This window comes from Olivibacter domesticus (assembly GCF_900109575.1).
In the GTDB taxonomy this organism is placed as follows: domain Bacteria; phylum Bacteroidota; class Bacteroidia; order Sphingobacteriales; family Sphingobacteriaceae; genus Olivibacter; species Olivibacter domesticus.
This window is the reverse complement of record NZ_FOAF01000004.1, coordinates 346,028-403,698: the sequence shown is the minus strand read 5'-3', so window position 1 is coordinate 403,698 and position 57,671 is coordinate 346,028. Positions and strand designations below refer to the sequence as shown.

The 57,671-nt window shown below is 39.5% G+C and carries 39 protein-coding genes (2 of these 39 running past the window's edge); 16 read left to right on the top strand and 23 right to left on the bottom strand.

What is annotated here, in order from left to right:
* The 3 genes in view from rfbB to BMY50_RS17925 are tightly spaced (at most 45 nt apart) and all read right to left on the bottom strand, a layout consistent with a single transcriptional unit that may run on beyond the window.
* Window positions 1–752 carry the 5' portion of a dTDP-glucose 4,6-dehydratase gene (gene rfbB / locus BMY50_RS17935; RefSeq protein ID WP_093327035.1) on the bottom strand. The gene continues 298 nt to the left of window position 1, outside the view, so the window shows 752 of its 1,050 coding nt (coding positions 1–752); the start codon lies at window positions 750–752; its stop codon lies off the left edge, out of view.
* Between the two features lie 45 nt (window positions 753–797).
* Window positions 798–1,829, bottom strand: a complete 1,032-nt coding sequence (gene galE, locus BMY50_RS17930; protein ID WP_093327032.1) for a UDP-glucose 4-epimerase GalE — start codon at window positions 1,827–1,829, stop codon at window positions 798–800.
* A 9-nt stretch (window positions 1,830–1,838) separates the two neighbouring features.
* Window positions 1,839–2,822, bottom strand: coding sequence for a UDP-glucuronic acid decarboxylase family protein (locus BMY50_RS17925; RefSeq protein WP_093327029.1), 984 nt, complete (start codon window positions 2,820–2,822; stop codon window positions 1,839–1,841).
* Between the two features lie 127 nt (window positions 2,823–2,949).
* Between BMY50_RS17925 and BMY50_RS17920 the strand changes: the two genes are divergently transcribed.
* Window positions 2,950–4,191 carry a 3-deoxy-D-manno-octulosonic acid transferase gene (locus tag BMY50_RS17920; protein ID WP_093327026.1) on the top strand — a complete coding sequence of 414 codons (1,242 nt, stop codon included), beginning with the start codon at window positions 2,950–2,952 and terminating at the stop codon, window positions 4,189–4,191.
* Between the two features lie 77 nt (window positions 4,192–4,268).
* On the opposite strand, the gene BMY50_RS17915 is transcribed toward BMY50_RS17920, so the two are convergent.
* Genes BMY50_RS17915 through BMY50_RS17905 form a run of 3 tightly spaced genes read right to left on the bottom strand, consistent with a single transcriptional unit; the run spans window position 4,269 to window position 6,884 of the window.
* Window positions 4,269–5,090 carry an SDR family oxidoreductase gene (locus BMY50_RS17915; protein WP_093327023.1) on the bottom strand — a complete coding sequence of 274 codons (822 nt, stop codon included), beginning with the start codon at window positions 5,088–5,090 and terminating at the stop codon, window positions 4,269–4,271.
* A 13-nt stretch (window positions 5,091–5,103) separates the two neighbouring features.
* Window positions 5,104–6,237, bottom strand: a complete 1,134-nt coding sequence (gene hemW, locus BMY50_RS17910) for a radical SAM family heme chaperone HemW (RefSeq protein WP_093327021.1) — start codon at window positions 6,235–6,237, stop codon at window positions 5,104–5,106.
* Window positions 6,238–6,287: 50 nt separating this feature from the next.
* Window positions 6,288–6,884, bottom strand: a complete 597-nt coding sequence (locus BMY50_RS17905) for an SAM-dependent methyltransferase (protein ID WP_093327019.1) — start codon at window positions 6,882–6,884, stop codon at window positions 6,288–6,290.
* Between the two features lie 399 nt (window positions 6,885–7,283).
* On the opposite strand from BMY50_RS17905, the gene pyrH reads away from it, so the two are divergent.
* Window positions 7,284–7,991, top strand: coding sequence for a UMP kinase (pyrH, locus tag BMY50_RS17900; RefSeq protein ID WP_093327016.1), 708 nt, complete (start codon window positions 7,284–7,286; stop codon window positions 7,989–7,991).
* An 80-nt stretch (window positions 7,992–8,071) separates the two neighbouring features.
* On the opposite strand, the gene argH is transcribed toward pyrH, so the two are convergent.
* The 15 genes from argH to BMY50_RS17825 all read right to left on the bottom strand — a co-directional run bounded on the left by argH (window position 8,072) and on the right by BMY50_RS17825 (window position 25,168).
* Window positions 8,072–9,403 (bottom strand): argininosuccinate lyase, encoded by a 1,332-nt coding sequence (argH, locus tag BMY50_RS17895; protein WP_093327011.1) that lies wholly within the window; start codon window positions 9,401–9,403, stop codon window positions 8,072–8,074.
* Window positions 9,404–9,500: 97 nt separating this feature from the next.
* On the bottom strand, window positions 9,501–10,562 hold the full coding sequence (locus tag BMY50_RS17890; protein ID WP_093327008.1) for a M20 family metallo-hydrolase: 1,062 nt from the start codon (window positions 10,560–10,562) through the stop codon (window positions 9,501–9,503).
* A 1-nt stretch (window position 10,563) separates the two neighbouring features.
* Complete coding sequence (gene proC / locus BMY50_RS17885) at window positions 10,564–11,367, bottom strand: pyrroline-5-carboxylate reductase (RefSeq protein ID WP_093327006.1); 804 nt, start codon at window positions 11,365–11,367, stop codon at window positions 10,564–10,566.
* A 28-nt stretch (window positions 11,368–11,395) separates the two neighbouring features.
* Entirely contained in the window at window positions 11,396–12,175 is a 780-nt protein-coding gene (gene argB, locus BMY50_RS17880) for an acetylglutamate kinase (RefSeq protein WP_093327003.1), read from the bottom strand.
* A 67-nt stretch (window positions 12,176–12,242) separates the two neighbouring features.
* Window positions 12,243–13,244: a Rossmann-fold NAD(P)-binding domain-containing protein gene (locus tag BMY50_RS17875; protein ID WP_093327001.1), complete on the bottom strand. Its 1,002-nt coding sequence runs from the start codon at window positions 13,242–13,244 to the stop codon at window positions 12,243–12,245.
* Window positions 13,245–13,255: 11 nt separating this feature from the next.
* Window positions 13,256–13,705: a GNAT family N-acetyltransferase gene (locus tag BMY50_RS17870; protein WP_093326998.1), complete on the bottom strand. Its 450-nt coding sequence runs from the start codon at window positions 13,703–13,705 to the stop codon at window positions 13,256–13,258.
* A 27-nt stretch (window positions 13,706–13,732) separates the two neighbouring features.
* Window positions 13,733–14,869: an aspartate aminotransferase family protein gene (locus tag BMY50_RS17865; RefSeq protein ID WP_093326996.1), complete on the bottom strand. Its 1,137-nt coding sequence runs from the start codon at window positions 14,867–14,869 to the stop codon at window positions 13,733–13,735.
* 40 nt (window positions 14,870–14,909) lie between these two features.
* A complete protein-coding gene (argC, locus tag BMY50_RS17860) occupies window positions 14,910–15,881 on the bottom strand; it encodes an N-acetyl-gamma-glutamyl-phosphate reductase (protein ID WP_093326994.1) in 972 nt (323 codons plus the stop codon).
* A gap of 79 nt (window positions 15,882–15,960) precedes the next feature.
* Window positions 15,961–17,148, bottom strand: coding sequence for an argininosuccinate synthase (gene argG, locus BMY50_RS17855; RefSeq protein WP_093326991.1), 1,188 nt, complete (start codon window positions 17,146–17,148; stop codon window positions 15,961–15,963).
* A 52-nt stretch (window positions 17,149–17,200) separates the two neighbouring features.
* Window positions 17,201–17,896 (bottom strand): N-acetyltransferase, encoded by a 696-nt coding sequence (locus BMY50_RS17850; RefSeq protein WP_093326987.1) that lies wholly within the window; start codon window positions 17,894–17,896, stop codon window positions 17,201–17,203.
* 606 nt (window positions 17,897–18,502) lie between these two features.
* Window positions 18,503–20,200 (bottom strand): sodium:solute symporter family transporter, encoded by a 1,698-nt coding sequence (locus tag BMY50_RS17845; protein WP_093326985.1) that lies wholly within the window; start codon window positions 20,198–20,200, stop codon window positions 18,503–18,505.
* A gap of 63 nt (window positions 20,201–20,263) precedes the next feature.
* Entirely contained in the window at window positions 20,264–21,763 is a 1,500-nt protein-coding gene (gene araA / locus BMY50_RS17840; protein ID WP_093326982.1) for an L-arabinose isomerase, read from the bottom strand.
* A gap of 127 nt (window positions 21,764–21,890) precedes the next feature.
* Complete coding sequence (locus BMY50_RS17835) at window positions 21,891–22,592, bottom strand: L-ribulose-5-phosphate 4-epimerase (protein WP_093326980.1); 702 nt, start codon at window positions 22,590–22,592, stop codon at window positions 21,891–21,893.
* Between the two features lie 25 nt (window positions 22,593–22,617).
* Complete coding sequence (locus BMY50_RS17830; RefSeq protein ID WP_093326978.1) at window positions 22,618–24,315, bottom strand: ribulokinase; 1,698 nt, start codon at window positions 24,313–24,315, stop codon at window positions 22,618–22,620.
* A gap of 160 nt (window positions 24,316–24,475) precedes the next feature.
* Window positions 24,476–25,168 (bottom strand): NUDIX hydrolase, encoded by a 693-nt coding sequence (locus tag BMY50_RS17825; RefSeq protein WP_093326977.1) that lies wholly within the window; start codon window positions 25,166–25,168, stop codon window positions 24,476–24,478.
* A gap of 320 nt (window positions 25,169–25,488) precedes the next feature.
* Here BMY50_RS17825 and BMY50_RS17820 point away from each other — a divergent pair, with 320 nt between their 5' ends.
* The 11 genes from BMY50_RS17820 to BMY50_RS17770 all read left to right on the top strand — a co-directional run bounded on the left by BMY50_RS17820 (window position 25,489) and on the right by BMY50_RS17770 (window position 46,772).
* Window positions 25,489–28,557, top strand: a complete 3,069-nt coding sequence (locus tag BMY50_RS17820) for a SusC/RagA family TonB-linked outer membrane protein (protein WP_093326975.1) — start codon at window positions 25,489–25,491, stop codon at window positions 28,555–28,557.
* A 19-nt stretch (window positions 28,558–28,576) separates the two neighbouring features.
* Window positions 28,577–30,136, top strand: a complete 1,560-nt coding sequence (locus BMY50_RS17815; RefSeq protein ID WP_093326972.1) for a RagB/SusD family nutrient uptake outer membrane protein — start codon at window positions 28,577–28,579, stop codon at window positions 30,134–30,136.
* Between the two features lie 117 nt (window positions 30,137–30,253).
* The gene (locus tag BMY50_RS17810) at window positions 30,254–31,798 is read left to right on the top strand and encodes an alpha-N-arabinofuranosidase (protein WP_093326970.1); all 1,545 of its coding nucleotides are present in this window, start codon (window positions 30,254–30,256) and stop codon (window positions 31,796–31,798) included.
* A gap of 22 nt (window positions 31,799–31,820) precedes the next feature.
* Window positions 31,821–33,791, top strand: a complete 1,971-nt coding sequence (locus BMY50_RS17805; protein ID WP_093326968.1) for an alpha-L-arabinofuranosidase C-terminal domain-containing protein — start codon at window positions 31,821–31,823, stop codon at window positions 33,789–33,791.
* 3 nt (window positions 33,792–33,794) lie between these two features.
* Window positions 33,795–34,817 (top strand): family 43 glycosylhydrolase, encoded by a 1,023-nt coding sequence (locus tag BMY50_RS17800; protein WP_093326966.1) that lies wholly within the window; start codon window positions 33,795–33,797, stop codon window positions 34,815–34,817.
* Window positions 34,818–34,835: 18 nt separating this feature from the next.
* Window positions 34,836–35,987 (top strand): aldose epimerase family protein, encoded by a 1,152-nt coding sequence (locus BMY50_RS17795; RefSeq protein ID WP_093326964.1) that lies wholly within the window; start codon window positions 34,836–34,838, stop codon window positions 35,985–35,987.
* Window positions 35,988–36,217: 230 nt separating this feature from the next.
* Entirely contained in the window at window positions 36,218–38,161 is a 1,944-nt protein-coding gene (locus BMY50_RS17790; RefSeq protein ID WP_093326962.1) for a glycoside hydrolase family 97 protein, read from the top strand.
* Between the two features lie 249 nt (window positions 38,162–38,410).
* The gene (locus BMY50_RS17785) at window positions 38,411–40,195 is read left to right on the top strand and encodes a DUF885 family protein (RefSeq protein ID WP_093326960.1); all 1,785 of its coding nucleotides are present in this window, start codon (window positions 38,411–38,413) and stop codon (window positions 40,193–40,195) included.
* A complete protein-coding gene (locus tag BMY50_RS17780; RefSeq protein WP_093326958.1) occupies window positions 40,182–41,651 on the top strand; it encodes an APC family permease in 1,470 nt (489 codons plus the stop codon). Before BMY50_RS17785 ends, BMY50_RS17780 begins: the two co-directional genes overlap by 14 nt.
* Window positions 41,648–43,897 carry a S9 family peptidase gene (locus BMY50_RS17775; RefSeq protein ID WP_093326956.1) on the top strand — a complete coding sequence of 750 codons (2,250 nt, stop codon included), beginning with the start codon at window positions 41,648–41,650 and terminating at the stop codon, window positions 43,895–43,897. Before BMY50_RS17780 ends, BMY50_RS17775 begins: the two co-directional genes overlap by 4 nt.
* 124 nt (window positions 43,898–44,021) lie before the next feature.
* Window positions 44,022–46,772, top strand: coding sequence for a DUF5695 domain-containing protein (locus BMY50_RS17770; protein ID WP_202907877.1), 2,751 nt, complete (start codon window positions 44,022–44,024; stop codon window positions 46,770–46,772).
* Between the two features lie 399 nt (window positions 46,773–47,171).
* On the opposite strand, the gene BMY50_RS17765 is transcribed toward BMY50_RS17770, so the two are convergent.
* Complete coding sequence (locus BMY50_RS17765; RefSeq protein WP_093326953.1) at window positions 47,172–49,589, bottom strand: glycoside hydrolase family 127 protein; 2,418 nt, start codon at window positions 49,587–49,589, stop codon at window positions 47,172–47,174.
* Between the two features lie 333 nt (window positions 49,590–49,922).
* On the opposite strand from BMY50_RS17765, the gene BMY50_RS17760 reads away from it, so the two are divergent.
* The 3 genes from BMY50_RS17760 (at window position 49,923) to BMY50_RS17750 (ending at window position 56,216) form a co-directional block, all read left to right on the top strand.
* Entirely contained in the window at window positions 49,923–53,126 is a 3,204-nt protein-coding gene (locus BMY50_RS17760; RefSeq protein ID WP_093326951.1) for a SusC/RagA family TonB-linked outer membrane protein, read from the top strand.
* 37 nt (window positions 53,127–53,163) lie between these two features.
* Window positions 53,164–54,606, top strand: a complete 1,443-nt coding sequence (locus BMY50_RS17755; protein WP_162276622.1) for a RagB/SusD family nutrient uptake outer membrane protein — start codon at window positions 53,164–53,166, stop codon at window positions 54,604–54,606.
* A gap of 122 nt (window positions 54,607–54,728) precedes the next feature.
* Window positions 54,729–56,216: a peptide MFS transporter gene (locus tag BMY50_RS17750; RefSeq protein WP_093326947.1), complete on the top strand. Its 1,488-nt coding sequence runs from the start codon at window positions 54,729–54,731 to the stop codon at window positions 56,214–56,216.
* Window positions 56,217–56,228: 12 nt separating this feature from the next.
* Here BMY50_RS17750 and BMY50_RS17745 read toward each other — a convergent pair whose 3' ends face one another.
* On the bottom strand, window positions 56,229–57,671 hold the 3' portion of the coding sequence (locus BMY50_RS17745) for a TonB-dependent receptor (protein ID WP_093326945.1). It continues 981 nt past the right edge of the window; the window shows 1,443 of its 2,424 coding nt (coding positions 982–2,424); its start codon lies off the right edge, out of view; it ends in the stop codon at window positions 56,229–56,231.

Here is a 57,671-nt window from a genome sequence, read left to right as displayed (position 1 = left end):
TTATGACCTCCTATATTGTAGGTGTCTCCCGCTTCCGCCTGGTGAAAAATTACATCTATTGCCCGTGCGTGATCTTCCACCCAGAGCCAGTCGCGAATATTTTCTCCTTTACCATACACGGGCACAGGTTTGTTATTTTTAATATTGTGAATAGCAAGGGGGATTAACTTTTCCGGAAAGTGGTGTGAGCCATAATTGTTAGAGCAATTAGATATAACGGTATTTAACCCATAAGTATCCTGATAAGCGCGTACGAAGTGATCAGAGCTCGCTTTGGACGCAGAATAAGGTGAATGCGGATCATATTTAGTTTCTTCCGTGAACATACCCGTGTCTCCTAAGGCACCATACACTTCATCGGTGCTAACATGATAGAAGCGTTTACCTGTATAGTCATTTTTCCAGTATTCGCGTGCTGCATTCAGAAGATTTACCGTTCCTACAACGTTGGTTAATACAAAATCAATTGGATTGCTAATAGAACGATCTACGTGCGATTCAGCAGCTAAATGTATTACCGCGTCAGGTTTCTCCTGCGCAAAAAGATTATCAATAAAAGGGGCATCCGTAATATCTCCTTTAACGAAACGATAGTTTTCTGCTTTTTCAATATCCTTTAAATTGGCTAAATTTCCGGCGTAGGTTAATTTATCCAAATTAATGATCTGGTAGTTTGGATAGGTGTTTACAAAGCGACGAACAACGTGAGATCCTATAAAACCGGCTCCTCCTGTAATGATTATCTTCATTATAATTAAATTTTAATTTTTGAAACTTGGCTGCGAAAGCTATCACATTTAACCAAATGGTGTATTTTCTTTTAAATATAATTCCCAAACCCAAGCTGAACGCATCATTTCGTTGATGTCAAGTGCAGCTTTCCAACCCAATATGTTAGTGGATTTGGAAACATCGCCCCAAACCTTTTCTATATCACCAGCTCTCCGGGGACCAATTTGATAGTTAAGTTTAACACCGGTGGAGGCTTCAAAAGCATTTATTATTTCGAGTACTGAAAGCCCTTTTCCCGTACCAATATTAAAAACTTCATAGTTGTTTTCAGATTTATTTTCTTCCATGCGTTTGATAGCAGCAACATGAGCCTTCGCTAAATCCACTACATGAATATAGTCCCTAATTGCAGATCCGTCGGGCGTGTCATAGTCATTACCGAATACCGTTATCTTTTCGCGTTTTCCAATAGCCGTTTGTGTAATGAAAGGGACTAAGTTTTGTGGGACACCCAAAGGAAGTTCGCCAATCAATGCACTTTCATGGGCTCCAACGGGATTAAAATAACGTAAGGCAATGATGTGATAGTTTTGGAAAGCTTTTGCGGTATCGGCTAGGATTTCTTCGGCAACTTGTTTGGTATTGCCGTAGGGAGACTCGGCCTTTTGTACCGGTGCACTTTCAGTTACTGGTAGCTGCTCTGGTTGGCCATATACTGTACAGCTAGAAGAAAAAACAAAATTTATTTCTTTACCCTTATAAGCATTTAACAAGTTGATTAATGAAAAAAAGTTGTTTCGATAATATTTTAGTGGTTCATCAACAGACTCGCCAACGGCTTTACTAGCAGCGAAGTGTATCACCCCGGTTATATCCGTATTATTGTTAACAAAGTCAGTAACTTGTTTCTCATTGCAAAGGTCAAACTCATGAAATAGCGGGGCAATACCTGTGATGGCTTCAATCTGTTTTAAAACGCCTTTATTGGAGTTCGATAAATCATCGATAATGATAGGTGTATAGCCAGCATTTTGAAGTTCAACCACCGTGTGCGAACCAATGTAGCCGGTACCTCCGGTAACTAATATTTTGCTCATAAAAACTATTTAATGCTTGTTATAATACGTAAAATCCTTATGTTTTATTTCCTGTTCTGGTAATGATTTGAAGTATTCGTAAGTTATTTTTAATCCTTCCGCTCTGTTTACCTTTGGGCTCCATCCTAGTATCTCTTTGGCCTTGGTAATATCTGGTTGCCGTTGTTTAGGATCATCTGCAGGTAAATCTTTGTAAATTAACTTTTGTTTAGTTCCTGTCAATTTGATGATCTCTTCCCCAAACTGTTTGATCGTGATTTCATCGGGGTTGCCTATATTCATAGGCTGTGTGTAATTACTCATGAGTAAACGATAGATCCCTTCTATCTCGTCATCAACATAGCAAAATGATCGCGTTTGAGATCCGTCGCCGAAGACTGTCAAGTCTTCTCCTCTCAATGCTTGTCCAATAAAGGCGGGTAATACCCTGCCGTCATTGAGTCGCATACGTGGGCCATAAGTATTAAATATTCTAACAATGCGGGTATCTAGGCCATGAAAAGTATGATATGCCATTGTAATAGCCTCTTGAAAGCGTTTAGCTTCATCGTATACTCCCCGTGGTCCAACAGGATTCACATTTCCCCAATATCCTTCTGACTGAGGGCTAACTGCCGGATCTCCGTATACTTCTGAAGTAGAGGCTACTAATATACGTGATTTCTTTGCTCGTGCTAGGCCTAGCAGATTGTGAGTGCCTAATGATCCGACCTTCAGTGTCTGAATAGGTATTCGTAAGTAATCTATAGGGCTGGCAGGTGAAGCAAAATGAAGTATATAATCTAACTTGCCAGGAACATGTACAAATTTAGAAACATCATGATTGTAAAATTCAAAATTTTCAAGTTGAAATAAATGTTCGATATTTCGTAGATCTCCAGTAATTAGATTATCCATTCCTATTACGTGAAAATCCTCTTTAATGAACCTATCACAAAGGTGGGAGCCTAAAAAGCCTGCGGCGCCCGTAATAAGTATTCGTTCTCTCGGCATAATGTTAACGCAAATTGTTATGAATATTCTTTGGCGAAGATAAACAAATTGAATATAATTGCCGTTTCTTAAGGTAAACAATTACCGTACGGAAACAATAATATATTGTACTAAATTCCTGTCTTTTATGTGGATTCTTTATAACATCGGTATTTATTTGGGGCAAGCTCTTGTGTTTATGATGGCGCCCTTTAACCAGAGAGTTCAAAAATGGAGAGATGGACGTAAGGGTTTATTCCAGTTAATTGAGAGCAAAATTGATAGGTCAAAGTCGCACGTATGGTTTCATTTCGCTTCGTTGGGAGAGTTCGAACAGGGACGTACTGTTTTGGAGGCTTATCGGGAATATTTTCCTGAAAAGACTATTGTAGTTACCTTTTTTTCTCCGTCTGGCTATGATGTAAGGGCTAATTATGCAAAGGCCGACCATGTTTTTTACCTTCCTGCGGATACACCAGGAAATGCTAAGAAATTTATTGATTTGATAAAGCCTGAAGAGGTCTTTTTCGTCAAATATGAATTTTGGCACAATTACTTAAAACTACTGCATCAGCGAAACATACCTCTTTATTTAGTTTCGGCCATATTTAGAAAAAGTCAACCTTTTTTTAAATGGTATGGAGGCTTTTTTAGATCTACCCTTTATTATGTAAAGCATTTCTTTGTGCAAAATCAGGAGAGCGTAATATTATTACAGGAGATCGGTATTGATGCCGTTACACTCACGGGAGATACTCGGTTTGATAGGGTAGCCAATCTTTCATTAAAAAAAAGAAATATTGATATCATATCAACGTTTGTAGCCAGTAATAAAGTTTTAGTAGCAGGAAGCACCTGGCTACCCGATGAGGAACTACTAATGGCATGGAGGCAAGTATATCCGGAATGGAAGTTGATTATTGCGCCACATATAATTGATGCACTACATTTAAAAGAAGTTGATAGCCGTTTTAAGGATAGTGTTCGCTTTTCAGTACTCAATGCTGGTGCAGATATTGTGCATGGTAAAGAGCCATATGTGCTGATCATCGATAATATCGGAATGTTATCTTACCTATACGGATATGCTGATATGGCTTATATCGGTGGGGGCTTCGGTGTTGGTATTCATAATATTTTGGAAGCAGCAACTTATGGCGTACCGGTGGTGTTTGGTCCTGAGTACCATAAATTTCAAGAGGCAAAAGATTTAATTGGTGCAAAAGCTGCTTTTAGCGTACACAACTTACAAGAATTTGTGGATGTTTTTGAAAGATTTCAAGACGAGCACACAAGGCAAATCGCTGGCGAGAGAGCTTTTGGATATGTTCAACAACAGGCGGGAGCAACACAGAAAATTATGGATTACATAGCTAGGTTTAAGTCATAGCGTACGCAGACAAAACTTAAACCTAGAATTTAAGTTTGCAACTAACAAATTCTTGTGTAATAAGCAGCCGAGACCCCTTAAATAACCTTCGCCTCACGCATTTTTTTTCTAAATAACTTTCCTGGGAGGTATTTGCTTGCCCAGATAACTTTAATTTCACTACCTGCTATAAATATTTCCTCTTTTCGTTTATGGAGATAGGGAGCAAGTTTGCTTACAAATTTGTCGGCAGACATGGCGTCATTGTGAATGTTATCTTTCTTTTGGTACAATTCGCCATTCCCTTTCAATGCTTTTTCTCCCAACGAGGTGCTAACAAAGCCGGGGCAGACCATGCTTATGTCAATATTGTCATCATAAATTTCCGATCTCAACGACTCAAAATAACCATGTAGAGCATGTTTGGAGGCCGCATATGACGATCTAAAACGCGTTCCTATTTTTCCCATTAGACTGCTTATAACCACAAGATGCCCACTTCCCTGTTTTATCATTGTTGGAAGGACAGCCTGTGTGAGTGCTACAGGCCCCCAATAATTGATATTCATGATTTTTTGGGCCACTGTAATGTCTGTGTCTAGTGCGAGCGCCCTTTGAGTAACGCCTGCCGAATGTATTAAAATGTCTATTCTTCCAAAGATACGCAATGCTTCCTGCGCATGCTGATTAAGATCCGCTATATTTTCAAGATTTAGTGGGAGTACGTGCGTATTCATCGGGTTTCCTTTACATGTTGATTTAACACTATAGAGCTTGTCTCTTGAACGGGCTGAAAGAATAAGCTTTGCCCCCGAAGCACTATAATGTCTAGCAAGGGCTTCTCCAATGCCGGAAGAGGCACCGATAATCCAGATCACTTGGCTAGCAGAGGCTATGTTTTTGTTTTTTTTATTCCTCATTTCTACGGGTTGGTTATTCTTCGTCAAAAAATAAATCAGCAGCGATCTGATCTGCAACTAACTTACCATTGAATGTTAAAGTGATTGTGCCATTGTTTAAAATCGCCTGATTAGCGTCTTCAAAGCTAGCTATTTTTTTAACGATTTTCCTTTTATAGTCATCACCATACTGACGTTCGACTAGGCTGAGGTCCATACCCCACATAGTACGTAAAGAAGTCATGATATATTCATTTATTTTGTCATATAGCGTTAGGTTTTCAATTTCTGCAGGAATTATTTGCTTTAATAGGCTTGAAATATATTGCGCATTGTTGTTGATATTCCATTGTCTTTGCTTACCGTTAAAAGAATGAGCCGAAGGGCCAATGCCCAGATACGGCCTTGACTTCCAATAGTTCGTATTGTGAACGGCATATGATTGAGGTCGCGCGTAATTGGATATCTCATAATGCTCAAAGCCTGCATTAGTTAAAATATCACTTAATATATAGAATTGATTCGCGCTTTGTTCTTCGTTCATAGCTTTTTGCTTACCGCTTTTAATGAAATGAGCTAACGCTGTTTTAGCTTCTACCGTCATGCTGTAGGCAGAAATATGAGGAATGTTATAAGCTAAGAGCTTATCAATATTGGCCTTCCACTTGACATCGGTTAGTAGTGGGAATCCGTAAATAAGGTCGGCTGTTATGTTTTCGAAACCAGCGTCTTGTACCCTTTTTATACTACTGTCTGCTTCTGAAGCACTATGGGCGCGGTTCATCCACACTAAATCTTCTTCATAGAAAGATTGAACTCCTATACTAAATCGGTTAATGGGTGTTTCTCGTAATTCTTTAACCTTCTTTATATGAAGGTCGTCAGGGTTCGCTTCCAAGGTGATTTCTGCGTTATCCTTAATAGTGTGGCGCTTGGCTATTTCGTCAATTAAAGCGTTGATATCATCTGTTTCAAGCAAGGAGGGGGTGCCACCACCAAAATATAGCGTCTCGATCTCCTCATTTTCTAAGTAGTTTGCTTGAAGGTTAATTTCCTGTAACATCGCTTGCAGCATTTCATCTTTATGCTTGAAAGAAGTACTAAAATGAAAATCGCAGTAGTGACAAGCCTGCTTACAAAAAGGAATATGAAAATAAACACCCGCCATTCGGCAAAGTTAGTGTTATTCGGATAAATAAATAATTTCTCGGCTATTGTCTAATTAACTGTGCCTTTTTCCGGTATTGTCCAAAAGTAAAGGGTCGACCCACCGACAGTTATCTGCTTTTCTGGTTTCCAATCGCCCATGTCAAATTCGTTTGAAACAACTCTGGTACCAGGTTTTAATTTTTCTAAAAGTAGGGGGCGAAGTTTTAAATTAACATAAGGTAAAAGGTAAAGCGTTACAACAGAAGCCTTACTAAAGTCCACTTCAAATAAATCTTGCTCAATAAAGGTGACGTGATCCGTTACTCCCTCCTTAATCGCATTTTCGTTAGCCTCTTTTATGCGTAAGGGATCAATATCAACACCTACCCCCTTGGCACCATATTCTTTTGCTGCCATGATAACAATTCTACCATCACCACATCCCAAGTCATAAATCAAATCATCCTTATTAACATTTGCTATTTTAAGCATAGCCTCTACAACTTCGGGTTTAGTTGATACATAAGGAACATCTAAATGTTCTTCTGTTTCTTGTGCTACAGAAGTAGAAGACCAAGTAATAAAAAGAAGAAAGCATAGGAAGAATAAAATTTTATTGGCATTTATGCTTTCTTTTAAAGCGGCATTCAAACGGTTAAAAGCCATAGTTATGTGTTAAGGTTTTTTAAAATCTACTGATTTATTGCTCGTATGTACAACAATCATACCCTTTTTTAAGTATTTGATAGTAGAAATACATAAATGTTCAAAAATTGTTCAACAGATTGTTTGCTAAACGCTTGTGGAAACTTGCTTAAACAGATAACTGGTTTGTTGTGATTTTTTTAATATCTTTGGCGGGTTGATTTGTCTATCATTAGATCAGCGGCCCATTAATAATATCATTTAACTCCCAGAATTAAAAAAAATGGAACCCGTAAAAAACGGAACTCATCAAAAGCAAGAACATAGAGCCAAATTCCATTATTTCCTTATAAAACAAACCGAGTGTAAGAACATTATAAATATCAATTCACATTTACACTCATTAATAATTATATTCTGATGAAATACAAACGTATCCTACTAAAACTTAGCGGAGAAGCCTTGATGGGCAGCAAACAATACGGAATAGATATAGACCGTGTAGCCCAATATGCAAAAGAAATCAAAACAGTATACGATGAAGGGGTTGAGATTGCAATTGTGATAGGAGGAGGTAATATTTATAGAGGTTTAAGCGCTGAAAAGGCAGGTATGGATCGTGTGCAAGCCGATTACATGGGTATGTTAGCAACAGTTATTAATAGCATGGCCCTGCAAGATGCGTTGGAGAAATCTGGTATGAAAACTCGTTTGTTAACGGCGATCAAAATGGAGCAGATTTGCGAACCTTTTATCCGCCGCAGGGCTGTAAGACACTTGGAAAAGGGAAGAATTGTGATTTTTGGTGCTGGAACAGGAAATCCATATTTTACTACAGATACCGCTGCTTCTCTAAGAGCAATAGAGATTAATGCGGATGTGGTTTTAAAAGGAACGCGCGTGGATGGTATCTATACAGCCGATCCTGAAAAAGATCCAAATGCTACTAAATTTGATCAGATTACGTTCCAAGATGTGTATAATCAGGGATTAAATGTAATGGATATGACTGCTTTTACCTTATGCCAGGAAAATAAGTTACCGATCATCGTGTTCGATATGAACAAGAGCGGCAACCTTACTCGTTTAGCAAAAGGGGAAGTAATCGGTACTTTGGTTAAAGATTAATTATTCGTGTTAAAAATAATAAGATAATAATAAAGGTAGAAGGGAAACTAAATAATAACCTTTCTACCTTTCTCATCTCATTATCGTAAAAGATCCTTTAGTGCCTTGTCTACTTTGCTGAAACCAAATTCGGCAATAACCTTTTCAAAAAGATTTTTTATTTCGTTATTCTGTAGGTTGCCTATACTCCCTTCGTGGGTGTGTTTTACCTCCTTTATCGGCCGAAATGAGCCATTTTCTATGGATAGGCCAATATTCTTATAAGCCTCTCTGAAAGGTACTCCTTTAAGCACTTCATTATTCACCACCTCAACACTAAATAAATAATTATATTTGGGATCATCTAAAATAGTTGAATTGATCCGGATATTACTCAGCATCAAAACTGTCATTTGAAGGCATTCGTTGAGCGACCGAAAAGCGGGGAATAAATTTTCCTTTAATAATTGCAGATCTCTATGATACCCCATAGGTAAATTCGTTGTCATCAAGGCTATCTCATTTGGCAGCGCCTGGATTTTATTACAACGTGAACGTATAAGCTCGAAAACATCGGGATTTTTTTTGTGAGGCATAATACTCGACCCTGTTGTGAGCTCATCTGGGAAGCTTATAAACCCAAAATTTTGACTCATGTAAAGGCAAGCGTCCATAGCCATTTTGGCCAATGTTGCGGCTATAGTACTCATACCTTGTGCCAGTATACGCTCTGTCTTTCCTCTACCCATTTGGGCATAAACCACATTGTAATTGAGTGTTTCAAAACCCAATAATTCAGTAGTTAGCGTACGGTTTAATGGAAAAGAAGAACCATAACCAGCGGCAGATCCAAGTGGGTTTTTATTACAAACTTTCCATGCTGCAAGCATTAATTCCAGATCGTCCACTAAGCTCTCGGCATATGCGCCAAACCATAATCCAAAAGAGGAAGGCATGGCAATTTGTAGATGTGTATAACCAGGCATTAATACATCCTTATGGGTATTACTTAGTTGAATCAATAATTTAAACAGTTCCTGTGTGCCTTCGACGATTTTTTTTATTTCACTTCTGAAATAGAGTTTTAGATCAACCAACACCTGGTCATTTCTGGACCTTCCACTGTGTATTTTCTTTCCAGCTTCGCCTATTCGTTGTGTAAGCAAAAGTTCAATTTGAGAGTGAATGTCTTCTACATGTTCATCAATCTTAAAATCGTCAGCTTGGATCTCTTTATATAATTGTTTTAGCTCTTTCTGGATCAAGCTCAGTTCTTTCTTAGTAAGCAAACCAATGCTCTCGAGCATTTGTGTATGTGCCAAAGACCCCAATACATCAAATGAAGCCAGGTGGAGATCCATCTCTTGATCATTACCTACTGTAAATTTTTCGACCGACTGCTCAACTGCCGTTTCTTTTTGCCAAAGTTTCATTCGTATCTATACTATTTTGAAGCTCATAATACCCTAAATTAATTATTTAAATACTAAGGATATAATGATTATTTTGCAATATTTAAATTTTTATGTTTTAAAAGATAACACGATGAAGCATTTCTTTGTATAAAGAAATACTCTCTTCAATTTCGCTAATGTAAATAAATTCATTTGCACTATGTGATCTGGCCGAATCTCCAGGACCTATTTTTAATGAAGGAATATTGAGTAAGGCTTGGTCGCTCATAGTTGGAGAGCCAAATGTTTTTCTGCCCAATGAAATCCCTGCTTTCACAAATGGATGATCAGGAGATATGGAAGATGGATTGAGCCTTGTAGAACGAGGTTTAGCATCTGATAAGATATTTTGTCGGATAATTGCCAATACTTCCTCGTTACGATAAGCGTCTGTTGTTCTTACATCAACCACAAAATCACAAGTTGCGGGTACTACATTATGTTGGGACCCGGCATTAATGATGGTAACATTCATTTTTATAGGTCCGAATAAAGCTGATTCTTTTGGAAATTGATATGATTTAAACCACTCGATATCTTTTAACGCTTTATATATAGCATTTTCGCCCTCTTCTCTAGCGGCATGTCCCGATTGTCCATGAGCAGTACAATCTAACACCATGAGGCCCCGTTCGGCTATCGCCAGTTGCATTTGAGTTGGTTCTCCAACAATGGCAAAATCTAAAGGGCCAAGGTCAGGCAGTATCAATTCAATACCATTTTTGCCGGAAATTTCCTCTTCGGCAGTTGCCGCTAAACACAGGTTGTATTGAAGCCCTTCTTGGTCGTAAAAATAAAGAAAAGCAGCTATGAGAGAGACTAGCGGCCCGCCAGCGTCGTTGCTTCCAAGTCCATATAGTTTCCCCTCTATCACTTCGGCTAGGAAAGGATCTCGTGTATAACCTGTGTTTGGTTTTACGGTATCATGGTGCGAATTAAGCAGGATAGTAGGTTTTGAGGTGTCGTAGTGTTTATTATATGCCCATACATTGTTTTGTTTTCGATGAGAAGGTACTCCTCTATCTGAAAAAAACCGTTGTATGGTATCAGCTGTTTGGTTTTCTTCCTTACTGAATGACGATATACCTATTAAACTTTTTAATAAAACGATACTATCCTCGATTAATTGATCATCCATTTTAATTCTTGTATAATCCGCCTGCTCTTTCGGCAGAAAGTTTGATTCCTTTGATAAAGGCGGAGCTAAATCCATTATGCTCCATCTCATTTAAACCTGCAATAGTGCAACCTTTTGGAGAGGTTACTTTGTCTATTTCGCTTTCAGGATGACTTTGCATTTGTAATAATAAATCTGCAGCTCCTTTAGCGGTTTGAATAGCCATCTTTAACGCATCGTGTGCATGGAAGCCTATCTCAACGCCCCCCTGTGAAGCGGCTCTGATACTTCGTAAAAAGAAAGCGATGCCGCAGGCGCATAAAGCGGTGGCAGAAGTCATTAAATCTTCATTGATGGTAACAACCGCTCCAACAGTTTCGAATAAGCGCGTAACCTCCGCCATATGCTCATCTGTTGCTTTATCAGATGCGATACAGGTCATTGATTGGCCTATGGCAATAGCTGTGTTAGGCATGGCTCGGATAACTGCTGTTTCTTCGCCCAGTTTACTGCGAATATCCTGACAGCTTACACCGGATATGACAGAAACGATTAATTGATTAGTTGGCTTAACAGTAGTTGATATTTGATCTAAAACATGATTAAGTTGCTGAGGAAGCACAGCAAGTACCACGATCTCAGCGCTCGCTACTGCCTGTGCATTATCATCGGAAAGGTTAAATCCAAGAGCTGCTTCGGCCGTCATATTTTTGATGTTCCTTCGTGTTAAAACAATATCTGACGCTTGGCAATAGTTTTTAGCGAGTAATCCCTTTGCTAAAGATAAACCAATATTTCCGCTTCCTATGATGGTGATTTTAGACATGATATAGTATAGTAATTGGTTGAATATTTTATTCGTTAATAATAGTGCCTGCTTGTTGGTCTGTCAAGTCGCTTGCATGTTTAATAATTACCTTTTTAACACCAAGCGATAACGCTTCAAAAGCATTGTCGAGCTTTGGAATCATGCCGTCGGCAATGATCCCTTGTTCCTTAAGCGATTGATAGTTGGAGGCATTTATATGTTTTATTACAGACTCATCGTCATCAATATCTTTTAATACACCTTTTTTCTCGAAGCAATAAATAAGTGAAATATCGTAGTAAGGAGCTAGTCCGACCGCTAATGCAGAAGCGATGGTATCCGCATTGGTATTCAAAAGTTGTCCGTCACCGTTATGGGTAATTGCCGAAAAAACGGGGCATAAATCAATATTTAATAAACTTTGAATTCTTTTTCCATTTATAGACTTGGCGGTCATATCTCCAGCAAAACCATAATCAATGTCTTTTACAGACCTTTTCGTAGTTTGGATTGTATTGCCATCCGCACCGCTTAAACCAATGGCATCACATTTATTCGCTTGTAAAAGTGCCACAATTGTTTTATTTGCCAGGCCCGCATAAACCATAGTCACTATCTTAAGGGTTTCTAAATCAGTTATCCGCCGACCGTGAATCATTTTGGCTTCAATGCCTAAATCATTGGCTAATTTGCTGGCAATCTTCCCACCCCCATGCACTAGAATCTTCTTTCCTTCTAGATTTGAAAAATTCCTAACAAAATTCCCTAGCGCTGCTTCGTTCTCTACAATATTGCCGCCGATTTTTATAATATTCAGTTTATCCATTCTTGTTAGTTGGTGTCAAAACGTAAAATTTAAAAAAACTTGGCTATTTCTTTTTAGATATAAATTATTAAACTAGTTGATCAAGCATTCGTTTCAAAACTGCTTGTGCAGCCCATACACGGTTTCCTGCTTCTTTTATTACTAAAGAAGCAGGGCTATCTAGTAATTCGGAAGCTAATTCTAAATCTCTTCTTACTGGTAAACAATGCATAACTCGGGCTTGATTAGTAACTTTAAATTTTTCAACAGTAGGCATCCATTCCCTTCCTGTTACTAAGATTTTACCATACTCATGGTAGCTCGACCAATTTTTTACATATACAAAATCAGCATTTTTTAATGCTTCTTCTTGATTGGTGGTAATTGTAGCGCCTTTTGTAAAGGATTCATCAAGCTCGTAGCCTTCGGGATGTGTAATGGTAAAGCTTAGTAGGTCTTCCTCTTGTGCTTTACACATCCATTCGGCAAATGAATTTGGAACAGCTTGAGGGAGTGCCTTTACGTGTGGAGCCCACGTTAATACAACTTTTGGCTTATGGGCAACGGTAGTAAAAGTGCCGTTTGCCTCTTTGGACGTGACGGGCGTATGTTCAATAATCGTAATTAAATCTGTTAAACTCTGAAGGGGATGACGTGTAGCGCTCTCCAAGCTTATTACTGGCTTATTGCAGAATTTTATGAATTTATTAAATAAATCTTCACTATAATCTTCTTTGCGATCTTTTAAGCCTGGAAAAGAACGTAAACCCAAAATATCACAATACTCACCCATAACGGCTGCTGCCTCCCTAATATGTTCAACAGTTGTTCCATCCATCACCACGCCATCGCGTGTTTCTAATGCCCAACCGTCTTTATCCATATTCATAACCATCACATCCATACCGAGATTCATAGCCGCTTTTTGAGTGCTTAATCTGGTGCGTAAACTCGGGTTTAAGAATACCAAGCCAAGCATTTTGTTCTGACCTAAACTTTTAAAAGCGTAAGGGTTGGCCTTTAGGGCTAAAGCTTCCTTTACAATCTCCTGTAGATTATCTATATTTTGTACTGAAAAAAATGTATTCATCTAATTAATTACTATTGGTTATCACTTGCTGTATTGTAAGGATTTACTCGGACTTTCTCCATCCATTTTTCGGGTTGCAGAATCGATTCCCAGCCGTATTTCTTATATAAACCATGTGCGTCAGCCGTTAATAATATCCATCTTCTTAATCCTTGAAGCGGTGGATGTGCTGTTATTTCTTTAATAAGCCATTTGGAAATCCCCTTTCCTCTGAAGTCAGAAAGAACAAACACATCGCCCAAATAAGCGATTGTACTATAATCTGTTATTATTCGAGCGTATGCTATTTGTTTTTCCTGATGAAAAACACCAAAGTTTAAGGAATTGTTAATCGATCTTTCAACAATCGCCAATGGAATATTTTTTGCCCAATAACTTTCTGTTGATAAATATTGATGAATCATGGCAATATCCATAAGGCTCTTGTCTGTTGATATTATAAAATCACCTTCAATACTCATGATCTTCTTTTCTTATACCTTAACGGTTTACAATCGATTTAATCTCTCTTTTAATGCTTCAAGAAACCTATCTGCTTCCTTCTCTCTAACGTTTAAAGCTGGAAGTAAACGAATAACATTTGGTTTTGCCTCCCCTGTAAAAATATGATTTTTAAACAACAGATCCTTTTTTACTTGGTTCAGTTCTTCCGGGAGATCGATTCCAATCATTAACCCTTTACCTCTGACTTCATTAACTTTGTCGAAACCTTTAAGCTCTTGAAGAAGATAAGCGCCAACTCGTGCAGCGTTCTGCATTAATTGTTCTTTTTCCATGGTTTCGAGCACAGCTAAAGCTGCGACACATGCTAGATGATTGCCTCCAAAAGTGGTGCCTAGCTCTCCAAACCAAGGTTTTATCTTGGGGGAAATAGCTATCGCTCCAATTGGAAAACCATTGCCCATCCCTTTAGCCATACTATAAATATCAGCCTCAATAGCGGCGTGATCATGTGAATAAAACTCACCTGAACGACCATAGCCACATTGAACTGAATCTGCAATGAAAATGGCATTATATTGGCTCGTAAGCGTGCGTATTTTTTGTAAAAAACTATTGCTGGCGACACGAATACCGCCTACACCCTGAATGCCTTCAATGATAACTGACGAAATCTCTTCACCATATTGGCTAAAGGCCTTTTCCAAAGCTTCTTCATCATTGAAAGGAAGGAAAATGATATTGTCTGTTTCATTAACTGGTGCAACTATTTTTGGATTGTCTGTTGCAGAAACTGCGAGCGATGTACGCCCATGAAAAGATCCACTAAAAGCAAGAACTTTTTTGCGGCCATTATAAAATGAAGCTAATTTTAGCGCATTCTCATTTGCTTCCGCTCCTGAATTACATAAGAAAAGTTGGTAGTCTTTTTTGCCTGAAACTTTTCCTAACAATTCTGCCAATTGTTTCTGCAGCGGTATTTCTATAGAATTCGAATAAAAACCAAGTTTATGTAACTGATCGGTTATACGTTGTATGTAATGAGGATGACTATGTCCAATAGATATAACAGCGTGCCCACCGTATAAATCCAAATATTCTATTCCGTTGACATCGTAAACATAAGATCCATCTCCTTTTACAATTTCAATGGGGTTTATTGGGTATACATCGAATAATTTCATTCTTAAATTCTTATTAATAATATAGAAAGATTAACAGCTTCTAAAATCCTCCTGCCTTCAGTCTCAATCCAGTGGTTTCGGCTAAGTCGAATAGGAGATTCATATTCTGTACTGCCTGTCCGCTTGCACCTTTTAATAAGTTGTCTATAATCGAAATGATCAAAAGTTGTTTGCCATGTTTCTCTACATGAATTAAAGCTTTGTTTGTATTCACCACTTGCTTTAAATCTATATTAGTAGGACTGACATGTGTAAACGGGTGCTCAGCGTAGAATTCCTCATACAAACGAAGAGCCGCTTCGGCGCTAAGGTCAGAGGCTGTATAGATACTTGCCAAAATTCCTCTTGTAAAATTTCCGCGTTGAGGAATGAAGTTAATGGTATGATTAAAATTTGGTTGTAATTTTAATAGACTCTCGCCAATTTCATTTAAGTGTTGGTGTTCAAAGGCTTTATAGACTGAAAGATTGTTGTTTCTCCAACTGAAATGTGAAGTTGTTGACAAACTTTGGCCTGCTCCCGTAGAACCGGTGGTAGCATTAATATGAATATCCTGGCTAAGGAGCCCTTTAGCGGCCAAGGGAAGTAATCCTAACTGTATGGCCGTAGCAAAACACCCTGGGTTAGCAATGTGTTTTGCAGATACAATATCATTCCTTTGCAATTCAGGCAAGCCATAGGTGAAGTTTTCAGCATGTTGTTTCAACCTAAAATCCTGACTTAGATCAATGATCTTTATATGAGGTTCGATGTTGTTGTTATCTAAAAATTTTTTAGCGGCACCATGGCCAACACACAAGAACAAAACATCTATTTCCTGTGAAAGCTCATCTGTAAACTGAAGTTCTGTTTCTCCAAATAAATCAGTATGAACCGTGTAAACAGGATTTCCTGCATTACTGTTGCTGTTTACGAAAATAATTTCGGCCTGTGGATGATTAATGAGTATTCTTATTAATTCACCTCCTGTATATCCCGCTCCACCAACTATTCCTACTTTAATTTTAGTCATTTTTTTATGAGTTACCAGTTACCAGTTGTCAGTTGCGAGAAAGCCAAGGAGGCAACTCGTAACGCAACGCATAACTACACTATTTCTGATTGACTTTGTGCCAAATCATTACCTGGTTTCCAAAAATTTTGGAGAATCCTTTCACATCTTCGCCTGTCCATGTATTATTCATCTCTCCATAGCTGCCAAATTTGCTAGACATTAAATCATGTGTAGATTCAATACCTATCACATTAAAGCGGTAGGGATTTAACTCAATGAATACTTTTCCACTAACGGTTTCTTGTGAGCTCAGTAAAAAGGCTTCTATATCTCTCATGATAGGATCATGGAATTGGCCTTCGTGCATCCAATTACCATAGAAGGAAGATAATTGATCCTTCCAGCTTAATTGCCATTTTGTAAGCACATGTTTTTCTAGTGTATGATGTGCCTTAATTAAAATGACGGGAGCCGCTGCTTCAAACCCTACTCGCCCTTTGATTCCTATAATAGTATCGCCAATATGTATGTCGCGTCCTATGCCGTAGGGTTGAGCAATAGCTTGAAGTTGTTGAATGACTTTCACCGGGCCGATACGCTCACCATTTAGTGCAACTGGCTCTCCATTTTCAAATTCTATGGTAATTCTTTTACTTTCGGTTGATGTGGCAGGCGTTGGCCAAGCTTCCTCTGGCAATGTTTCGTGTGAGGTTAATGTTTCTTTACCGCCAACAGAAGTACCCCATATGCCCTTATTGATAGAGTATTTAGCTTTTTCAGCATTATAAGTAACCCCATGATTGTGAAGATAATCAATCTCCGATTGGCGGCTTAATTTCAAATCACGAATAGGCGTGATAATCTCAACATCAGGAATTAGAATATTGAAAATCATATCAAACCGAACTTGGTCATTACCTGCTCCAGTACTTCCGTGCGCCACATACTGAGCACCTATTTTTTTTGCATAAGTGGCAATTGCTGTTGCTTGGCAAACACGCTCTGCACTAACTGAAAGGGGATAAGTGGCATTTTTAAGTACGTTGCCAAAAATTAAATACTTAATACTATCATTATAGTAATTTTGGGTTTCGTCAACAGCAGCGTGTGAAACTACTCCAAGTTCATAAGCGCGTGACTCAATCTGTTTTAGCTCTTCTTCCGAAAAACCGCCTGTATTTACGACGACAGAATGAACTTCCAATCCCATATCTTGCGCAAGGTAAATTGCGCAAAAAGAGGTGTCTAAACCTCCACTAAATGCTAATACTACTTTTTTATTCATTTTTTTAGAATTATAACTCCAAACAAATAGGAAGTTATCAATACGTGATTATTTAATCAAATGCTAGTAATAAGGAAGCAATTATTTTGCTTCTTCTTCTTAAGCTAAGTTCAATGCGTTTTAACAATGATTGTTTCTTTTGCATCTGTTTTAGACGCTCTTTTGCCTTAGCTTTTTGCTCAATCTTTTGCCTGAGCTCTTTCTCTTTTTCCACCGGGTCCCAAAGCATTGCCGTACACATACAGTTTTTGCGATCCTTATCGGTGAGAATATCGTAATTTACACAACTTTGACAACCTTTCCAAAATTCCTCATCTTGTGTTAACTCAGAATAAGGTACCGGCTCATAACCCAAATCTGAATTGATTTTCATTACAGCAAAGCCAGTCGTTAACCCGAAAATTTTGGATTTTGGGTACTTTTCTCTGGACAAGTCGAAAATCCGCTTTTTGATAGCTTTTGCAAGGCCCTCTTTTCTAAATATAGGATTTACTATTAAACCGGAGTTGGCCACATAATCTCCATGACTCCATGTCTCTATATAGCAAAAGCCTGCCCACGTTCCATCTTTATGGAGTGCAATAACGGCTTTCCCTTCTAACATCTTATTGGCAATGTATTCAGGCTTTCTACGTGCAATACCTGTGCCGCGAGCTTTAGCAGATTCCGCCATTTCGTTACATATCTGCTCCGCATATCCAATATGCGATTGATTTGCAGGAATAACAACAAAATTTGAAGTGTTCATGGAATGAAAATGACCCAAGAGAACAAAACAATAAAACACATTTTGCTCTACCGTTTGATTTTGATTATTTTTTTGTTAATTACTTTGTGATAGATATAGTAACCGGACTCGTTACCATATTGTTTGTAGAGTGGGTATGCCCTCGAAATCAAGCCCGGGGCATAATGGGTCGTCGGACTCTTAAAACCAGTTTGTTACTGGTAGCCTTATCGCAGATCATAACCATCACATTGCCTGAATAGATATGTTTGGTGTTTTTCTTACAAAGGCCAGATATGTTCATCTTTTAGTTAATCCTTCAGTTTAAAATAATGACTGCAAATGTATGAAATAATATTTGGTATATGCAATATTTATTGTTTAAAATTACTAATATTACACTAATTCGAGTAAAAGTATTGAAAATATTTAAATATGTAGCCGTTCTATCGCCTTGAAATCTTTAGGCGGTCTTGCTTTATGGGTAAAGGAGAGGGAGAATATTCATTTGTTCGATGTGATGCATATCCAGCATAATGGTATTATTAGAAAGGATTGGTCGAAAGACGGGGTAAAGAAATAAGCTTGGATAAGATATGATTTTAAGCATATCCTATCCAAACTGTATTACCAAAAACGTACATAAAGGGCGCTAACCAATAAAATAGTAAGAACAATCATGACAAGAACAGAAGGCTCTACTCTGAACATTTTGGTGTCTAAAGTGAAGGATTTCGGATTAATTTTAGGACCTGAAAGGCTCATTAATACCATCACAATTACTGTAAATAAAAAGGATAAACCCATGCAGATTTGGAAAGGTATTTCGTAGCCCCCCCTTCCATTAGGATAAGCTGTATAAAGGAATGTATCATTACCGAACCAGGTTGGAGCATAATTGTTGAACACAACGGATAATACAAAACCCATTATAAGTCCCACAATGGCCGCGCTACCTGTGGTTCGCTTCCAGAACATACCCAACAAGAACATAGCAAGTACTCCCGGACTGATAAACCCGGTATATTTTTGAATGAAGGTGAACCCCCCCTCACCGCCAATGCCCAACATGTCATCCCAAGTGAAAAGTATAGATGCCAGTATGGCTACTATTACTGTAATTTTACCCACATTAACCAAATTCTTCTCCGAAGCGTCTTTTCTCATATACTTCTTGTAAATATCCATGGTAAAAATGGTGGCGATACTATTTGCTTTACCTGCCAGTGATGCAACTATTGCTGCGGTTAATGCAGCAAGGGATAAGCCTTTCATACCGTCAGGAAGAAAACCTAATATCGCTGAGTAGGCATTGTCAGGATTAAAATTGCCTCCCGGTGCCATTTCCTCTTGAAGGGCACCATTTTTATATAAGACATAAGCGGCAATACCAGGTAGCATTACAATAACAGGCATGAATAATTTTAAAAGCCCGGCGAATAGAATTCCTGTTCTAGCCGTTTTTAAGTCGGCACCAAGCGCTCTTTGGGTAATGTATTGATTACAACCCCAATAATTAAGGTTAACAATCCAAATCCCAGCCAAATACATTCCCAATCCTGGTAGCATCAAATATTTATTTATTTCTTCCTGTGAAGAACTTGCCGTCGGTTTTTCTATAATCATTTTGAAATGTTCGGGAGAATCTTCCATAAGACGAGAAAAGCCCGCCAAGGCATCTTTCCCAAGCCCGAAGTGTTCACTTACTAAGGTTAAAGCAACATAAGTAGTGGCTACCCCCCCAATGATAAGCACTAATACTTGAATAACATCCGTGAAACCAATCACTCTCATCCCGCCTAAGGTAATTACGATTGCAAAAATAGAGAGGGCTACAACGATTAAGTGGAAACTACCTCCTCCTGCCAAGTTATTGATCGCAAGAGCACCCAGAAATAAAATTGATGTGAGATTGACAAATATATAAAGGAACAGCCAAAATACAGCCATAATAAGGCTCGTGGTCTCATTATAACGGTTATTCAAAAATTGAGGCATAGTAAAAATCTTGTTTTTCAGATAAACAGGAATAAACCATACCGCAACAATAATGAGGGCCAATGCTGCAATCCATTCATATGCAGCAACGGCTACACCGACGGTAAAACCATTACCACTCATGCCAATAAATTGTTCAGCTGAAATGTTTGAGGCAATTAAGGAGGCTCCAATAGCCCACCAGGTTAATGAACCCTCTGCCAGGAAGTAATCTTTACTACTTGCCGCATCATTACTTTTTTTTCTATAAATCCAGTAGCCATAGCCTGCTACTACAATAAAATAGATGAGGAAGATGATGTAATCAATCTGTGCAAATTTTTCCATTTTGGATATCTAAGGTTAATTTTGGTTAGCAAAAGAGCGTGATTACCACGCTCTTTTTTATTTTTATTTATGGGTTTGATAATACACTTCACTCCATTTTAGCTCATTCTCGAATTGATCTAGTCGCGTACGTTCATCTATTTTTATAAATTCAACTCCAGCTATTCGTGCGAAATCCTCTAAGTATTCAACCGTCAAGTTTTGACTGTATACGGTGTGGTGCGCTCCTCCGGCATAGATCCAAGCAGTACAAGCTGTTTTCATATCTGGAAGCGGTTTCCAAAGTACACGCGCTACAGGAAGCTTTGGCAGTTGTTGTGTAGCTTCAAGCCCTTCTACCGTGTTCACGATAAGTCTAAAACGGTCACCCATATCTACCAGCGAAGCATTTAGGGCAGGCCCCCCTGAAGCATTAAATACTAAACGTGCTGGGTCGGCTTTACCACCGATTCCTAATGGATGAACTTCAAGCCGTGGTTTTTCTTTGGCTAGAGATGCGTCTACTTCGAGCATATGTGATCCTAGTACCATTGAGTTTTCCGGATGAAAATGATATGTATAATCTTCCATGAAAGCATTAGCACCCTCCATGCCTGAAGCCATTACTTTACAGGCGCGAACTAATGCCGGTGTTTTCCAGTCGCCTTCCCCTGCAAAACCATATCCTTGCTCCATCAGTCGTTGGGCCGCAATTCCCGGCAACTGCACCAAACCATGTAAATCTTCAAATGAATCTGTGAAACCCTTATAACCACCATCTTCTAAAAACTTCTTTAGGCCAAGTTCAATTTTAGCGGCGTCTAATACATGCTGGTGTAAGGGCTGTCCTGCTTTTACATTATCGGCTAGCGTGTAGCTCGCTTCGTATTCCTTTACTAGCGAACTAATTTGGTCGTCAGTAACCTGATTGATAATAGCAACAAGATCTCCAATTGCGTAGGTATTTACTGAAAAGCCGAATTTCATTTCTGCTTCTACTTTATCTCCGTCTGTTACCGCTACATTCCGCATGTTATCCCCAAAACGCACGAATTTAGCTCCTTGCCAATCGTTCCATGCGGCCGCAGCTCTTGCCCATACATTGATTTTAGCGATCACATCTTCATCTTGCCAGAAACCGGTTACCACTTTACGGTTAATGCGCATGCGTGAAACGATGAAACCAAACTCGCGGTCGCCATGGGCACTTTGATTGAGATTCATGAAATCCATGTCAATACTATCCCAAGGAATATCACGATTGTATTGAGTATGCAAGTGAAGCAGTGGTTTTTTTAGAATATTTAATCCCCTTATCCACATTTTCGCAGGAGAAAATGTATGCATCCAAGTAATAATACCGATACAATTAGAAGCCGTATTAGCGGCTAATATTGTACTAAAAATTTCTTCTGAATTCTTAACAATTGGCTTATGGATTACCTGAACAGGCACTTTTTGATGGTCATTAAAGTATTTTGAAATTTCCTGGGCATGTTCTGCTGCCTGGGCCAACGTTTCAGGTCCATATAAGTCTTGGCTTCCTGTAATGAACCAGACTTCAAAAGTTTTTAAATTTAACATATGCTATATTCGTTGTTTGTTTATATCAAGTATCAAGATATTTTTAGAAGCTATTAGACTTAAAACTAAGGCTTGATACCTATGCCTCCTATTGTTTGATAGCCTTTGCTTTCCGCTTTAAGCTTCCCTAGCTCTGCCCATAGTACGAATCAGGACCATGCTTGCGTTCAAAATGTTTTTTGATGAGTGAATCTTTTAAACGAGGAGCATCTGGGCTAATCTGCTCGGTTAACAGTGCCATTTTAGCAACTGTTTCTAGCACTGCACTGTTATATACCGCTTTCGCTCCTGTCTTTCCCCAAGTAAATGGTGCGTGATTGCCGACTAAGATCATTTCGATTTCCTCATAATTAAGTCCTTTTTCCTGAAAATGATTTAATATCTGAAAACCGGTTTCATACTCATAATTTCCCTGTATCATATGGTCGTCCATTGGCGGCGCACATGGGATGTCTGTTGTAAGGTGGTCGGCATGGGTCGTCCCATAAATAGGAATTGCTCGTTGACTTTGTGCCCAAGCTGTACCATAAGTAGAATGGGTGTGTACAATGCCGCCAATTTTATCCCAATGTTTATATAAAACTGCATGCGTTTTTGTGTCAGAAGAGGGACGTAAATCGCCTTCTACGGTGTTACCGTCAAAATCAACAATGACCATGTTCTGCGGACTTAGATTTTCATAGGGAACCCCACTTGGTTTTATAGCGAAGACACCTTTAGAACGATCTGCAACACTTACATTACCAAAGGTGAATAACACTAATCCAAGTTTTGGTAGTTGCATGTTGTTTTCGTAGGCTTCCTCACGGATATCTTGATAATTATTCATAATGCTATAATTGAATGTCCTATATTTAGATAGAGGCAGATAAAATATCGATGTCTTGACTTATTTTTCTTTCTATAAACGCACCTGCTTCCGAATATTTTTGATAGCGTTTTTGATAGATACTTGCTTTCTCAGAATTAGGAAAATATTCCGTATCAAAGCCTTGACCCATTGCTTCCATCGCTTCCTCCACATGCGGATAAACACCCGCCACGGTTGCTGCAAACATAGCAGCACCAATAGCGCAAGTCTGTTCGGAACGATGTATCTTGATAGGCATGTTCATCACATCGGCCATCATCTGCATAATAAAGGGAGCTTTCTTAGCAACTCCACCCATTCCTATCAAACCTTTTACGGTGACACCTTGTTCGTTAAACCGATCCACAATTTTTTTGGCACCAAAACATGTAGCCTCTACTAAAGCTCTGAAAAGTTTAGGCGCATCGGTTCCTAGATTTAAATCAAAAAATGCACCCTTTAATGCTTGGTTAGCATCTGGGGTTCTCCTTCCATTTAACCAGTCGAGCGCAAATTCTAGCTCTTCTGTAAGTTCTATCTCATCAGCCAATTTACTAAGCTCAGGTATTATATTCTCCTCAATACGATGAAGGAGCTCCTCCGATATTAAATTATTTGCGTCAGCAGAAGCGTGAAAATGTTTTAATGGCCATAAAAGCAAGTTTTTAAACCAAGCGTATGCATCTCCAAAGGCAGATTGTCCGGCTTCCATACCTATCATACCTGGAATGATCGAACCATCAACTTGTCCGCAAATGCCTTGCACCAATACTCCTTCAACTTCATTTTTAGGGGCAACCAGCATATCGCAGGTCGATGTTCCCATCACTTTGCTTAAATAATAAGGCTCAATCTGTCCGCCAACAGCTCCCATATGTGCATCGAAAGCTCCAATACCTACAGCTACTTCTGTTGAAAGTCCTAGACGTGTTGCCCAGTCAGCAGACAAATGACCTGCCCGCTGATCAGCGGTGAAGGTTTCATTAGCAATATTTAGTACAAAACCGTCCAATAGCGGGTCTAGTGAGGCGAAGAAATCATTTGGCGGATAGCCGTCAAATTCTTTAGCCCACAAAGATTTATGACCTGCGGAACAAACGCCTCTTTTTATGGCATCTGCATCACTACCTCCGGTTAATAAGAAAGGAATCCAATCACAATGCTCTACCCATGTATAAATAGAAGACCTGACTGCCTCGTCTGCTCGTAGGATATGTAATAATTTCGACCAATACCATTCAGAAGAATAGATACCACCTACGTACTGCAAGTAGTTGATATCAAATTTTTTTGCATGTATGTTAATTTCTTCTGCTTCTTTTACGGCAGTATGATCTTTCCATAGAACAAACATGGCATTCGGATTGCTTTCGAACTCCGGAAGCAACGCTAAAGGAGTTCCACTTTTATCTACCGCAATGGGTGTCGAACCGGTAGTATCAATCGAAATAGCTTTTATATTAGAAGCGATATCAGGTCCGGCTTTAGAAAGACAGGATTTGATCGTTTCTTCAAGTCCCTCTACATAATCGAGTGGGTGTTGCCTAAACTGGTTTTTAACTGAATTACAAAACAGGCCCTTTTTCCATCTTCGATAATGATGAACGGCTGAAGCTACTTGCTCACCATTGTGGGCGTCAACCAATACAGATCTTACTGAGTCCGTACCGTAATCCACACCTATAACATATGCGTTATCCATATCAATAACTAAAATTTTTTATGTTTTCGAGAATCGCAGCGCTGTGCGTTTTTTTACTAATTGGTCAGTCTGTCAATCTCTTTGTATTATTCGTGTCAAAATAACATTTATTTTTTTAGATAAAAAAATATTATCGAAAAAAAATATTATCGAAAAAAAATTACGGATTCGGAATAAAGTTTAAAAAAGAACTAATCTTATCCTTATAGATTTCCTTGTTTAATTTGTAATAGAAGGCTCCTTTTTTGGAATTTTCTTTATCCTTGTCTTTTTGGCGCATTAGTAATCCCGTTGAAAGCAATTTTCTGCTAAAGTTTCTTTTATCGAGTACAATATCATAAACACCTTCATAAAGAGTAAGTATCTGTGGAATAGTGAATTTTTCAGGAAGCAACTCAAAGAGGATAGGGTGCAAGGCTGCCTTATAGCGCAATTTCTTCTTGGCATGATCTACCATACTATTGTGATCGAAAATAAGTTTCGGAATTTCTTTTAAAGGCACCCATTCTGCCCTGTATTCTTTACTTAGCTGGTCTTTGTACTTATGGATATCAATAAGCGCATAATAGGCTATACTGACAGTTCTTTCTAATGGATCGCGTTTCGGTTCGCCAAAAACCTCCATTTGTTCCATGTACACATTTTCGAGCCCCGTTAGCTGTTTCAATACTCTTGCTGCAGAATTTTCTGGTTTTTCGCTTGGTTCAACAAACCCGCCCATTAAGCTCCATTTATTTTTTTCGGGTTCAAAGCCGCGTTGAATAATTAGTAACTTCAAGCTATCTCCGTCAAAGCCGAAGATAATACAGTCTACGGCAACTAATATGCGTGTTTGTTTTGAGTATTTAGTCATAATTTATAGGTAATTAAAAGGGATACGATATTATTCATTAACACAATAATTCTCAACAATTAAAAAAGAAAAAATGATGATTTGCATCAATCAAAGTGGTAAATATAGGTATTTTATCTATTGATTATCAAATCTAGCTATCCGTTTATGTTACAAGCCTCTCTTTCTGTTTAAACGATTAAGTTTAATAAAAAGTGTTTTTATGACACTTTTTATTAAATGTTCTGTTGACATTTAATAAAAAGCTTTTATATTAGCCGAGCCAATTAAGGGGTTTACCCGATAAAAATAACCGTTAAAAAAACCAATAAGTAACCAAAATGCAACACATTAAACTGAAAATCATTTGGAAGAAAGCATTCGTAATTTATGCTGTGCTTTTTTTCTGCTATTCAATTGGCTTTAGCCAAGGAAGCGTGCAAATTTCCGGTAAAGTTACCGACAAAAATGGGCAGCCATTACCGGGTATCAGTGTGGTTTTACTTGGAACACGAGTAGGAACCAACACGAATGAGGAAGGGCAATATCAAGTTTCAATTCCCAATTGGAACGGTACTTTGTCTTTTACGAATGTGGGATATGTGAAAAAGGAAATTAAAATTACCCAAGGAAAAAACACCTATGACATCGTTTTAGAAGAAGACTTATTGGGTCTAGATGAAGTAGTTGTTGTTGGCTATGGAACGCAGCGGAAGTCGGACATCACGGGGTCTGTTGCGATCGTAGATGTAGCCGAATCTAAAAAGTACTTAACCAATGACATCTCTCAACTTCTTCAAGGTAGAAGCCCTGGCATAACCGTGAACAGTGATGGGCAGCCAGGAGCTGCACCTAGTGTTAAGATTAGGGGAGTTAGTACATTTGGTAACGCCCAGCCACTATATGTGGTGGATGGGGTACCGGTAGGAACTTCTATTCGTGATTTCAGTCCAAACGATATTGAATCTATGCAGGTATTGAAAGATGCATCTGCAGGAGCAATCTATGGGTCAATGGCGGCAAATGGTGTGGTAATTATCACTACTAAACAAGGTAAGCAACACACGCCATTGAATATTGAATACAATGGCTCGTATGGTATAGATAAGATTTGGCAACGAATACCGGTACTAAAAAGACAAGATTATCAGATGATCGCAAATGAGGTACGTACCAATGCCGGATTACCCCTAATTCCAGGAAATGATCCTTCCTCTCCTATGTTCATTGATAATGTTGATACCGATTGGCAAAAAGAAGGTATGAAGAATGGGATGCGCCAAAATCATAACCTTAATTTTATGGGTGGCGGGGAGAATACTACCTATAATATGTCTTTTGATTACCTTGGTAATGATGGCACATTTGTAGGTAACGGCCCAAGCTATGATCGGTACACAGCCCGCGTTAACACGTCTGCAAAAAAAGGTATTTTTAAGGTGGGACAAACATTTTCCTATACGCATTCACATGAAAATACACTGACCTATAATAATACCATATTAACAGGAAGTCGTCCCCCTTTAGTAATTGATCTGGTGGAAGCAATTCCTACGCAGCTGATTTATGACCCTAATAATAAGGGTGGTTTTGGTGGAACAGAATCCAATATTCACGATGTTATTTCGTTAAATGCCATCGCCATCAATAGCTTGTTCAAAAACTATACGGATGTCGATCGGATGTTTGCGACGGCTTATGGGGAAATCGACCTCATCAATAAGAACGGGCATAGTTTAAAATATAAGCTGAACCTAGGTTACGATAAAACACAGGCAAGAGATTACGCTTTTCAACCGGCTTTTGACTTGGGATATTTTTTCCATTCAAATATTTCCAGATTGGATGACGGGCAACGAACATTAACGACTGCTCTAGTAGAAAATACATTAAATTACGAAAAAGCATTTGGAAAACACGCTTTGGCTGTTCTGGTAGGACAAACCTATCAATCTGGATCTGCCTTGGTTCGTAGCGGTCATTCGGAATCCTTTACGGAACCTTATTATCCAATCCTAGATAATGGGAGTAATAAAACTGCTTCTGGTACATTGGATGAAAACGCACTTTCTTCTTATTTAGGCCGTATCAATTATAATTTTGATGATAAGTATCTTCTTACCGCGAATATTCGACGAGACGGATCATCGCGGTTTAGTCCAACAAATCGCTTCGGTTATTTTCCATCAATAGCTTTAGGTTGGAAAATAACCAATGAATCATTCTTTAAAGTTCCGAAAGATATAGTGAGCGACTTAAAGCTGAGAGCAAGCTATGGAAAGTTAGGGAATCAGAATATTTTAGATTATTTATACACCGCTTATATCAATCCAAATATCGTGTATAATTTCAATGGTCAGAAGGTATTCGGAGGTCTTCAAACGAGTTTGGTCTCACCCGATATTAAATGGGAATCAAAGGTTACGTCGAACATCGGGTTAGATGGTATTTTATTCAACGGTCTTTTTGATTTTACTGTCGAGTATTATCGTAATAAAACAACCGATATTTTAGTAGGTGTGCCAATTCCATCGTCAACGGGTTCGGTAAATCAAGCTCCCACCGTGAACACCGGAAGTCTGCAAAATTCGGGATTTGAGTTTATGGGCGCTTATAATAAGCGAGACGGAGATTTTACCTTCACGATTGCAGCGAATGTAAGTACCATTAAAAATAAGGTGCTTGCCTTGGGTGAAAATGGAGAGCCGATTTATGGTGCAGGTTCCAAAACAGAAGTAGGTGGAGAAGTAGGTCAGCATTTTGGATATGTGACAGAAGGGATCTTCCAAACGAGCGAGGAAGTTGCTGCTCATGCTTTTCAAAGCGCAGCTACGGCGCCAGGAGACATCCGGTTCAAAGACTTGAATGGAGATAATGTAATAAATGCCGATGATCGCGCTTATCTTGGAAGTGCGATCCCTGGATTAAATTATGGTCTTAATTTTAGTGCAGCCTATAAAAAAATAGATTTTAGTGTATTTGCGTCCGGTAGCTCAGACTTCAAAATTAATAGTAGAATGTATAGAGATCTTATGTTGACAACTGATTACATTAACCGGCATGAGGATATTCTTAATCGATGGACTCCCACAAATACCAATACCGATATTCCTCGTTTAGTTGCGAATGACCCGAATGGAAATGGTCGTGATTCAGATCGAAAAGGATGGCTACAAGATGGTACTTACCTTCGCATCAATACGGTTTCATTGGGATATACCTTCTCCGACAAACTTATTAAGAGTGTGACGAAAATAAGAGTGTTCGCTACAGCGCAGAACCTTTATACTTTCCAAGCCTATAAAGGTTATAATCCTGATTTCACGTCGGGAGTTTTTGAACCGGGATTCGATTTTGGGTCATTTCCTAAACCAAGAACATTCATGTTGGGCGTGCAGATAGGTTTCTAATCTTATAAGAATATTAGTCATGAAAAAAAATATAATCATTGCATTATCTTGCTGCCTATTAGGTATGGGCTGCGATAAAAAATTAGATATTGAAAGTTCAAAACAAGAAAACGTAGAGAGCTATTGGCAAACAGCGGAACAGGCTTCTTCGGCAGTAATTGCTATATATAATAGCTTAATACAGGACGGTACCTATATGCGGATGATGCCGGCCTTAACTGATGGGAGAGGAGATGATTTTACGGGCGACAGTCCTTGGGGGGATTTAGTTCAAACAGGTCAATTTACGGTTTTATCTACCTCGGGTCCAGTGCAATGGGTATGGGCACAATGGTATCAATTAATTTATAGAACCAATCAAGTACTTACGAATGTGCCAACTATTGAGATGGATCAGGCACTGAAAGATAGATTGCTTGGTCAGGCATATTTCCTGAGAGGCTTGGCCTATTTCACGTTGGCCAATACGTATAAAGCTGTTCCCGTAATCCTCACACCTCCCGTAGAGTCTTCTGAATATTACGAACCCACTGCATCAGAGGAAGTTTTATGGAATCAGGTAATAGCAGATTTAACTGCTGCAAAAGAGTTGCTCCCTGTATCGTATACTACGGTCTCTGGGCCTGATGCGAACCAGATTGGGCGAGTAACAAAGGGCGCTGCAACAGGTATATTGGGAAAGGCATACCTATACAGAAAAAATTGGACCGCCGCTGCAGAACAATTCAAATTGTTGGTAGATGGACCCGAGTTGAATATCTATAGCTTAATGTCCAACTATCGTGATAATTTTAAGCCAACCAATGAAAATAATGCGGAATCTTTGTTTGAAGTGCAGTTTGCAGATCCAGATGCCGTAGGCGGTACTGTATTTAATTATGGTGGCGAACCAAATGCTAACTGGAAACAGGTGTCGTCAGTTGGGCATACTTATGCCATGGATGGTTTCGGTTATTCTGATTTTTTACCTACCCGCGGCATTTACAATGCTTTTAAGGAAGAAAAGACCGTTGATGGGCAATTAGACCCAAGGCTCCTGTCAACTATCGCATCCTTCGAACCAGGCATCTCTGAGCTTGCCTATGGAGCTGTTTGGAAGAATCCAAAAACCAATATATACCCAAGGAAGTATACTCATGATGGGATTCCAGGATATACGAATGAAAACAATGGTGTTGAAAATTCAGGTATTAATTATCGCATACTGAGATATGCAGATGTATTGCTTATGTATGCTGAAGCGTTAAATGAACTTGGGCAAACTACGCAGGCATATACTTATATACAACAAGTGAGAACCCGTGCTAAACTACCCGACCTTGCTACTGTAAAACCAAATATGACGCAAGAGCAAATGCGTGATCAACTAGCACATGAAAGATATTTGGAACTCGCTATCGAAGGCATTCGCATCAATGACATTATCCGATGGGGATGGTTGTATAACTCAGAGAAATTACAAATTTTAAAAGAACACGATGCAGATTTTACTACCTGGCGTCCTGGAAAAGAATATCTGCCAATTCCGCAACGCGAATTAGATATAAATAAAAATCTATTACCGAATGCAGCTAATTAAGGAAAGTAAGCGCGATGATTTATAAATTTTAAATGTTGTTTTTACATTTATTAATTAATTTAATATCTTTAGCAAGTGTTAGCCAATTATTATTATATACCAACTATTAATAAACTCATGAATAGAAGATCAATTATTGCAACCCTAACCGTACTTGTCTCTTTTTGTAACGTTTGGGCACAGAATGTGGTAACATTCACTCCAGGAAAAGATACCGTAACTATCAATAAACATATTTATGGTCATTTTGCAGAACATTTAGGTCGTTGTATTTACGATGGGATATATGTAGGTGAAGAGAATACAACGATCCCACATACCAATGGTGTACGGAACGACGTGATTGACGCGCTTAAAAATTTAAATATCCCCAACTTAAGATGGCCTGGAGGGTGTTTCGCAGACACCTATCATTGGAAAGATGGTATTGGCCCTAAAGGTAAAAGACCCAGCATTGTTAACACGTGGTGGGGAGGAGTAACAGAAAATAATAGTTTCGGGACGCATGATTTTCTTAACATGTGCGAATTATTGGGAACCGAACCGTACTTGGCTGGAAATGTAGGGAGTGGCGAGGTACAGGAATTGTCTGATTGGGTACAATATGTAAACTTTGGTGGTAAAAGCCCTATGTCTGATCTACGTAGAGAAAATGGCCGCGAAAAACCATGGAATGTGAAATTTTGGGGCGTAGGAAATGAGGCATGGGGATGTGGCGGAAATATGACGCCTGATTATTATGCCGATGTATATCGTAAGTATGCTACTTTCATGTCTGATTGGACAAATACTGGCGGACTTTTCCGTATTGCTTCAGGAGCAAATGGGGCCGATTATAACTGGACCGAAACCCTTATGAAAAAAATACCAAAAAATTTGGTGAAGGGGATTGCTTTACATCACTATGCGGTTATTGAATGGAAGAAGAAAGGGCCTTCTACTATGTATACGGATGAACAGTATTTTAAGACAATGAAATCAGCATGGCTAATGAATGAGTTAGTGGAGAAACATTCAGCTATTATGGATAAGTACGATCCGGCTAAGGAAATAGCCCTGGTGGTAGACGAATGGGGTGGTTGGTATGAGGTGGAGCCAGGAACCAATCCCGGTTTCTTATATCAGCAAAACACTATGCGTGATGCCATGATTGCGGGTATGACCTTGAATATTTTTAATAATCATGCTGAACGCGTGCGGATGGCAAATTTAGCACAGACGGTTAACGTATTGCAGGCAGTTATTTTAACTGAAGGTAATAAAATGCTGTTAACACCTACTTATCATGTCATGGAAATGTATAAGGTTCATCAAGATGCTACTTTAATTCCAATACAGTTAAATAGTGCTGACTTCGTGTTCAATGGAGAGAAAATACCGGCCGTAACCGCTTCTGCCTCTATTGCAAAAGATGGTAAAACGCACATTTCTTTGGTTAATATTGATCCTACAAAGGAACAAGCTATAACGGTAGATGTTGCAGATAAAAAATATAAATCAATTAATGGACGCTTGCTTACGTCGAAAAAACTAAGAGACTTTAACTCTTTTGACAATCCGGCTAATATAAAACCAGCAGTATTTAATGAGGCTCAAATTAAGAATAATCAGATTGCCTTAAAGCTACCTCCTTTTTCGGTGGTTGTTTTGGAATTAAATTAGCGTACCTTTCAAACTCATATTTATGAAAAGAAATGTATTAGTGGCGCTCATAGTAGCCTTTACACTAAGCTTAAACGCTCAGGTAAAAAAAACATTTAGTATACAGGCTGATAAACCAACGGCAAAGGTATCTCCTAATATGTGGGGCGTGTTTTTTGAAGACATTAATCTCGGAGCAGATGGTGGAATTTACGCGGAACTTATAAAAAATAGATCTTTTGAGTTTGCGCAACCGCTTATGGGGTGGAAAAAAATAGGTGAGACTGCCCCCGAAGGAACTTTTTTAGTGCTAAATCAAAAAGAGAAGACAAATAACCCACGGTTTTTAAGAATAAATAGACTAACTGGAGCCGAGAAGCTTGGACTTCAGAATGAAGGTTTTAGAGGAATGGGCATCAAACAAGGGTTAAGATATGATTTCAGCGTTTTCTATCGTCAAATAAAACCGGGAGTAAAGCTTCATATTGAGCTGGTAGATACCACTGGAACTATTATTGGAAAGGGAGAATTTTCTCCGGATGGAGAGCAAAATACTTGGAAAAAACAGCAAGTCAGCTTTCATGCAACGCAAACGGAGTTAAAAGCAAAATTGAATATTTGGTTTGAAGGTAAGGGGATCATTGATCTAGATATGATCTCGTTGTTCCCGGAAGATACTTGGAAAAAACGCCCTGGGGGGCTACGTGCTGATATGGTACAGCTACTGGCGGATATGAAACCAGGCTTTATCCGTTTCCCAGGTGGATGTATAGTGGAAGGGCGTGAGCTTGCAACGCGATTTCAGTGGAAGAAGACAGTAGGCCCTATTGAGGATCGTCAACTTATAATCAACCGATGGAATACAGAATTTAAGCATCGTCCCGCTCCTGATTATTATCAGACATTTGGACTTGGTTTCTTTGAGTATTTTCAGTTAGCAGAGGATATTGGAGCAGAACCACTGCCTATTTTAAATTGTGGTATGGCTTGTCAGTTCAATACTGCAGAACTCGTTCCGATAGATGAGCTCGATGAATATGTGCAAGATGCGCTGGATCTTATCGAGTTTGCAAATGGCGATGTGACCACAAAATGGGGCAAATTGAGAGCTAGTATGGGACATCCTAATCCCTTCAATTTAAAAATGTTGGGTGTGGGGAATGAAAACTGGGGCCCCCAGTATATAGAACGACTCGAGATTTTTAAAAAGGCGCTTAATGATAGGTACCCTAACATAAAAATTGTGGCTAGTTCAGGAACTGATCCTGATGGGGAACGTTTTGATTTCTTAAACCAAAGACTTAGAGCAATGAAGGTCGATTTTATCGATGAACATTATTATCGTAGCCCAGAATGGTTTCTTTCTAATACAAGCAGATATGATAGCTATGACCGCAATGGTTCAAAGATTTTCGCCGGAGAATATGCAGGTCATCCTAAACAAGTGGAGGATGGCCCATCAGAAAATAACTGGTCGGCAGCAATAGCGGAAGCTGCTTTTTTAACAGGCCTTGAGCGCAATGCTGATGTGGTAGAGATGGCATCTTATGCCCCCCTATTTGCACATGTTGATGGTTGGCAATGGGCTCCGGATCTGATTTGGGTAAATAATCTTCACGCCTATGGAACACCTAATTATCAGGTGCAAAAGCTCTATGCTACCAATAAAGGGACAGATGTTATTCCTATCCTTTCAGACGGCCAATTGGTCAGCGGCCGAGATAGTCTGTATGCCTCGGCCGTTATTGATCACAATCAAAAGGAAATTATCGTCAAAATTGTTAATCATAATGCCCAACCTGTAGAAGGAATGTTTAACATTCAGGTAAAAGGAAAATTAGCGAGCAATGGAAGTCATACCTTTTTGACCGCAACAAATCTAAATGCAATAAATACAATCGATCAACCCGATCAGGTAAGTCCGCAAACAAGGCCGATTGCAATTGAGGGTAAAAAATTAAATATCAGTTTAGTACCTTATTCGTTTCATGTTGTTAAAATAAAAATGCAATAACTCATGGGAAGGATCAATGTGCTGGTATTTGCGTTACTAACTGGATGGTGGGGTCATTTATTTGGCCAACAGCTAGGACAGGTGGTAGCCCATGATCCGGTGATGATCCATTCACATGGCAAATATTATGTATTTGCCACAGGAAATGGCATTTCTGTATGGTCTTCATCCGATATGAAATCCTGGAAGAGCGAGCTCCCTGTTTTTGAAACACCTCCGAAATGGGCTGTGGCGGCAGTTCCCTCTTTTAAAGGACATATCTGGGCACCCGATATTAGTCACTTTAACGGCTTATACTATCTTTATTATAGCGTTTCTGCCTTTGGTAAAAACACTTCTTGTATAGGTTTGGTAACCAATCCAACACTAGATCCGCAAGACCCTCGCTTTAAGTGGACTGATCATGGTAAAATTATACAGTCAATCCCCGGGGAAACCAATTGGAATGCTATTGATCCAAACCTGATAACGGATGAGAAGGGTGTTCCTTATCTGGTTTTTGGATCTTTTTGGGACGGAATCAAGCTGGTGAAACTTAGTCAGGATGGACTAAAAATAGCAGATGATCTTTCCAGTATACCAACGATTGCTAGCAGGAAAGAAGATGCCAAATCACCAAATCCACCTGCTGTTGATAACAATCCAGTTGATGCCGGAGGTAATGCGATTGAAGCACCCTTTATTTTTAAAAAAGGCAAATATTATTACCTTTTTGCTTCTATCGATTATTGCTGCAAAGGTATAGCAAGTACCTATAAAATAATTGTGGGTAGAGCAAAACAGCTGACAGGGCCTTATTTAGATGAAGAAGGCAAATCCCTTGCGACAGGAGGAGGTAAAATGCTTCTCGAAGGAGATGATAATTGGCATGGCGTAGGACATAATGCCGTAGTGAATTCGATAGGAAAAAGTTACTTAATATTCCATGGCTATGATGCGCTCGATGATGGAAAACCAAAATTAAGAATAGAAAAACTAACTTGGAATGACCAAAATTGGCCTGTCATAATGAAAGAAGATAATTAGAACCAATAGATAAATATTATGAAGAAAATAATTTATACTGGCACCATAGTAGCCATTGTTTTACAGAGTGCGTGCAATCAAAGTGGACAAAAATCAACTGAGACAGCAGATACGATCTCGCAGGATTCGAGCATAAGCTTCAACTCGAAAATAGAGGGCAAAGAAGTAAACCTCTATACGTTAACTAATAATAAAAATGCCAAAGCTAGCATCACGAATTATGGTGCACGCTTGGTTAGTCTACTAGTTCCCAATAAAGAAGGTAAACTTACTGATGTGGTATTAGGTTATGACAATGCGCAAACTTACAAGGAAAATAAAACATCCTATTTTGGAGCTATTGTAGGCCGTTATGGCAACCGTATTGCAAAGGGCAAATTTACATTAGATGGTAAAACGTACCAGTTAGAACAAAATGATGGTGAAAATTCTTTGCATGGTGGTAATAACGGGATTTATGATAAGGTTTGGGATGCCAAGCAAGTGAACGATAAAACATTGAAGCTTACTTATCATTCTCCAGATGGAGAAGCAGGTTATCCGGGAAATGTAGCGATCGCAGTTACCTATACTTTAACAGATGATAATGAGTTAGCGATAGACTATACTGCTACAACGGATAAAGAAACAGTTTTAAACTTAACTAATCATGCTTACTTCAACTTAAATGGTGAAGGAGATGCTACCATTTTAGATCATGAATTAACGATCCATGCAAATGAAATTACGCCTGTAGATGAAACACTTATCCCTACGGGCGATTTGTTGGATGTGACTAAAACACCATTTGACTTTAGGAAAGCAACAGTGATAGGTGCACGTATTGAGGCAGATGATCAACAACTGAAAAGAGGAAAAGGTTATGACCACAATTTTGTGTTGAACAAAAAAGAGGGATTACAAAGTGCGGCAGTTGTCTACAGTCCAAAAACAGGAATACAAATGGATGTGCTTACAGAAGAGCCGGGTATACAGTTTTATAGTGGCAACTTTATGGAAGGGGGAAAAAATATTGGAAAGGGGGGCAAAGACTATGGCCACCGGTCGGCATTTTGTTTAGAAACTCAACATTTTCCGGATTCTCCCAATCAACCGACATTTCCATCAACCGTTTTAAAACCAAGCGACACCTATAAAACAAAAACCGTGTACAAGTTTTTGGTAAAATAAAGGACTATGATGAAGAATAATATATTAAGAACATCGCCGGTCCTGCTGCATTAGTGTATAAAGTTAGGGTTTACTTATATCCCGGACATGATCAGGCACCAATGAAAAAAACTTTTATGAGATGCACGAATAACTGGTAATAACGGTACTATGAAGCGTATCATCATGACCTCGGAGGGTATTAGCAAAGAGAAGTAATCATTGCCATCAAATTTATACGTCATTAATTTATGAAATACTTGTTTAAAATAGGAAAGTTGCTTGTATGTTTTCTTCCAATACTTATTGGAGGATTAAGTTGTAAGACAACTTCAATACAAAAGTTGGAAAGTCCAGATGGAAGTATTGCTTTATATTATGGGGTCGACAACGCAGGCCAAGCTTGGTATCGGTTAACCCAAAAAGATACGACCGTGTTAGATAGTTCCCTTTTGGGGGTGATTTTTGAAGACGCCAATCTTGCCGAAGATCTGGAGCTTATTTCTGAGTCGTCCAGTGAGCGCATCACAGATGATTATGAAACGCTTAACGCAAAACGTCAACATAATCACTATGAAGCAAATAAACTTATACTGAAATTTCAAAATCCTGAAGGCCGTAAATTGGATGTTATCTTCCATCTGTCCAACGATGGCTTGGCTTTTCGTTATTTTTTTCCCGACATAGATAAACAGGCAACTATTACAAAAGAAGTAACGACCTATCGTTTACCCAACGATTCAAAAGCTTGGTTACAACCGGCAGCCGTTGCAAAATCAGGTTGGGAACATACTAATCCTTCTTATGAAGAACATTATCAACAGGAAATTCCAGTGGGTACGACAGAAAGTACTGGAACTGGCTGGGTATATCCGGCGTTATTCAAAACAGGGGATCGATGGTTATTAATAACAGAAGCCGCTCTGGATAGTCAATATTGCGCCACACGTTTGAGTGCGCAATCTCCAGGAGGTGTATACCACATTGCCTTTCCTGATCCAAAAGAGGAAATAGAAACGAGCGGTATTTTACCTCGTTCAAACACCCCCTTTTATTCTCCTTGGCGTGTAATTACCGTAGGTAATCTCGCTACAATTGCTGAATCTACGCTGGGCACTGATGTTGCTGCTCCTGCCAAAAAGGTCGACCAATCTTTTATTAAACCAGGTAAGGCTTCTTGGAGTTGGATTAACTCTAAAGACGATTTCATTACCTACGATGAGCAAAAAAAATACATTGATTTTGCAGCAGATATGCATTGGCAATATTGTCTTATCGATGTGAATTGGGATGAAAAAATAGGCTATGAAAAAATTGCAGAATTGGCTAAATACGCTGAACAAAAGAAGGTTGGAATCATTTTATGGTATAATTCTGCAGGTAATTGGAACACCGTTAAATATACCCCTAAAAATAAACTGCTTACCAAAGAAGACAGGGTAAAAGAGTTTGAGAAGTTAAAACAGATGGGTATTAAAGGCATTAAGGTTGATTTTTTTGGTGGCGATGGAAGGTCGGTAATAAAATACTATCAGGACATTTTGGATGATGCCGCCGACTACCATTTACTGGTTAATTTTCATGGGGCTACGCTACCTCGCGGCTGGTCAAGAACTTATCCACAACTTATGACTGCAGAAGCAGTAAGAGGTTTTGAAATGATTACCTTTGGGCAAGAGGATGCCAACAAGGAGGCTACGCATGCTGCGATGCTCCCCTTTACCAGAAATGCCTTTGATCCGATGGATTTCACACCGATGAACCTACATAAAATACAAACAAATGTAAAACGAAAAACGACGGCAGCTTTTGAATTAGCTACCAGTGTATTATTTCTATCGGGTATACAGCACTATGCCGAATCTCCTGAAGGGATGAAGCATGTACCGAGTGATGTGCAAGATTTTCTTCGTACGCTACCCAATTACTGGGAGGATGTGAAGTTTATAGATGGTTATCCTGGAAAATTCAACGTAATAGCTCGGAAGTCGGGAGCACATTGGTATGTTGCAGGTATAAATGGGGAAGAAACAGAGAAAAAACTGCAATTGGATCTAAGCTTTCTTGAAGGAAAAGAAGGGGAATTGATTACCGAGGGAAACGATACCGCTGCCTTCCGTAGGGAGACAATAAGGGCCTCAAATAAGGTGCCTATTTCTTTACAGAACAAAGGTGGTTTTATTATGATATTCTGAGAAGCATTGATAAAAGTAAACGAATAAAAAAGAATTCAATAAAAAAGTGGTGTACTTTCGTACACCACTTTTTTTATGTAATTGATTTAAATAAGGTAATAACTGGTTAATATATGATAGTTTATTACCTTGCTATAAAATTATATTTGCTCTTGCTAACAATTTAAAAGATATAAACCTCCATTTTACTTAGGGCAATCTGCCATAAATAAGGCTGATTTAAAATATAATTTACAAATAGCAAAGAGAATGATTAATTTTAATTCGAAAGCTGTTCAACAGCTATCAAAAGTAGTGTTTGCCTTTTTCTTTTTAGTTCAACTGCAGGAAGTAAAGGCACAAGCCCCCGATTTTTATAGTCAAACAAGTGAATTAGCGCCTACTATTATCCGATATAACCAGGATGTACGTACATTGCTTGATTTTTATTCGCCTCGAGCACCTCGTGGCTATTCTTATCAACCCGTCTTAAACTCGCCTACCCAACGTAAAAGACTAGCAGAAATCAATCAGGCCTATCTTCAAGAGATCGAGCAATTTCCTTTTGAGCAACTTCAGGTGAATGGGCAAGTTGATTATATTCTACTTAAAAATCAAATAGAAAGATTTGATGAAGAACTAAAGGAAGAAGAGGCTGAGTATGAGCATATAACTGCTTTGATACCTTTTGCACCTATGGTTTATGACTTAGAAAAAGAACGACTACGGGGAAATACAATTGATGGCGAAAAAGTAGCTAAGCAGTTGAATATGCTAGCTAAAACATTAAAAAGCACATTAGAAACCTTCCCTCAACAGCCGAAAATTGATATGAAACAGGCCGTCTTTGCACAAGAGGCGGTTACGGCACTACAGGCGAGATTAAAAAACGTATACGGTTTTTATAATGGTTATGACCCGGCATTTACTTGGTGGGTACCAAAAACGTATGAAGAGGTGGATTCTCTTTTGGGTAAATATGGGGAAGCATTAGTGGCGAATGGTGAAATAAGAACAACCCAAAAACCAGATAAAAGTGGCATTAAAGGTAACCCTGTAGGAGAAGAAACACTGAATAAACTGTTACAGCGAGAGTTCATTCCTTATACGCCGCAAGAGTTGATTACGCTTGCCAATCAGGAGTTTGCTTGGTGCGATAAAGAATTGCTGAAAGCTTCTAAAGAAATGGGCTTTGGAGACGATTGGAAAAAAGCACAAGAGCAGGTTAAAAATAGTTATGTGCCTGTTGGAAAACAACCGGAGCTAATTGTAAAGTTATATAACGATGCGAAATCTTTTATAACCGAGCGCGACTGGATTACCTGGCCGGAATTGGCTGATGAGACTTGGGGTATGATTATGATGACACCTGAAAGGCAACTCGTAAATCCATTCTTTACTGGAGGTAGAGAAATTAGCATATCTTATCCTACTCCGGAGATGTCTTATGAAGATAAATTGATGAGTATGCGTGGAAATAATCCTTATTTTTCAAGGGGTACTGTACAGCATGAACTTATCCCCGGGCATCATCTACAGTATTTTATGAATAGTCGTTACAAGCCCTATCGGAGAGAATTTAATACGCCATTTTATACGGAAGGTTGGGCGCTCTATTGGGAGTTATTGCTATATGAGAATGGTTTTGCCAAAACGCCAGAGGAGCGTATAGGAATGTTGTTCTGGCGCATGCATCGTTGTGCACGTATTATCTTCTCTCTCAACTATCATTTAGGAAAATGGTCGCCCCAAGAATGCATCGATTTCTTGGTCGATCGTGTAGGTTTTGAACAGGCAAACGCAGAAGGGGAAGTAAGGCGTTCCTTCCAAGGAAATTATCCGCCACTTTATCAAGCGGCCTATCTTCTTGGCGGGATTCAGATTATGGGATTAAAACATGAGTTGGTAGATAGTGGTAAGATGAGTATGAAGGAGTTTCATGACGCCTTTATGAAAGAAAATCAAATGCCTATTGAATTAATGCGGGCAGTACTCACCAAACAAGCGCTATCCAAAAATTTTAAAACAACTTGGAAATTCTATGATTTCAAATAAAAGCGATTCTCAAACAGTATCAAATCAGGTTTCTGATTCCTTGAGTGGTAGTCAGCCATCATTCAAGCCTTCTTTACGACTTATCGATGCCACGATGTTGGTAGCGGGAAGCATGATTGGGTCAGGAATCTTTATAGTAAGCGCAGATATTGTCCGTCAAACGGGCAGTGCAGGTTGGCTAATGTTCGTTTGGTTTATTACCGGTTTTATGACACTAACTGCCGCACTGAGTTACGGTGAGTTAAGCTCCATGTTCCCTAAGGCTGGAGGGCAATATATCTACCTTAAAGAGGCCTATAATCCACTTATCAGCTTTTTATATGGCTGGAGTTTTTTTACTGTTATTCAAACCGCTACGATTGCAGCGGTTGGTGTTGCCTTTGCAAAGTTTACAGCCTATTTAATTCCACAGGTTAGTGAAGATATGATCATGTTAGACCTCGGGTTTTTAACCATTTCGCCGGCGCAACTATTAAGTATAATCGTTATTGTGCTGCTTACATATATTAATACGCGTGGTGTGAGCAATGCCAAATGGGTGCAAACCATTATTACCTTGGCAAAGATCCTTTCATTAGCCTTGTTGATTATTTTTGGTCTGTGGGCCTTAAAATCCGAGGTCTGGAAAGCTAACTGGTTAAGTGGTATAACATGGGACCTGCAACGTCTAAATGTCGACGGATCGTTTGAAATATATACCACCATGGCCGCTTTTGGCGCTATTGCTGCAGCTATGGTTGGCTCCATATTTAGTAGCGACTCTTGGCATAGCGTGGCATTTATAGCAGGAGAAGTTAAAAATCCACAACGCAATGTTGGCTTGAGTCTGGCATTGGGAACCATTCTTGTAACCTTGCTGTATATGCTTACTAATATCATGTACACGGGTGTGTTAACCTTGCCTGAAATGGCCGCTTCCGAAAAAGATCGTGTGGCAGTTACCGCTTCGCATGTTATTTTTGGCGGATCGGGTACTGTGATTATTGCTTTGATGATTATGGTTTCTACTTTCGGCTGTAACAATGGACTGATTATGGCGGGTGCGCGTGTTTATTATTCAATGGCAAAGGAAGGGGTGTTTTTCAAGAAGGTGGGTACATTAAATAAAAATGCTGTTCCCGAAGTAGCCCTTTGGTTACAGGCTATTATTGCTTCTTTATGGTGTTTAAGTGGTAAATACGGCGACCTATTAGACATGATATCTTTTGTGGTGGTTTTGTTTTATATGCTGACGATCGCCGGAATTTTTATTCTTCGAAAGAAAAAGCCAGATCATCCTCGCCCTTATAAAGCTTTCGGATATCCGGTATTACCTATTATCTATATTTTAATGGGAACAACCTTTTGTCTGTTATTAATTATCTACAAACCGCAATACACTTGGCCAGGACTTCTTCTTACTTTAGCGGGTATTCCAGTATATTATTATATAGCAAAAAAACAGATTATAGCATGAAAACCCTCTTACATATTGCTTCCTTACTGATAATTCTCATTTTTAACGCTATAATTCTTAATGCTCAGGGTACTAAAGCCGACTATGAACGGGCAAATAATATGCGGCAACTAGTAAAAGGGAAAGCGCTCAACTTAACCGCTAGTATTTTGTGGATGAAAGGTACAGATCAAGTCTTTTATAGCAAAACTACCAGGGAGGGAAAGCAATTCATAATAGCCAATTGGAAGAAAAACGAAAAAAAACTGGCTTTCGATCATCAAAACGTAGCACAGCAATTGAGGCAGGGAACTAAAGAGGTAGTAAATCCAGCTGATCTACCACTCACACAAATTAGTTTTCCAGATTCATCTAAACAACTTCAGTTTGCTGCATTTAATAAGGGATGGAGGTTAAATCTTCCGACTAATGAGCTAAGGGAGGATAAGGAATTTACGGAACGTTTGGCTAAAGGGAATCGCTATTGGGGAGGACGCATGAAAGAAGATCAACATAAGAAGAGTTTTTCACCGGATAGTCAGTGGGTCGCCTATATCAAAAACTATAACGTTTATGTAAAGCGGAATGGCTTATCTGAAAAGGAAATGCAGCTTAGTTTTGATGGATCTACGGGCGAATACTACGATAGCGATATGTTCTGGTCGCCCGATAGCAAAAAATTGGTAGCAGCTAAAGTGAGAAAAAACGAAGATCATACGCTCTATTTAATAGAATCATCGCCAAGTGATCAACTGCAGCCAAAGTTACAAACACGTAATTACCTAAAACCTGGCGATGCGTTACCTCAACGTACCCCTACACTGTTTTTGATAGGGCAGAAAAAAATGTTTACCCTGCCAGCTAGTTTGATAGTTAACCAATATGATCTTTCATTTCCGGATTGGCGTAAAGATAGTCGCTCATTTACAGTAGAATATAACCAGCGAGGACATCAGCGATATAGTGTCATCGAAATGGATGCCACAACAGGTGCTGCAAAGGTTTTAATCGACGAGCAAAGTAAAACTTTTATCGACTATAGTGGTAAGAAATATCGTTATGATGTGGCTGATGGAAAAGAATTGATATGGGCGTCAGAGCGGGATGGCTGGAACCATCTTTATCTGTATGACGGTATTACCGGAACAGTTAAAAACCAAATTACGAAAGGAGATTGGGTGGTTCGAAAAGTGGTGATAGTAGATGAGGCAAAGAGGCAGATTATTTTTGCAGCAAGCGGAAGGGAAAAAGGACAAGATCCATATCTTGTTCAGTATTATCGTGTTAATTTTGATGGAAGCGAACTAACGGCTTTGACAAAGGAAAATGCCAACCACGAAGGCACTTTTTCCACAGATTCCGCTGCTTTTGTCGATCAATATTCGCGTATCGACTCACCACCAGTTACAGTAATAAGGAGCGCGGTAGATGGAAAGGTGTTGATGGAACTCGAAAAAGCGGATATTAAATCTCTGCTGACAATAGGCTGGAAGATGCCTGAAGTGTTTACAGCAAAAGGCAGGGATGGCCAAACGGATATCTGGGGTATTATTGTGCGGCCTACTAACTTCGATGAAAATAAAAAATATCCTGTTATAGAGTATATCTATGCCGGTCCACACAGTTCATTTGTTCCAAAAAGCTTCCAAACCCTAGTGCCATATGGAGCACAAGAACTAGCCGAACTAGGTTTCATCGTCGTGCAGATGGATGGCATGGGAACCTCTAACCGTTCAAAAGCCTTTCATGATGTATGTTGGAAGAACTTAAAAGATGCCGGTTTCCCCGATAGGATCGCTTGGATGAAAGCTGCGGCTAAGAAATACTCCTATATGGATATTAGTAAAGTAGGAATTTATGGAACTTCTGCAGGTGGGCAAAGTTCTGCTGGTGCCATGCTTTTTCACCCTGAATTTTATAAAGTAGCGATTTCGTCCTGTGGTTGTCATGATAATCGGATGGATAAAATGTGGTGGAATGAACAATGGATGGGTTATCCTATCGGACCGCATTATGCAGAATCGTCGAACGTGGAAAATGCGTATCGATTGCAAGGGAAATTAATGTTAATCGTAGGAGAGTTAGATGATAATGTTGACCCTTCCTCTACCCTGCAAGTAGTGAATGCATTAATAAAAGCTAATAAGAACTTTGATTTTATCATGGTGCCGGGCATGGGGCACTCTTCCGGAGGCGATTTCGGTGAACATAAAAGAAGGGACTATTTTGTGAAACATTTATTGGATGTTGAACCGCCTGCTTGGTAAGTTTATCCGGGCGAAATTCATTTGATCACAGTGTTAAAATAAGAGTAACATTCATTCAAATCTGCCTTCTTGAAAATAAGTGTCTTTTATACATTTGTATAATACTGAAATAAAATCCTTTCCTATGCGTGATTCCTTAAAAAATCGGCTACTTACAATCGCTAAGAATAGTGTAATGATATCAGCCTTATTGTTGGTTGCAAAGGTTTCTGATGCGCAAAACCCTTGGGATGCCTTATCGAAAAGACCTGCTACTTTAGGCATTGAGGGAGGCATGCAGAAGCATCGAACCAAAACTTTCGAGTTGGCGCTTGTAAAACAATCCCAAACAGTTGCAGCGTTGTATCCCACGAGTGATTTGTCTTTCGACTTCACCCCGGGCGATAGATTAGATCTGAGAAAAGGTGATGGCTTATATCAACTGGGAGACCTTAATTTACGATTAAGAACGTCAGGTCAGCGAGCGTGGCAAGAATTTTCAACAGCAAAACATAGAAAAGCAGTTGAAACGCTTAAACCAACAGGTAACATACTTGCAGCCGCTAATTTAACGAATACATTATCCGCTAACATTCCTTTAAAAATTAATCGTTATTGGGAGCAGATAGATGGTAAATTAGTGCTTCGGTTTGAGTTGCATAATACATCAGATAAAATAGTTGAAATTGGCGCTTTAGGTATTCCTATGATCTTCAACAACATTTTACAGAAGCGAACGCTCGATGAAGCACATGCAAAAAATGTGTTCTTTGATCCTTATATAGGTAAAGATGCTGGATATTTACAAGTAGCGCGTTTGAGTGGCAAAGGTGAAGCTTTAGTGGTAATACCTTACGGAAAGACACCTTTTGAAGCGTATCGTCCACTCTTAGATGATCCAACACCACGTGGAATCACTTTTGAAGGTTTCTATGAATGGATGGTGTGCAGTAAGGCTTATGCCGAAAAAGAATGGAAAGGGATAGAGCAGTGGAATGAACCTACTTCAGTTTTGCTAAAACCCAATGAAAGTATAAACTACGGTTTGCAATTTGTACTTGCCGAAAATGTTAAACAAGTAGAGAAATCGCTTGAAATGAATCTCCGCCCTGTTACCATCGGCGTTCCGGGCTATGTCCTGCCAAAAGATGTAGCGGGAAAATTATTTATCAAGTATCCAAAGAAAGTTCTTTCAATAGCCGTATTGCCTAAAGGAGCTTTATCATTTAAACAAATAAAAAAGAAAGCTAACCTAGAAGTGTATGAGGTATCTGCAAATACCTGGGGCAAAGCAAGAGTGACTATAAGGTATGCCGATGGAGTGGAGCAAACAATTCATTATAAAGTGATTAATCCCGAAACACAAATAATGGATTCCATTGGCCATTTTTTAACGACTAAACAGTGGTTCAATCAACCGAATGACCCCTTTGGTAGAAATCCTTCGGTTATTTCTTACGATTACCAGGAGCAAAAACAGGTTACGCAGGATAGTAGAGCTTGGGTAGCCGGTCTGAGTGATGAAGGCGGTGCAGGCAGTTGGCTGGAAGCCATCATGAAACAGTTGGTGCAGCCAAATAAGGCGGAATTAGCTAAGCTACAGGAATTTGTGCAACAAACACTTTGGGGAAATATTCAGCACAGCGAAGGTTCCCAAAAATATGGTGTAAAGAAAAGTGTATTTTATTATGAGCCCGATTCGATGCCTCCCGGCACTTATGATCCTACTATTAACTATAAGGTATGGTCGGCCTGGAATAAAAAAGGGGCTGATGATGTAGGACGGTCTTACAATTACCCACATGTTACCGCAGCGCATTGGGTGCTCTATCGTTTGGCACGTTATCATCAGGGCTTAATTGTCGACAAAAATTGGCAATGGTATCTCGAAAATGCATTCAACACGAGCATGGCAATGGTAAAACAGGCACCTTATTATGCGCAGTTTGGACAAATGGAGGGAACGATCTTTCTCTTGGTCTTAAAGGATTTAAAAGCAGAAGGAATGCAGCAAGAGGCACAAGCCTTAGAGTTGACAATGAAAGCGCGGGCAGATCACTGGCGTACCTTAAATTACCCTTTTGGTAGTGAAATGCCTTGGGATTCTACTGGACAAGAAGAAGTCTATATGTGGTCAGATTATTTTGGATATGATGATAAGGCGGCCGTTACATTAAGCGCTATTTTAGCTTATATGCCAACTGTGCCGCATTGGGCTTACAATGGCAATGCACGCCGGTACTGGGATTTTCTATATGGCGGTAAGATAGCACGGGTGGAGCGTCAGATACATCATTATGGTTCTGCTTTAAATGCCATCCCTGTTTTGAAAGAATATCGTAAACATCCCAACGATCTTTATCTGCTCCGGGTAGGTTATGGCGGTCTGATGGGATCCATAGCTAACGTTACAAAAGATGGTTTTGGTCCGTCAGCCTTTCATTCCTATCCGTCTACCTTGGCGAATGACGCCTTATCAGGCGACTATGGAAGTGGCTTTTTTGGCTATGCCATCAATACATCCAGTTATATTATAAAGGACAATACTTTTGGATGGTTAAGTTTTGGTGGAAATTTAACCGAAAAGAAAGGCTCGATTATTTTGACGCCAACAACCGCCGCTAAATCGAAGGTGTTTATCGCCCCTGCTCAATTATGGCTGACGCTAGATGCTGGTCGATTTAGCGAAGTCTCCTATAATATAAATACAAAAACTATTCAGTTGAAACTTGCTTCCAAAGATGAATTTACGCCTAAAGCATTCCTTCGCTTAGAACAAGGTGGAGAGAGCGAGGGAGCGATGTATTCATTAAAAGGGCAATATCAACAAGAACGCGGAGCTTATATTGTTCCGCTCGGTCAAGAACAGACCAGTGTGGAGCTCGGTATTCTTTAAAATCCTTTTCAATCTATGGTTTGGAGGTTGTTTCGAAAGGAACAGCCTCTTTTTTTGATTCATATTCGATGATAAGTCGTTAATATTTGCGTAAATTAGCTTAAATGTCTTAACTACATTTGTGATGTACATATATACAATAAGTGCTGAACCAATTAAGTCATTGCTCGATTTTCTGAAAGAGTGTAATGAATATGAATTAAAAATATGACGAACATAAATATGATATAGCTATCGAATTCAGGGACACTGTGCTGGGCTTGTGTTTGGTTTGAGAACAATACGCGTTGACCGCTTGCCGAGCGAAGGTGTAAAACCTAAACAAGTTAAAAATTTTGTTTCATGTGTGTTGGACTGTCCGCCGTGAGGCGGATGGTCTTTTTTTGTGTTAACCTCCTCTTACTTAATACTCCATTCCTGTATACCAGAAGAATGTTCTTTAGGTTGCTGAACCAGCAAACGCAGTGCTTTCGTGTTTACGGGTTCGAAACTTACCTTGTTGTAGCTGTCTTTATCATTTGGATAGGTTCCCGTATTTTTGACGTCTTTCCAATCTGTGCCATCTAGGTATTGCAATTTCCAGCTTGCTGGAATACGGCAACCACCGAAAGGGCTGTCGTCATACCAATAAACACTTGATTGAGATACTGTATATGCTCGATCAAAGTCATACTGCACATATTCTTCCGTATCTTTAGCGGGCCACCAATGCAGGTATATTGAACTGGCGTCAGCTGAACTCTTTGGGTCATATTGATCGTTCAATCCGCGCAACATTCTCGCATTTTTTATGGAGCCGCTTACCTTACTTTTCGAAGCGATGGTAGGAGCCGGTTTGGGCTTTGCAGCGGAAGCTTCGTATGGGATCCATACTTCCATTTCACTTGGGCCCCGGTTTGCCCAAGCATAATAAGGGATCGCTGTAACTTCCTGTTCATTTTTTATCAATTCATCGCTATTTACCTGGCGTTTGGTGCTATTTCCCTTCATTTTTAATGTCATAACGCCATTTAATAAGGTGTTTTCAAATTTGGGTTGCACCGTGGCATCTTTATCGACTACAATATTCATTACCGTTGAGTCGAGGTTGTCAGGCCCTTCTAAACAATAGACAATCGGACCACGTTGTAAAGCGAATCGGTTTTGGTCATCTTCTACCTGTTCGTTTGCGAAAACCTTTTGAACTTCCATAGGCAGTACTAAGGAAATCCTGTCGCCTTTCTTCCATGTTCTATCCAGTATGGCATATCCTTTTTCCAATGTATAATCTATTTGTTTACCATTCAGTTTTAAGACAGCTGGAAGTACAACAGCATTTTCCCTGTAAAGATTACTTGGTAGGGGATCTCCCTGTGCCCATCCTGGAATCCGAACATGAATTTTTACCTGCATATTTTCCGCGGGGTTGATCGTAATTTCGTTCGAACCCTCCCAGGGATAATTCGTTTGTTGTACCACTTGCATTGTTCCTTTTGGCAAATCGATATTTGCCTCGCTGCCAGCATAAAGATTTATGTAGAGATTGTTACCGTCCTGCCCATACATATATCCCGGCATGGAAGGTAAAAAGCGTGTCATGTTAGAAATACAGCAGGCGCAACCAAACCAAGCACTCCGTTGATGTTGCCCCATGGAGGCCAAAGGATTGGGGTAAAAGAAGTGATCTCCACTTAATGAAACCCCTGAAAGCAATCCATTATAAAGCGTTCGCTCAAGTACATCTATATATTTTGCATCGCCATGTAATTGGAACATGCGACTGTTCCAGTATACATTAGCAATAGCGGCGCAGGTTTCAGCGTAAGCCGACATATTAGGAAGCTGGTAATTTTTGCCGAAAGCTTCGCCAGCACCCGTGGCACCGATGCCGCCAGTAATGTAGAGCTTCTTATCTACCACATTGTCCCATAACTTGTCTATCGCTGTTAAATATACCTGATCGCCTGTTAATGCGGCTACATCTGCCATGCCTGTGTACATATAGGTGGCTCGCACGGCATGCCCGACGGCTTCCTCCTGTTCGGTCACTTTCTTAAAAGATTGATTATATTCACCACTATGAGGTTTTCCAGGGCCACGTATGTCCAAGAAAAATTTTGCCAAATCAAGGTATTCTTGTTTGCCTGTTACGCGGTACAAACGAGTTAAACCCGTCTCTATAATTTGATGTCCCGGAAAACGTTCTTCCTTGCCGTATCCAAAGTCTTTTACCAATAGATCCGCATTTTTTGTGGCAATAGTAAGAAGCGTTTTCTTTCCGGTGGTAAGGTAATGGGCCACAGCGGCTTCATAGAGATGTCCCGCGTTATAGAGCTCGTGACTTAAATCTTCTTCCATTTCCCAGCGTTTGCTGCCAATCCATGGATGAGGTTTACTTACCTTTGCGGTACGAAAAGTGTAGAGATAGCCGTCGTCTTCCTGTGCTTTACCTATAATGATAATTAATTTATCGAGTTCTGCATCCAATTTGGGATCTTTCTTAACTTGTAAAGCATAAGAAGCACCTTCAATTAGCTTGTATAGGTCTGTATCATCAAAGGTATACTCGGTTAGTTTGTGGTCGTGTATTTCACCCGCCGCTAAACGGAAGTTATCCACCCTGCCCGTTTCATAACATTTATTTAAGATATAAGGAATGGTCACATTAGCATTTACCTGCATTTTTGGTGCCCAAAAATTGTCGTTTACCTGCACATGCGTAAAAGGTACCGGTTGAATGGGATAGTCTTTATGTGTTTGTGCCAGTCCCGTCCATACATTCGTGGCAAAAGCAAAAGCAAAAGCAAATACCTTATATATAATGGTGTTCTTATTCATAATTGATTTTATAATAGGGTTTATAGGAATCCATAAAAACAAAAATAAGAGATATCTAATCCTCAAAGCAGCTATTTATTCACTTAAACTTCGTAGATATTAGCCAATCTCTTGATAACTAGTAAGCTTCCGTCAAACTGGTTAAATTTCGAAGCGTTCTTGTTAAAATCCGGAGAGCAGAGACTCTCTTTTCATTCTACATTTGAATATTAAATGTTTAATTGACATTTATACTAACACTAGCCAATTATTTATTTATCAGAACCGAGGAAATCACTACGAGATCTAACTTTTGTGTAATCCACAAGATGTATAACTATAACTTAAATTTATATGCAGACAAATTACCAAACCAGTAAAAAGCGTCTCAGTTGGGCGTTTTTATTCCTTTTGTTGCTTTCTGTGATGCGTGTTGAAGCGCAGGAGCAGATAACAGGGATCGTCAAAGATTCCAGGGGGCTTCCGCTTCCTGGAGTAAGTATTGTACAAGAAGGGGAAAGCATTGGTACAAAAACCGATGATTCGGGTAAATTTATGCTGAAGGTACCTAAGAGCGGTATTAAACTGATTTTCAGGTCTATTGGGTATAAAAACTATGAACTATCCGTTACGAGCTCGAACAATATCGAGGTTGTGCTTGAGGACGATATTGCTGGCCTGGACGAGGTCTTGGTTACCGCTTATGGAACGAGCAAGAAGGCCTCATTTACAGGTTCGGCTACCGTTATCGATACCAAGCAGCTCGAAAATGTAAATACTTCCAATGTTGCTCAAGGCTTACAAGGGCTCTCAGCAGGGGTACAGGTGACCAACAGCTCCGGGCGTCCGGGAGCGAATCCAACTATTACCATTCGGGGAATTGGGTCGCTAACTGCGGATATGGCACCGCTCTACGTAGTAGATGGTGTACCTTCGGATGTGGATTTAAGTGCTTATTCACCTTCCGATATCGAATCCATTACGGTGATGAAGGATGCGGCGGCAACATCACTTTATGGGTCGAGGGCAGCCAATGGAGTTATTATGATTACAACAAAACGAGGCGCGAGTGGTAAGGCTAACGTGAATGCGCGTGCGGCCTGGACAACCAGTGATTTTGCTGTGAAATTTCCAGAACGGGTATCACCAGCCAAGCAATGGGAGCTAGCTTGGGAAGGCTTATATAATGATGCCCGGGATTTTGACGAATTGTCTGATGAGGAAGCGAGAGAATATGCTAGCAATCGGGTACCTTCTGTATTTTGGAATACAACGCCCATACGAGATGATAATGGTAACATATTACGGAATTACCGCTCGGGTTGGAATATGGACTATCCCATTGGCTTGGACGGGAAGATCAAACCTGAAGCAACGCGTTTATGGGATTTTGATCTGTTTAATGAAGCTTTCAACTATCGTTTGAAACAAGATTATGGTGTAGACTTTAGTGGAGCAATGGGTGAGAACAATACGTATTATGCCTCTTTTTCTTACTTGAATGACAAAGGGGTTCATATCAGCGATGGCTTTAAACGTTACACGGGAAGAGTGGCTTTGAACTCAAAGATGAACGATTGGTTCAGCATGAGCAATTCTATTATGTTCATGAACAGCGCCGATATAAATGGCGGCTTTGATGCGCGGGTATTCCGCGTGATGCCGACCGAATATTCTGCTTATTTGTGGGATTATGAAACGAATTCCTATGCTATTAGTCCCTTTACCGGTAAACCGCAGCTAGATGAGGGTGTCGGTAATGGTCGTGCCTGGTGGCCACGGTGGAGCGCCTACGGTGCATTGACAGAAGCAAAAAATAGTCAAACTGATAATTTGCAAACGGTCTCTGCTCTTAGTTTCCGATTGTTGGAAGGGTTAAGCCTAAAAACAACTTATTCTTTTCAGTTGATCGATAATTTCTATAGTATGTGGAAAAGTCCGGAACGCGAAAACCAGTTGCTTCCATCGGAAGGGTATGTACAGCGCGATAGCTATAGAACCTATTCACATACGGTGAATAATGTGTTGACCTACGATAAAACCTTCAATGATTTGCATCATATCAATGTGTTAGCCGGACAGGAAATTTATTCATACACTACCTCTGGTACAGGGGTAACCCGTTCCGGACTTGCGCTTCCTTATTTTAAAGAGATTTCCCTTGCCTCTAATGATCCAACGGCTTGGTCAAGCTTCGGGCGCTATGGTTTAGCTAGTTTCTTCGGTAAGGCGGAGTACGATTATGATAATCGCTATTATATATCAGGAAGTATACGTACTGATGGGTCGTCCCGTTTCCATCCTGACCATCGTTGGGGGCAGTTTTATTCTTTAGGCGCTTCTTGGCGTATCTCGGAGGAGTCTTTTATGGAGAATACGCAGGATTGGTTACAAAATTTAAAGCTGAAGGCTAGTTACGGTGAAGTAGGTAATGATCGTGTAGGAAGTTATTATGCCTATCAAGCTTTATATGGGCCAACAAGTTATGTAGGAACGGTCGGTGTTAGGCTCAATCAATTGGAAAATGAAAATATTAAATGGGAGACCAATATTCAGACCAATATTGGCTTGGAATTTTCAATGTTTAATAAACTTTCTGGAAGCGTAGAATACTTTACCCGAAAATCGAAAGATTTATTATTAAATAGACCTTTGGCACCCTCTTTAGGGATGGATGCGATCTTAACAAATATTGGTGATGTACAGAATAAGGGGTGGGAAGTAGATCTCAATTATGCTGCTATTCGGAAAAAGGATTTTGACTGGAATATTTCTTTAAATGCAACCAGCTATAAGAATACTATAACAAGTCTTCCAAGCAAGGAGGAGCAATTTAATCAAGGTGTTGCTATTTTCAAATGGAGAGAGGGTGGATCTAGGTATGATATTTATGCACCTAGCTTTGCCGGTGTCAATCCGGAAAATGGACATAATCAATGGTGGAAATATGCGTTCGATGAAAGTGGAAATATCATTGATCAAGAGAAGACAGAAAATTACAATGAGGTTAATGTGAATGAACAACGAATCAATCAAGGATCGGTCTTGCCTGATGTTTTCGGAGCACTAACAAATAATTTTCGGTATAAAAGTCTTGATCTTTCATTCATGCTTTATTACAGCTTTGGCGGGAAGCTGTACGACTACAATTTCTCGGAGAGCAATGTGTTAAGAGAAAATTTTGCGGCCTATGATAATCTGGATCGCCGTTGGCAAAAACCAGGAGATGTGACAGATATTGCAAAAATCTATACCTATCGAACCTTTGATGCTTTTTCCAATGCACGTTATAGTGATCAATATATCTTCAATAATGATTTCGTGCGCTTAAAGAATGTGATGTTAGGTTATACTTTACCGCAGTCTTTAGTGTCAAAATGGGGCCTTTCTACTTTAAGAATCTATTTCCGGGGAGATAACCTTCTCACTTTTGGTAGTGCAAAAGATCGTGGAACAGACCCCGAAAACTTTGGTAATAATCTCGTTGGAGTAGTCGATGCTAGTTCAGGTGTTCCTGCATTGAGAAGTTACACACTTGGTTTAAACGTATCCTTTTGATAAGGGATGTTAAAATAAAATATTGAAAATGAAAGTCATGAATAAAACTCTAATTGGTCTAGTTTCGTGTATGCTACTATTGACCACCGGATGCGAAAAGTTCTTAACAGAAGAACCTACCTCGGATTTGACGAATACGACAGTCATAAAAGATGTTACCGGACTGAACTTATTGCTGCAAGGAACTTACCGTATGATGCGTGATGGAAATGATAATCCACCGATAGCAAGCCCTTTGGGAATTAAATTATTGTCAACCTGTTCAGGGCTGGACATGATGGTCAATCAAGAACAGGTTGGCAATAACTGGTACTTTTATACCTATAGTAATCAACGCTATGATCCAACAAGTGGTGTTCCTGCTGCCATATGGACGGCCATGTATAAGGTTATCAACAATGCCAATATCATTTTGGAGAACGTAGACAATATTCAAGGTGAACAGTCACAAATCAATGCCATTAAAGGGCAAGCCTTGGCGCTACGTGCACGCTGCTACTTTAATTTGGTGAGATTGTACCAACATACGTATAGCCTAGCTAAGGACAAGCCGGGTGTGCCTTTGCAATTGACTTCTGATCTGGAACCGAAGGCAAGGGCAACTGTGCAGGAAGTCTATAATCAAATTGTGGCTGATCTAACCAATGCAGAGACTTTATTGCCCGAGTATAGTCGCCCCAGCATTAATTACTACAATCTCGATGTGGTTAATTTCCTATTAGCGGAGGTATATCTCACTATGGAAGATTGGGCTAAAGCGCAACAATATGCGAATAAAATCCGTTCAGGCTATGAATTGATGACTATGGGTGAATACAACGCCGGTTTTTCTACTCCAAATCGGGAGTGGGTATTAGGTTATGAACAAGGGTCACAAGACTATTGGTGGTACGATTCACCGGCATGCTGGTTTGATTTCGGCCAGAATAATGCACCTTGGCAAGCAGAGCAGATCCTCCCTTCCAATTATTTTGTGGACGTTGTTATGAAGAGTGATCCGCGTATGCTGGTTATTGCAAATCCCCTTTATCCAGGGAAATATGCGGCTACGAAATTTAGAGAGCTGCGGGATGAGCCCCCATATGGAAACCTCTACGATCTCCGCGCTGCCGAAATGTATTTGGTAGAGGCTGAAGCGGCGGCAAGACAAAATGACGTGCAAACGGCTTTGCAAATATTGAATACATTACAGCGTGAAAGAGGTGCAAGTGTTACCAGTACTTCAAGTCAGGATGCCCTAATTGATGCAATCTTATTGGAAAGGCGAAAGGAAATGTGGGGTGAAGGCTTAGAATGGTTTGATATCCAACGCCTGCAATTACCTATTGAACGCACAACAACACAAGGGCATTATCAAAACATAAGTATTCCTCGGAATTCAAATAAGCTGATAATGATGATACCCGAAAAAGAAGTGATTAATAATAGTTTATTGGAACAGAATCCGAATCCAAGCCAAGCGCCTGTATTTGTACCTTAACCAATAACGGAATTTTTAATTGTATCTACCAGATGTCTAAAGGGCAACTGGTAGATTTTTGTTTGTTACCGAGATAATTATTTACATTCGCCTCTAATTTTATTGTTAATCTAATATTCACTATGCGCCAAACAACTTTAGACGAAATCCAAAATTTCGAAGGAAAATATCCCAAGCAGCTATGGTATCTCTTTACCGTAGAAATGTGGGAACGCTTTTGCTTTTATGGTATGCGGGGCATATTGGCGCTTTTCATGGTGGATCAATTGGCTTTGAATGATAGGGAAGCAAATCTTAAGTATGGGGCGATTCAGGCATTTGTTTATGCCTTTACTTTTATGGGTGGGATCGTGGCAGATAAAATATTGGGATTTAATAAGTCGTTGGTGTTTGGTGCATTGATCATGATCGCCGGAAATACCTTGATAGCAATCTCTCCGAGCCATTTCTTTTACGTAGGTATTTCATTGTGTATTATAGGTACAGGCTTTTTCAAACCGAATATTTCTTCCATGGTTGGCCAGTTGTATAAGCCAGAGGATACACGACGAGACGCCGGATTTAGCATGTTTTATGCGGGCATCAACATAGGGTCGTTTCTAGGTGGTATTTTATGTGTTTACTTAGGAAAGTATGTCAGCTGGAGCGCAGCTTTTGCAGCTGCTGGAGGGGTTATGCTAATTGGACTGATTACTTTTCATTTTTCTAAAAGGCATTTAGGTCCCATTGGCTTATCTCCACAATCCGATCAGCCCAAAGCTAAGAGACGACGTAACGAGCTGCTTGTGTACCTCCTTGCTTTAATTGCAATTCCATTTATCCTGGTAATGATCCAGAATACACAGTATACTGATTTTTTTATGTATACGATCGGCCCTCTAGCCTTGATCTATTTCTTTTATGAGTGGTTCCGACTGCCGGATAAGCAATTTCGTTACCCTTTGCTAGCCGCCTTAATCTTTATCGTAGCGTATATTTTCTATATCGCTTTTTTCGAGCAGATGGGTGGATCTTTAAGTCTTTTTGCCGCCAATAATTTAAAGCATGATTTATTGTTCTTCCAAATAGACCCTAACATGATTAATAATTCTTCTGGAGCTTTGTTTATTGTTCTCTGTAGTTCCCCCTTAGGAATGTTATGGATTTGGATGGCTAAGAAGAAAATAGAACCCAATACCTTAATTAAATTCGGCATAGGTTTTTTATTACTGGCTATTGGTTTTTACCTCTTTTTCTTTACGCGTTTTTATACGGATGCACAAGGCAAAACTTCGCTGAATATCTTTACACTGGCCTGGTTCTTCATCACTTTAAGCGAATTGTGTATTGGTCCGATAGGTATGTCGGTAATTACCCGATTGTCACCGCAGAAATTAACGGGTATGATGATGGGACTTTGGTTTTTAGGAAGTGCTTACGGACAATATGTAGCAGGTTTATTGGGCGCTGATATGTCTACCACTGATCAAAAGGCTTCCCTACTGGACAAATTGATGGCTTATACCGAAGGATATAAACAATTGGCAATCTATGCAGTAGGGATAGGCATTTTGTTAATGTTGATCAATCCGCTAATGAAGCGAATGATGCGCGCTAGATCAATCCGTTAACTTTATTCCATTTTAAAACTTATAGCTAAAGCTTGCCGAAAAGTTACGTAACCTTTGTGGATTAACCGACCAGTAGCCTATATAGTACTCCTTATTGGTTATATTGTTTAGATTAAAAGAGATTCGGTAATGCGCAAGATTATAAAATACGCCAGCATTCAATAAGATGTAACTGGGCAAATCGAACTCTCCCGTTATACTGCTATCCATCACCCTGTACTTGCCCGCATAATTACCGCCAAACCCAAGGCCAAGATGCTGCAATTTTCCGCTGGTAAATCGATAGCTTGCCCATAGATTTGCTAAATTTTGAGGTCCCTGCCCTCCAATTGCTCTACCGGGTTCACTGTAGAAGTCGTTTTCGTCACCTGCTATCACTTCTGTTTTATTGTAACTATAACCGGCAATAAGATTTAATCCCTGAAAAGGATTGGCATTCAATTCAATTTCAAAACCTTTACTCTGAACTTTCCCTCCTTGTAAATAATCGTTACGATTGTTGGGGTCAGTTGATACGCGATCAGACACTTTAATGTTATATACGGATATAGTAGTATTTAATCGTTCGTTGAACAAATCGGTTTTTATACCATACTCAAATTGATTGGCTTGCTCAGGTTTAAATGATTTGATTCGAGGATCACTACCATCGGTATTAGCGATGGATCTAGGGGTTACATTGATGAAGGCATTCATGTAGTTGGCAAAAATCGATACTTTATCTAAAATGGGTTGATAAACCAATCCAAATTTTGGAGATAAAGCTGTTTGGTTGAAGTCATCGTCCGGATCACTCTTTTCCCCTTTCGAGACAAAATGATCAACCCGTAAACTAGCCATGGCCGACAATGACGGTGTGATATTTAATACATCCGAAACATATGCACTATAAGAGCTGTTGCTTACGTTGCTATTGGCGGCGCCGGTATTGGCTAAAATATTATCTACAAACATACGAGACAGGTACACCGGTGGAATGGTATCGGTAGTACCTGGTGCTATATATGCCACTTCTGCTTGTTGTGGGGTAACCTTTCTCACTATTGCAGAACCCGAACCGTTGTTAATGGTGTTGCGGTTAAAATAGTTTAAACCCACTAGCAAGCGATTACGCAGGGCGCCAATCTTGAAATCGCCATTAAAGTTTTGTTGAATATTGGTTACGCTTGTTGTTTGTTGTTCTTTTTGAGCGAATTGATCAAAATAGTTGTCTGTAATCCCATCATCCCAGATATAAGTATAGTAGCCATCAGATTTTACAGTTCCTCTTGAAATGGCTGTTTGCGAAGTCCATTGTTCCGATAACTTATAAAGCATTTGCCCTTGTAAGTTAAATCGCGGATTCTTAATGGTTAGATCGTTGCTGATAAATGATAAATTGTTGTTAAGGTTAAGCTCTTCGAGTGATTTGAATGGCAATGGGCCTGTACGATCTGAATGAAAAAATACAGCAGG

Bases quoted from the DNA above. Each gene is read 5' to 3' on its own strand.
- galE (WP_093327032.1), bottom strand. From the start codon at position 1,829: ATGAGCAAAATATTAGTTACCGGAGGTACCGGCTACATTGGTTCGCAC.
- BMY50_RS17925 (WP_093327029.1), bottom strand. From the start codon at position 2,822: ATGCCGAGAGAACGAATACTTATTACGGGCGCCGCAGGCTTTTTAGGC.
- BMY50_RS17920 (WP_093327026.1), top strand. From the start codon at position 2,950: ATGTGGATTCTTTATAACATCGGTATTTATTTGGGGCAAGCTCTTGTG.
- BMY50_RS17915 (WP_093327023.1), bottom strand. From the start codon at position 5,090: ATGAGGAATAAAAAAAACAAAAACATAGCCTCTGCTAGCCAAGTGATC.
- hemW (WP_093327021.1), bottom strand. From the start codon at position 6,237: ATGGCGGGTGTTTATTTTCATATTCCTTTTTGTAAGCAGGCTTGTCAC.
- BMY50_RS17905 (WP_093327019.1), bottom strand. From the start codon at position 6,884: ATGGCTTTTAACCGTTTGAATGCCGCTTTAAAAGAAAGCATAAATGCC.
- pyrH (WP_093327016.1), top strand. From the start codon at position 7,284: ATGAAATACAAACGTATCCTACTAAAACTTAGCGGAGAAGCCTTGATG.
- argH (WP_093327011.1), bottom strand. From the start codon at position 9,403: ATGAAACTTTGGCAAAAAGAAACGGCAGTTGAGCAGTCGGTCGAAAAA.
- BMY50_RS17890 (WP_093327008.1), bottom strand. From the start codon at position 10,562: ATGGATGATCAATTAATCGAGGATAGTATCGTTTTATTAAAAAGTTTA.
- proC (WP_093327006.1), bottom strand. From the start codon at position 11,367: ATGTCTAAAATCACCATCATAGGAAGCGGAAATATTGGTTTATCTTTA.
- argB (WP_093327003.1), bottom strand. From the start codon at position 12,175: ATGGATAAACTGAATATTATAAAAATCGGCGGCAATATTGTAGAGAAC.
- BMY50_RS17875 (WP_093327001.1), bottom strand. From the start codon at position 13,244: ATGAATACATTTTTTTCAGTACAAAATATAGATAATCTACAGGAGATT.
- BMY50_RS17870 (WP_093326998.1), bottom strand. From the start codon at position 13,705: ATGAGTATTGAAGGTGATTTTATAATATCAACAGACAAGAGCCTTATG.
- BMY50_RS17865 (WP_093326996.1), bottom strand. From the start codon at position 14,869: ATGAAATTATTCGATGTATACCCAATAAACCCCATTGAAATTGTAAAA.
- argC (WP_093326994.1), bottom strand. From the start codon at position 15,881: ATGACTAAAATTAAAGTAGGAATAGTTGGTGGAGCGGGATATACAGGA.
- argG (WP_093326991.1), bottom strand. From the start codon at position 17,148: ATGAATAAAAAAGTAGTATTAGCATTTAGTGGAGGTTTAGACACCTCT.
- BMY50_RS17850 (WP_093326987.1), bottom strand. From the start codon at position 17,896: ATGAACACTTCAAATTTTGTTGTTATTCCTGCAAATCAATCGCATATT.
- BMY50_RS17845 (WP_093326985.1), bottom strand. From the start codon at position 20,200: ATGGAAAAATTTGCACAGATTGATTACATCATCTTCCTCATCTATTTT.
- araA (WP_093326982.1), bottom strand. From the start codon at position 21,763: ATGTTAAATTTAAAAACTTTTGAAGTCTGGTTCATTACAGGAAGCCAA.
- BMY50_RS17835 (WP_093326980.1), bottom strand. From the start codon at position 22,592: ATGAATAATTATCAAGATATCCGTGAGGAAGCCTACGAAAACAACATG.
- BMY50_RS17830 (WP_093326978.1), bottom strand. From the start codon at position 24,315: ATGGATAACGCATATGTTATAGGTGTGGATTACGGTACGGACTCAGTA.
- BMY50_RS17825 (WP_093326977.1), bottom strand. From the start codon at position 25,168: ATGACTAAATACTCAAAACAAACACGCATATTAGTTGCCGTAGACTGT.
- BMY50_RS17820 (WP_093326975.1), top strand. From the start codon at position 25,489: ATGCAACACATTAAACTGAAAATCATTTGGAAGAAAGCATTCGTAATT.
- BMY50_RS17815 (WP_093326972.1), top strand. From the start codon at position 28,577: ATGAAAAAAAATATAATCATTGCATTATCTTGCTGCCTATTAGGTATG.
- BMY50_RS17810 (WP_093326970.1), top strand. From the start codon at position 30,254: ATGAATAGAAGATCAATTATTGCAACCCTAACCGTACTTGTCTCTTTT.
- BMY50_RS17805 (WP_093326968.1), top strand. From the start codon at position 31,821: ATGAAAAGAAATGTATTAGTGGCGCTCATAGTAGCCTTTACACTAAGC.
- BMY50_RS17800 (WP_093326966.1), top strand. From the start codon at position 33,795: ATGGGAAGGATCAATGTGCTGGTATTTGCGTTACTAACTGGATGGTGG.
- BMY50_RS17795 (WP_093326964.1), top strand. From the start codon at position 34,836: ATGAAGAAAATAATTTATACTGGCACCATAGTAGCCATTGTTTTACAG.
- BMY50_RS17790 (WP_093326962.1), top strand. From the start codon at position 36,218: ATGAAATACTTGTTTAAAATAGGAAAGTTGCTTGTATGTTTTCTTCCA.
- BMY50_RS17785 (WP_093326960.1), top strand. From the start codon at position 38,411: ATGATTAATTTTAATTCGAAAGCTGTTCAACAGCTATCAAAAGTAGTG.
- BMY50_RS17780 (WP_093326958.1), top strand. From the start codon at position 40,182: ATGATTTCAAATAAAAGCGATTCTCAAACAGTATCAAATCAGGTTTCT.
- BMY50_RS17775 (WP_093326956.1), top strand. From the start codon at position 41,648: ATGAAAACCCTCTTACATATTGCTTCCTTACTGATAATTCTCATTTTT.
- BMY50_RS17770 (WP_202907877.1), top strand. From the start codon at position 44,022: ATGCGTGATTCCTTAAAAAATCGGCTACTTACAATCGCTAAGAATAGT.
- BMY50_RS17765 (WP_093326953.1), bottom strand. From the start codon at position 49,589: ATGAATAAGAACACCATTATATATAAGGTATTTGCTTTTGCTTTTGCT.
- BMY50_RS17760 (WP_093326951.1), top strand. From the start codon at position 49,923: ATGCAGACAAATTACCAAACCAGTAAAAAGCGTCTCAGTTGGGCGTTT.
- BMY50_RS17755 (WP_162276622.1), top strand. From the start codon at position 53,164: ATGAATAAAACTCTAATTGGTCTAGTTTCGTGTATGCTACTATTGACC.
- BMY50_RS17750 (WP_093326947.1), top strand. From the start codon at position 54,729: ATGCGCCAAACAACTTTAGACGAAATCCAAAATTTCGAAGGAAAATAT.